General features: G+C 31.9%; 53 protein-coding genes. 43 read left to right on the forward strand and 10 right to left on the reverse strand.

The window, feature by feature from the left end:
- Positions 1–80 precede the first annotated feature (80 nt).
- Positions 81–1,052: an agmatine deiminase family protein gene (locus tag CVIC12175_RS02705; RefSeq protein ID WP_180380658.1), complete on the forward strand. Its 972-nt coding sequence runs from the start codon at positions 81–83 to the stop codon at positions 1,050–1,052.
- Entirely contained in the window at positions 1,052–1,918 is an 867-nt protein-coding gene (locus CVIC12175_RS02710) for a carbon-nitrogen hydrolase (protein WP_086256802.1), read from the forward strand. The genes CVIC12175_RS02705 and CVIC12175_RS02710 overlap by 1 nt, the downstream gene beginning before the upstream one ends.
- Here the strand turns inward: CVIC12175_RS02710 and CVIC12175_RS02715 are convergent.
- Complete coding sequence (locus CVIC12175_RS02715; RefSeq protein ID WP_180380651.1) at positions 1,908–2,504, reverse strand: M48 family metallopeptidase; 597 nt, start codon at positions 2,502–2,504, stop codon at positions 1,908–1,910. The genes CVIC12175_RS02710 and CVIC12175_RS02715 overlap by 11 nt on opposite strands.
- Positions 2,505–2,690: 186 nt before the next feature.
- Here CVIC12175_RS02715 and CVIC12175_RS02720 point away from each other — a divergent pair, with 186 nt between their 5' ends.
- Genes CVIC12175_RS02720 through CVIC12175_RS02750 form a run of 7 tightly spaced genes read left to right on the forward strand, consistent with a single transcriptional unit; the run spans position 2,691 to position 10,172 of the window.
- A complete protein-coding gene (locus tag CVIC12175_RS02720) occupies positions 2,691–3,986 on the forward strand; it encodes an MFS transporter (protein ID WP_086256800.1) in 1,296 nt (431 codons plus the stop codon).
- A gap of 8 nt (positions 3,987–3,994) precedes the next feature.
- Positions 3,995–5,923, forward strand: coding sequence for a ribosomal protection-like ABC-F family protein (gene abc-f / locus CVIC12175_RS02725; protein ID WP_086254084.1), 1,929 nt, complete (start codon positions 3,995–3,997; stop codon positions 5,921–5,923).
- A gap of 9 nt (positions 5,924–5,932) precedes the next feature.
- On the forward strand, positions 5,933–7,312 hold the full coding sequence (locus tag CVIC12175_RS02730) for a sodium-dependent transporter (protein ID WP_086256799.1): 1,380 nt from the start codon (positions 5,933–5,935) through the stop codon (positions 7,310–7,312).
- Between the two features lie 8 nt (positions 7,313–7,320).
- Complete coding sequence (locus tag CVIC12175_RS02735; RefSeq protein WP_086256798.1) at positions 7,321–8,517, forward strand: M48 family metallopeptidase; 1,197 nt, start codon at positions 7,321–7,323, stop codon at positions 8,515–8,517.
- Complete coding sequence (prmC, locus tag CVIC12175_RS02740; RefSeq protein ID WP_086256797.1) at positions 8,504–9,295, forward strand: peptide chain release factor N(5)-glutamine methyltransferase; 792 nt, start codon at positions 8,504–8,506, stop codon at positions 9,293–9,295. The genes CVIC12175_RS02735 and prmC overlap by 14 nt, the downstream gene beginning before the upstream one ends.
- Positions 9,295–9,768 (forward strand): DUF4149 domain-containing protein, encoded by a 474-nt coding sequence (locus tag CVIC12175_RS02745; RefSeq protein ID WP_086248485.1) that lies wholly within the window; start codon positions 9,295–9,297, stop codon positions 9,766–9,768. The genes prmC and CVIC12175_RS02745 overlap by 1 nt, the downstream gene beginning before the upstream one ends.
- The gene (locus tag CVIC12175_RS02750; protein ID WP_086256796.1) at positions 9,768–10,172 is read left to right on the forward strand and encodes a YbgC/FadM family acyl-CoA thioesterase; all 405 of its coding nucleotides are present in this window, start codon (positions 9,768–9,770) and stop codon (positions 10,170–10,172) included. Before CVIC12175_RS02745 ends, CVIC12175_RS02750 begins: the two co-directional genes overlap by 1 nt.
- A gap of 26 nt (positions 10,173–10,198) precedes the next feature.
- On the opposite strand, the gene CVIC12175_RS02755 is transcribed toward CVIC12175_RS02750, so the two are convergent.
- Genes CVIC12175_RS02755 through CVIC12175_RS02765 form a run of 3 tightly spaced genes read right to left on the reverse strand, consistent with a single transcriptional unit; the run spans position 10,199 to position 12,453 of the window.
- The gene (locus CVIC12175_RS02755; protein WP_086256795.1) at positions 10,199–11,335 is read right to left on the reverse strand and encodes a hypothetical protein; all 1,137 of its coding nucleotides are present in this window, start codon (positions 11,333–11,335) and stop codon (positions 10,199–10,201) included.
- A complete protein-coding gene (locus CVIC12175_RS02760; protein ID WP_086256794.1) occupies positions 11,332–11,952 on the reverse strand; it encodes a uracil-DNA glycosylase family protein in 621 nt (206 codons plus the stop codon). The genes CVIC12175_RS02755 and CVIC12175_RS02760 overlap by 4 nt, the downstream gene beginning before the upstream one ends.
- A gap of 15 nt (positions 11,953–11,967) precedes the next feature.
- Positions 11,968–12,453, reverse strand: coding sequence for a GNAT family N-acetyltransferase (locus CVIC12175_RS02765; RefSeq protein WP_086256793.1), 486 nt, complete (start codon positions 12,451–12,453; stop codon positions 11,968–11,970).
- A 333-nt stretch (positions 12,454–12,786) separates the two neighbouring features.
- Between CVIC12175_RS02765 and purD the strand changes: the two genes are divergently transcribed.
- The 6 genes from purD to CVIC12175_RS02795 are packed head-to-tail and all read left to right on the forward strand — an operon-like array spanning position 12,787 to position 20,389.
- Positions 12,787–14,031: a phosphoribosylamine--glycine ligase gene (gene purD / locus CVIC12175_RS02770; RefSeq protein WP_086256792.1), complete on the forward strand. Its 1,245-nt coding sequence runs from the start codon at positions 12,787–12,789 to the stop codon at positions 14,029–14,031.
- Positions 14,031–14,489: an RDD family protein gene (locus tag CVIC12175_RS02775; RefSeq protein ID WP_086255419.1), complete on the forward strand. Its 459-nt coding sequence runs from the start codon at positions 14,031–14,033 to the stop codon at positions 14,487–14,489. Before purD ends, CVIC12175_RS02775 begins: the two co-directional genes overlap by 1 nt.
- Positions 14,479–16,662 (forward strand): LPS-assembly protein LptD, encoded by a 2,184-nt coding sequence (locus CVIC12175_RS02780; protein ID WP_086255418.1) that lies wholly within the window; start codon positions 14,479–14,481, stop codon positions 16,660–16,662. Before CVIC12175_RS02775 ends, CVIC12175_RS02780 begins: the two co-directional genes overlap by 11 nt.
- Entirely contained in the window at positions 16,659–17,354 is a 696-nt protein-coding gene (locus tag CVIC12175_RS02785) for a phosphoribosyltransferase family protein (RefSeq protein ID WP_086246695.1), read from the forward strand. Before CVIC12175_RS02780 ends, CVIC12175_RS02785 begins: the two co-directional genes overlap by 4 nt.
- The gene (locus CVIC12175_RS02790) at positions 17,355–19,535 is read left to right on the forward strand and encodes a polyribonucleotide nucleotidyltransferase (protein WP_086256791.1); all 2,181 of its coding nucleotides are present in this window, start codon (positions 17,355–17,357) and stop codon (positions 19,533–19,535) included.
- A gap of 11 nt (positions 19,536–19,546) precedes the next feature.
- Entirely contained in the window at positions 19,547–20,389 is an 843-nt protein-coding gene (locus tag CVIC12175_RS02795) for a universal stress protein (protein ID WP_086246693.1), read from the forward strand.
- 1 nt (position 20,390) lies between these two features.
- On the opposite strand, the gene CVIC12175_RS02800 is transcribed toward CVIC12175_RS02795, so the two are convergent.
- Positions 20,391–20,750, reverse strand: a complete 360-nt coding sequence (locus tag CVIC12175_RS02800) for a histidine triad nucleotide-binding protein (protein WP_086256790.1) — start codon at positions 20,748–20,750, stop codon at positions 20,391–20,393.
- 217 nt (positions 20,751–20,967) lie between these two features.
- Here CVIC12175_RS02800 and pheS point away from each other — a divergent pair, with 217 nt between their 5' ends.
- The 9 genes from pheS (at position 20,968) to CVIC12175_RS02845 (ending at position 31,500) form a co-directional block, all read left to right on the forward strand.
- Positions 20,968–21,960, forward strand: coding sequence for a phenylalanine--tRNA ligase subunit alpha (gene pheS, locus CVIC12175_RS02805; RefSeq protein ID WP_086256789.1), 993 nt, complete (start codon positions 20,968–20,970; stop codon positions 21,958–21,960).
- Positions 21,957–24,293, forward strand: a complete 2,337-nt coding sequence (gene pheT, locus CVIC12175_RS02810) for a phenylalanine--tRNA ligase subunit beta (RefSeq protein ID WP_086302447.1) — start codon at positions 21,957–21,959, stop codon at positions 24,291–24,293. Before pheS ends, pheT begins: the two co-directional genes overlap by 4 nt.
- Positions 24,290–25,567 (forward strand): 3-phosphoshikimate 1-carboxyvinyltransferase, encoded by a 1,278-nt coding sequence (gene aroA, locus CVIC12175_RS02815; protein WP_086302446.1) that lies wholly within the window; start codon positions 24,290–24,292, stop codon positions 25,565–25,567. The genes pheT and aroA overlap by 4 nt, the downstream gene beginning before the upstream one ends.
- The gene (locus CVIC12175_RS02820; RefSeq protein WP_086248148.1) at positions 25,557–26,414 is read left to right on the forward strand and encodes a 4-hydroxy-3-methylbut-2-enyl diphosphate reductase; all 858 of its coding nucleotides are present in this window, start codon (positions 25,557–25,559) and stop codon (positions 26,412–26,414) included. Before aroA ends, CVIC12175_RS02820 begins: the two co-directional genes overlap by 11 nt.
- Positions 26,415–26,497: 83 nt before the next feature.
- Positions 26,498–28,168: a 30S ribosomal protein S1 gene (locus CVIC12175_RS02825; RefSeq protein ID WP_086255412.1), complete on the forward strand. Its 1,671-nt coding sequence runs from the start codon at positions 26,498–26,500 to the stop codon at positions 28,166–28,168.
- 7 nt (positions 28,169–28,175) lie between these two features.
- Positions 28,176–28,664 carry a hypothetical protein gene (locus CVIC12175_RS02830; protein WP_086315837.1) on the forward strand — a complete coding sequence of 163 codons (489 nt, stop codon included), beginning with the start codon at positions 28,176–28,178 and terminating at the stop codon, positions 28,662–28,664.
- Entirely contained in the window at positions 28,661–30,244 is a 1,584-nt protein-coding gene (serA, locus tag CVIC12175_RS02835) for a phosphoglycerate dehydrogenase (protein WP_086255410.1), read from the forward strand. Before CVIC12175_RS02830 ends, serA begins: the two co-directional genes overlap by 4 nt.
- Positions 30,245–30,255: 11 nt before the next feature.
- Positions 30,256–30,825: an elongation factor P gene (gene efp / locus CVIC12175_RS02840; protein ID WP_086246684.1), complete on the forward strand. Its 570-nt coding sequence runs from the start codon at positions 30,256–30,258 to the stop codon at positions 30,823–30,825.
- A gap of 120 nt (positions 30,826–30,945) precedes the next feature.
- A complete protein-coding gene (locus CVIC12175_RS02845) occupies positions 30,946–31,500 on the forward strand; it encodes an SCO family protein (protein ID WP_086248152.1) in 555 nt (184 codons plus the stop codon).
- Here CVIC12175_RS02845 and CVIC12175_RS02850 read toward each other — a convergent pair.
- On the reverse strand, positions 31,497–32,603 hold the full coding sequence (locus CVIC12175_RS02850) for an FtsW/RodA/SpoVE family cell cycle protein (protein ID WP_086302444.1): 1,107 nt from the start codon (positions 32,601–32,603) through the stop codon (positions 31,497–31,499). The genes CVIC12175_RS02845 and CVIC12175_RS02850 overlap by 4 nt on opposite strands.
- A gap of 53 nt (positions 32,604–32,656) precedes the next feature.
- On the opposite strand from CVIC12175_RS02850, the gene CVIC12175_RS02855 reads away from it, so the two are divergent.
- From CVIC12175_RS02855 to CVIC12175_RS02920, 14 genes are all read left to right on the forward strand, one after another.
- Positions 32,657–33,637, forward strand: coding sequence for an RluA family pseudouridine synthase (locus CVIC12175_RS02855; protein ID WP_086256787.1), 981 nt, complete (start codon positions 32,657–32,659; stop codon positions 33,635–33,637).
- Positions 33,567–34,784 (forward strand): fibronectin type III domain-containing protein, encoded by a 1,218-nt coding sequence (locus CVIC12175_RS02860; RefSeq protein ID WP_086302443.1) that lies wholly within the window; start codon positions 33,567–33,569, stop codon positions 34,782–34,784. The genes CVIC12175_RS02855 and CVIC12175_RS02860 overlap by 71 nt, the downstream gene beginning before the upstream one ends.
- The gene (trmB, locus tag CVIC12175_RS02865; protein WP_086302442.1) at positions 34,784–35,959 is read left to right on the forward strand and encodes a tRNA (guanosine(46)-N7)-methyltransferase TrmB; all 1,176 of its coding nucleotides are present in this window, start codon (positions 34,784–34,786) and stop codon (positions 35,957–35,959) included. The genes CVIC12175_RS02860 and trmB overlap by 1 nt, the downstream gene beginning before the upstream one ends.
- Positions 35,944–36,615 (forward strand): cell division ATP-binding protein FtsE, encoded by a 672-nt coding sequence (locus tag CVIC12175_RS02870; RefSeq protein ID WP_086246678.1) that lies wholly within the window; start codon positions 35,944–35,946, stop codon positions 36,613–36,615. The genes trmB and CVIC12175_RS02870 overlap by 16 nt, the downstream gene beginning before the upstream one ends.
- Entirely contained in the window at positions 36,602–37,411 is an 810-nt protein-coding gene (locus CVIC12175_RS02875) for an FtsX-like permease family protein (protein ID WP_192940160.1), read from the forward strand. Before CVIC12175_RS02870 ends, CVIC12175_RS02875 begins: the two co-directional genes overlap by 14 nt.
- Entirely contained in the window at positions 37,408–38,607 is a 1,200-nt protein-coding gene (locus CVIC12175_RS02880) for a murein hydrolase activator EnvC family protein (RefSeq protein WP_086315838.1), read from the forward strand. The genes CVIC12175_RS02875 and CVIC12175_RS02880 overlap by 4 nt, the downstream gene beginning before the upstream one ends.
- A 90-nt stretch (positions 38,608–38,697) precedes the next feature.
- Positions 38,698–39,417 (forward strand): UMP kinase, encoded by a 720-nt coding sequence (gene pyrH, locus CVIC12175_RS02885; RefSeq protein WP_086248157.1) that lies wholly within the window; start codon positions 38,698–38,700, stop codon positions 39,415–39,417.
- A gap of 12 nt (positions 39,418–39,429) precedes the next feature.
- Positions 39,430–39,648: a DNA-directed RNA polymerase subunit omega gene (locus CVIC12175_RS02890; RefSeq protein WP_086248158.1), complete on the forward strand. Its 219-nt coding sequence runs from the start codon at positions 39,430–39,432 to the stop codon at positions 39,646–39,648.
- Between the two features lie 97 nt (positions 39,649–39,745).
- Positions 39,746–41,821 (forward strand): RelA/SpoT family protein, encoded by a 2,076-nt coding sequence (locus tag CVIC12175_RS02895; protein WP_407932385.1) that lies wholly within the window; start codon positions 39,746–39,748, stop codon positions 41,819–41,821.
- A 9-nt stretch (positions 41,822–41,830) separates the two neighbouring features.
- Positions 41,831–43,033: a tyrosine--tRNA ligase gene (tyrS, locus tag CVIC12175_RS02900; RefSeq protein ID WP_407932383.1), complete on the forward strand. Its 1,203-nt coding sequence runs from the start codon at positions 41,831–41,833 to the stop codon at positions 43,031–43,033.
- Positions 43,033–44,145, forward strand: a complete 1,113-nt coding sequence (locus CVIC12175_RS02905; RefSeq protein ID WP_086254063.1) for a nitronate monooxygenase — start codon at positions 43,033–43,035, stop codon at positions 44,143–44,145. The genes tyrS and CVIC12175_RS02905 overlap by 1 nt, the downstream gene beginning before the upstream one ends.
- The gene (locus CVIC12175_RS02910) at positions 44,129–45,646 is read left to right on the forward strand and encodes an N-acetylmuramoyl-L-alanine amidase (protein WP_086315841.1); all 1,518 of its coding nucleotides are present in this window, start codon (positions 44,129–44,131) and stop codon (positions 45,644–45,646) included. Before CVIC12175_RS02905 ends, CVIC12175_RS02910 begins: the two co-directional genes overlap by 17 nt.
- Positions 45,643–47,487, forward strand: a complete 1,845-nt coding sequence (mnmC, locus tag CVIC12175_RS02915; protein WP_086315842.1) for a bifunctional tRNA (5-methylaminomethyl-2-thiouridine)(34)-methyltransferase MnmC2/FAD-dependent 5-carboxymethylaminomethyl-2-thiouridine(34) oxidoreductase MnmC1 — start codon at positions 45,643–45,645, stop codon at positions 47,485–47,487. Before CVIC12175_RS02910 ends, mnmC begins: the two co-directional genes overlap by 4 nt.
- Before the next feature lie 64 nt (positions 47,488–47,551).
- Positions 47,552–48,067: a hypothetical protein gene (locus tag CVIC12175_RS02920; RefSeq protein ID WP_086315843.1), complete on the forward strand. Its 516-nt coding sequence runs from the start codon at positions 47,552–47,554 to the stop codon at positions 48,065–48,067.
- A gap of 12 nt (positions 48,068–48,079) precedes the next feature.
- Here CVIC12175_RS02920 and CVIC12175_RS02925 read toward each other — a convergent pair whose 3' ends face one another.
- Genes CVIC12175_RS02925 through CVIC12175_RS02935 form a run of 3 tightly spaced genes read right to left on the reverse strand, consistent with a single transcriptional unit; the run spans position 48,080 to position 52,540 of the window.
- Entirely contained in the window at positions 48,080–49,882 is a 1,803-nt protein-coding gene (locus CVIC12175_RS02925; RefSeq protein WP_086315844.1) for a dynamin family protein, read from the reverse strand.
- Complete coding sequence (locus CVIC12175_RS02930) at positions 49,876–51,954, reverse strand: dynamin family protein (RefSeq protein ID WP_086256778.1); 2,079 nt, start codon at positions 51,952–51,954, stop codon at positions 49,876–49,878. The genes CVIC12175_RS02925 and CVIC12175_RS02930 overlap by 7 nt, the downstream gene beginning before the upstream one ends.
- Positions 51,947–52,540, reverse strand: a complete 594-nt coding sequence (locus tag CVIC12175_RS02935) for a disulfide bond formation protein B (RefSeq protein WP_086256777.1) — start codon at positions 52,538–52,540, stop codon at positions 51,947–51,949. The genes CVIC12175_RS02930 and CVIC12175_RS02935 overlap by 8 nt, the downstream gene beginning before the upstream one ends.
- Before the next feature lie 80 nt (positions 52,541–52,620).
- Between CVIC12175_RS02935 and CVIC12175_RS02940 the strand changes: the two genes are divergently transcribed.
- From CVIC12175_RS02940 to CVIC12175_RS02960, 5 genes are all read left to right on the forward strand, one after another.
- Positions 52,621–53,433 carry a DUF234 domain-containing protein gene (locus tag CVIC12175_RS02940; RefSeq protein ID WP_236861087.1) on the forward strand — a complete coding sequence of 271 codons (813 nt, stop codon included), beginning with the start codon at positions 52,621–52,623 and terminating at the stop codon, positions 53,431–53,433.
- Positions 53,426–54,409, forward strand: coding sequence for a sensor histidine kinase (locus tag CVIC12175_RS02945; protein ID WP_086315845.1), 984 nt, complete (start codon positions 53,426–53,428; stop codon positions 54,407–54,409). Before CVIC12175_RS02940 ends, CVIC12175_RS02945 begins: the two co-directional genes overlap by 8 nt.
- 62 nt (positions 54,410–54,471) lie before the next feature.
- Positions 54,472–55,302 (forward strand): UTP--glucose-1-phosphate uridylyltransferase GalU, encoded by an 831-nt coding sequence (gene galU / locus CVIC12175_RS02950; RefSeq protein WP_086248169.1) that lies wholly within the window; start codon positions 54,472–54,474, stop codon positions 55,300–55,302.
- Positions 55,289–56,497, forward strand: coding sequence for a glucose-6-phosphate isomerase (locus tag CVIC12175_RS02955; RefSeq protein ID WP_086302434.1), 1,209 nt, complete (start codon positions 55,289–55,291; stop codon positions 56,495–56,497). Before galU ends, CVIC12175_RS02955 begins: the two co-directional genes overlap by 14 nt.
- Positions 56,498–56,607: 110 nt before the next feature.
- A complete protein-coding gene (locus CVIC12175_RS02960; RefSeq protein ID WP_086246662.1) occupies positions 56,608–57,045 on the forward strand; it encodes a Dps family protein in 438 nt (145 codons plus the stop codon).
- A gap of 34 nt (positions 57,046–57,079) precedes the next feature.
- Here the strand turns inward: CVIC12175_RS02960 and CVIC12175_RS02965 are convergent, their stop codons facing one another.
- On the reverse strand, positions 57,080–57,646 hold the full coding sequence (locus tag CVIC12175_RS02965; RefSeq protein ID WP_086248171.1) for a YceI family protein: 567 nt from the start codon (positions 57,644–57,646) through the stop codon (positions 57,080–57,082).
- Between the last annotated feature and the right edge of the window lie 25 nt (positions 57,647–57,671).

Below are 57,671 nucleotides of genomic sequence, written 5' to 3' on the forward strand. Positions count from 1 at the left end.
ATAGTTTATTGGACTTTAAAATCTTTTTTGTTATACTCAATGATTTAATTAAGGGAATTATCATGTTAAATTCAGATAAAATTAGAGCCTTTGGAGAGTGGGAAGATCAAGAGCTTTTGATGCTTAGTATTCCGCATATTAATAGCGACTGGGCTGAGTATTTAGATGAAATTTTAGATAGTTATGAAGAGTTAGTAAGAGCAGTTAGCAAATATCAAAAAGTGCTATTAATAGCGCCAAATTTAAGCTATTTTGATAGATTTAAAAAATTTGATAATTGCGAGTTTTTGCAAATTGATACTGATGATACTTGGATTAGAGATTATGGTGCTATTGATGTTAGGCGTGGCGATGAGATTATTAGCTATGATTTTAAATTTAACGCTTGGGGCGGTAAATTTAGCAGTAGCAAAGATGATGTAGTAAATAAAAAATTATTTGAGCATTTTGGAACTAAATTAGAAGAGATTGATCTGATTTTAGAAGGTGGTAGTATCGATTTTAATGGCGATGGAGTGATGCTTACAACTACTGAGTGTTTGCTAAATGATAATAGAAATAGACTTAGTAAGGATGAGCTTGAGATAAAGCTAAAAGATCTATTTGGTTTAAATAAGATAGTTTGGTTAAATCATGGATTTATAAAAGGCGATGATACTGATAGTCATGTAGATACTCTAGCTAGATTTATTGATAAAAATACAGTAGCTTATGCAGCTTGTGATGATAAGAGTGATGAGCATTATGAAGAGTTAAATTTAATGAAGCAAGAGCTTGAAGCAGCTGGGTTTAATCTTGTAGCTCTACCATTGCCAAAACCTGTAATTTATGAAGGCAAAAGACTTGGCGCTACATATTGTAATTTTATCTTTATAAATGGTGCCATCATAGTGCCTACATATGGAGATAAAGAGGCTGATGAGTATGCTATAAATGCTCTTAAAAGTGCCTTGCCTAATAAAGATATAATAGGCGTAGATAGTAGAGTGTTTATTAGACAAAATGGTAGCCTTCACTGCTCTAGTCAAAATAGATATAAAAGGAATATATAATGAAAGTAGCATTAATAGCGCATAAATATTATGGGGATAAAGATAGCACGATTAAACGCACTACTCAAATGATAAAAGAAGCTGCTAGCAGTGGAGCGCAGCTTGTAGTGCTTCAAGAATTTCATCAAGGAGCATATTTTTGTCAAGATGAAAATGTGGATAAATTTGATTTAGCTATTAATTATAAAGAGGATAAAAAATATTGGAGTAGCGTGGCTAAAGAGTGCAATATAGTGCTAGTAACTTCGCTATTTGAGAAGCGAACTGAGGGGCTGTATCATAATACTGCTGTTGTATTTGATACTGATGGAAGAGAGGCTGGAATATATAGAAAAATGCATATCCCAGATGATCCAAATTTTTATGAAAAATTCTATTTTACGCCTGGGGATTTAGGATTTAAGCCAATTGATACTAGTCTTGGTAGAATTGGGGTTTTGGTTTGTTGGGATCAGTGGTATCCTGAAGCTGCTAGATTGATGGCATTAAATGGAGCTAAAATGCTTATATATCCAACGGCAATTGGCTGGTTTGACTCTGATGATGAAGCGACAAAATCAGCTCAATTAGAGGCTTGGGTAGCAGTCCAAAGAGGTCATGCTGTAGCCAATAGCTTACCAGTGATTGCAGTTAATCGTGTAGGTTTTGAGAGCGATGAGAGTGGTGGCGGGATTAGATTTTGGGGCAATAGCTTTGTTTTTGATGCACAAGGCGTAGAGCTGTTTAGATCAAATTCAACCGATGAGATTGTTCAAATAGTAGATATAGATATGCAAAAATGCGAGCAAGTTCGTCGATGGTGGCCATTTTTGCGTGATAGAAGAATTGAAGCCTATGGCGATATAACAAAGAGATTTATAGATTAAGTCTGGATTTAAAATCAGGCATTAAAGAGAAGATAAAATCATAAAACTCCTTTTGGTGGTGTGGGTAGATAAGGTGCGCTAGTTCATGAAGGACTACATATTCGATAAATTTGATATCTTTTTGAATTAAATTTGTGCTAAAGTTTAAATAGCCTTTTTTGCTATTGCAGCTCCCCCACCTTGTGTTCATCTTTTTGATTCTTATGGCATTTATAGGTCTATTTATTTTAGGATTATATATATTTATATACTGGTTTATTAGATCTTTTAATATGCTATTTGCGTAGTTTGTAAAAGTTTGAATATCTGGTGTAAATATTTGATTATCAATAATTTTAAAATCTGGTGAAATTTGAATTTGATAGCTTTTACCTAGAAATTTTATGGAGTTTGGGTCTGTTTTTGGAATTTTTGATAGGGTTTTTTCTATCCATTTAGTATGAGATGAGATAAAGCTTTCTATTTGAAATTTACTTGCATTGAGTGGAGCTACTAGTTTAATATCACCAGCTTTAGTAATCTTTAAGCGTAGATATTTTACCCGTTTTTTACTATATTCTATTTTAAAACCCTTATACTCTATCAAGCTAATTCCTTAAGATTAAATTTCAAGATTTTATCTAAATTATTGCTATATTTATTAAAAAATATTCAAATTTAAGTTTTAAATTTAAATATTTTTTAAACAAATAGTATTTGATTTTATTATTAAACTCTATTTTAGCAATGTTTTTGTATAATACTAGATTTAATTTTTTAAATAAGGAATAAGATGGCTAGATCATTTAGTAGATCAGACATTAGAATTTTGGGGCTTTCATCTCTTGGTGGAATGCTTGAGTTTTATGATTTTATTATCTTTGTATTTTTTGCTTCTTATATATCATTACTATTTTTTCCGACTGATTTAGATCCATTTTGGGCTATTTTTAATACATATGGTACCTTTGCTGCTGGATATTTAGCTAGGCCACTTGGCGGGATTATTATGGCTCATTTTGGAGATAAAAATGGCCGTAAAAATATGTTTATGCTCTCTATTTTGCTTATGGTTATTCCTACATTTTTATTAGGTATTATGCCAACATTTGAAAGTATTGGATATTTAGCACCAATTATTTTAGTTATTATTAGAATTTTACAAGGTATTGCAATTGGCGGAGAGCTTCCTGGAGCGTGGGTGTTTGTTAGTGAGCATGCACCTCGTGGAAAGCTATATACTAGCGTAAGCGTCCTTACAGCCGCAGTTGTAGCTGGTATCTTGCTTGGTAGTTTTGTTACTATGATTGTTAAAGATATTTGGAGTGATAATGAGATTAGAGATGGAATGTGGAGATTACCATTTATTTTAGGTGGTGTTTTTGGGATTATATCTATATATCTTAGAAGATATTTAAGTGAAACCCCGGTATTTAAAGAGATGCAAGAGAGAAATGAACTTGATAAAATTCCTTTAAAATCTGTATTTAAATTTCATAAAATTGATAGTATCGCATCTATGCTTATCACCTGGGTTTTAACTGGATGTATTGTTGTTCTTATACTTTTAATGCCAAATTTTATGCCTAAGGCATTTAACGCTGATGGAGTTGAGTTAGGACGTCTTACAACTATATATATGCAGATGGGCGCTATAGTTCTTTTATGTTTTGGTTGTTTTATTTATGGTAGATTAAGTGATAAATATGGTATTGCTAAAACTACTTTAGTATTGGCTTTATTATTTTCAATTAGTGTTTATGCCTATTTTGATGCGCTTTATAGTGGGGCGAGTTTTGAGATGGTGCTAGGGCTTTATTTACTTAGTGGTTTATTAGCCTGTGTTGGCCCATGTGGAGCGCCATTTTTAATGATTGCAATATTTCCTAATAAACTTAGATTTAGTGGGATTTCATTTGCTTATAATATTGCTTATGCTATAGCCGGTGGTGTTACTACTCCATTTGCTACTGCTATGGTATTTAAATTTGACCCTATGTATTTGGCGTATTATATGGTGGTTCTTGGCTTTATAGCTGTTGGTTGTAGTATATGGTTTATGCTTAGACGCAAAGATCTTAACATATAGGAATTGATATGGCTCTTATTGATCTTATAGAAGTTAGTAAAAAATTTGGCGATAAAATTATTTTAAATGAGACAAATTTTAATGTAAATGAAAAAGAAAGAATCGCCATAATAGGTAAAAATGGTGGCGGTAAGAGTACATTAATGAAGATCTTGCGTGGAGAGTGCGAGATTGATAGCGGTAGAGTGATAAGGCAAAACTCAATAAGCATAGAGATGTTAGCTCAATCACCTAAATTTAATGATAATTTAAGCGTAAAAGATGCATTAAATTATGAATTAAAAGAGATATTTGATGCTAGAGATGAGTATGAGAAAGTTTTAGCTAAAATAAGCAATGAGCATGATAATCCTGAATTACTTCATCGTCAAGATGAGCTTGTTAAGTTTATTGAGTCTAAAGATGGTTGGAATATAGAGAATAAAATTGAGAGAATTTTAGATAGTTTTGGCCTTAGAGAGTATGAAAATAGACTTGTAAATAGCTTAAGCGGCGGAGAGATACGCAGAGTAGCACTTGGTGCTTTAATATTAAAAAAACCAGATGTACTTTTACTTGATGAGCCGACCAATCACCTTGATGTATATATGGTAAGATTCCTTGAAGAGCTATTATTAGCCTCTAATCAAACAATTGTATTTATTAGTCACGATAGATATTTTATCGATAGGCTTGCTACTCGTTCAGTTGAGATTGAAGATGGAGCATTAAGAAGTTTTGATGGAGGATATGCTAATTATCTAACCAAAAAAGAGGAAATTCTAAGAAGCTTAGCTAAATCTCACGAGACGCTAATAAAAAATTTAAAAAGCGAAGAAGAGTGGTTAAGACGCGGTGTAAAAGCAAGGCTAAAACGCAATGAAGGTAGAAAACAAAGAATCTTAGCGATGCGTGAGGAGGCTAAGAAAAATCCAGGATTAATTAGAAGAGTTAAACTAGAGCTAGAAAGAGCTAGTAAGAGTTTTAATGGTGGTGGATTAAATCAAAATCGCAAAAAGATGCTATTTGAGTGTAAAAATTTATCTAAAACTATAGATAATAAGGTACTTTTTAGCGATTTTAACGCTAGGGTTTTACAGGGTGAGCGCATAGGAATAGTAGGTAGAAATGGTAGCGGTAAATCTACTATGCTAAAGATTTTGCTAGGTGAATTAGAAGCTGATAGCGGTGTGATAAATCGTGGTGAGATTAAAATTGGATATTTTGATCAAAGCAGAAAGAGTATTAGCGATGATAAGTCTTTAATTGAACTATTTTGTCCAAATGGCGGCGATCATATAATGGTTCGTGGAAGAAATTATCATGTGTACGGATATCTTAAAAATTTCTTATTTCCAAAGGAGTTTTTAGACAAACCTGTGGGCGTACTAAGTGGCGGAGAAAAAAATCGCCTAGCTTTAGCCCTTCTTTTTACTAAAGAATATGATTGTTTAATTTTAGATGAACCAACAAATGATCTTGATATAGCTACTATTAATATATTAGAGGAGTATCTGCTTAGCTTTGAAGGAGCGATATTAATAGTAAGCCATGATAGGTATTTTATAGATAAGATTACTAATAAGCTTTGGGCGTATGAAAATGGCAAAATCGAGCAAATTTATATGGAGTATAGCGAATACTTAGATATAGAAGAGGAGCTAAATCAGCTAAGCGATATAGAATCAGAGCTAGGTCAAAGCATAGAAACTAAAGAGAAACAAAAAACATCTAAAGTCAAACTAACCTACAAGCAAAATCAAATTCTACAAAATCACCCAGCGCTAATAGAAGCTTTAGAGAGTAGAATAAGTGAATTAAATCATGCTCTTTCAACTCCAGAAATTTATCAAAAAATTGGCCTTCAGACTCTATTTGAAGAGCTTGAAGAGAAAAAAGGCGAGCTAAATTCACTTGAGAGTGAATATTTTGAAGTACTTGAGCTCTCACAAAATTAAGGAAAAATAATGATTGTAAATAGACAAACATGGAGTTCTAGACTTACATATATTTTGGCTGTAGCTGGTGCTACTATTGGTTTTGGTGCTACTTGGCGTTTTCCATATTTAGTAGGCCAAAATGGCGGTGGTGCTTATGTTCTTATATTTTGTATAGCGATGATTGTTATTGGTATTCCAATGATTTTGGCTGAAAATGCCATAGGCAGAAGACTACATATCAACTCAGTAGATGCATTTGGTGGTTACGCAAATGGTAAAAAAGTAAATCCATTGTGGAAAATTGTCGGATGGATGGGGATTTGTGGTGCCTTTGGTATTATGGCGTATTATATGGTAATTGGCGGTTGGGTGTTAGATTATATATATAATATTATTGTTGGTGGATTTGATATTTCACAGCCAATTAGTGCTGCTGTAACAGCTGAGTTTTATGAGACAAATATTATTAATTCGCCACTTGCTATTGCTATTATGACAGCTATTTTTGTGCTTATTAATTATATTATATTAGTAAAAGGTGCAGTAGATGGAATAGAAAAGGCCGCTAAATATCTAATGCCATTACTATTTATATTAATGCTAGCTATGGTTGCTAGAAATATCACGCTTGATGGAGCTATTGAAGGTATTAAATTCTATCTTACGCCTGATTTTAGTAAAATAACTATGAAGCTATTTATCGATGTTTTAGGTCAAGTTTTCTTTGCATTATCGCTTGGATTTGGGGTTATGATTACACTTTCTAGCTTTTTAAGAAAGGATGAGGATCTTATAAAAACCTCAGTAATTACTGGGATTGTAAATACCGTAATTGCCGTAGTAGCTGGATTTATGATATTTCCATCTTTATTTACTTTTGGAATTTCTCCTGATAGTGGACCAAGTTTGGTATTTAAGAGCTTACCAATAGTATTTTCTAATATGTTTGCTGGTCAGATTATGGCTATTGCGTTTTTTGGGCTACTTATGATTGCAGCACTTACTACTTCGTTACCAATTTATGAGGTTATTATTACTGTTTTAGAAGAGAAATTTAAAATTAAACGCCATAATGCTATTGTGTTAGTACTTAGCGTGATTTTTGTAGTTGGCAATATCCCTTCTTTGATGGCGACAAATATACTATCAGATATTACAATTTTTGGTAAAAATATATTTGATGCTTATGATGCTATTAGTGCTACTATATTTTTTGTGCTAACTTCGCTATTTTGTGCGCTTTTTGTTGGTTGGGTGCTAAAAGATGAGGCTAAAGCTGAAATAATGTATGGAACAAAAAGTTCAAAAACTATTGTAAATATGTGGTTTTATTATGTTAAATTTGTAATTCCATTTATAATCTTAGTTGTATTTATTAGTAGTTTTTATGATAATTTTTTAAAGTGAGTTTTTTTATGCTTGAAATTTTAATTACTTTGTATGCTTTATTTACAATTTATAGAGTGGTTTTGAGTATCTTACAGATAAATTACATTAAAAGATGTAAAGAACCAGTAGTATTGCCTGAAGCAGAATTTCATAATGCCGCAATCGTAGCAATACAAAAGCAAAAATTTGAGATAATTCATAATATTTTTCTATTTATTACTGTAGCTATATGGAGCGTATGGGGCGCTAGTGCTTTGGCTTCTAGTCTTAGCGGTATAGAGATAGTTGTAGTAAGAGATGCTTTGCTTGTGGCTTTATTTTTAGTCATTGGGGTAGTAATTAACCTACCTTTTGAGATATATAGTAAATTTGTAATGGATAAGAAATTTGGCTTTTGCAATAGCACAGTTGGGCTTTTTGCTATGGATTTTATTAAAACTATAATAATGATTTTTGTATTTGGGTTTGGAGTTTCATGGATTTTATTAAATTGCTATGAGTTTTTAGGACAGAGCTGGTGGATATGGGCTTTTGCGATTAGTTTTGGATTAATTTTGCTAGTAAATTTGATATATCCGACAATTATTGCTCCAATATTTAATAAGATTACTCCACTGCAAAATGATGAGTTAAATTTAGCCATAAATGATCTATTAAACTCATGCGGATTTAAAAGTAGTGGTATATATAGTATGGATGCTAGCAAAAGAGATAATAGATTAAATGCTTATTTTGGTGGTCTTGGAGCGACTAAGAGGGTAGTATTATTTGATACATTGATAAATAAGCTAGATAAAAATGAGATTATAGCAGTTCTTGGCCATGAACTTGGTCATTTTAAGCATAAAGATATAGTTAAGAATATAGTTTTAATGAGTGTAGTTTTATTTGGTTTTTTTGCAATTTTTGGCAATATTCCAGTTAGTGCCTATACTGCGCTTGGATTGGAACAAAGCGGTGGTGGATTATTTGTCTTTTTCTTGCTTTACTCTTCGCTTTTTATGGTAGTTGTAGAGCCTTTGATATCGACATTTTCTAGATCTCATGAATTTGGTGCTGATGAATTTGGTGCTAATAAAACTAATAAAGAGTATATGATATCAGCTCTTAAAAAACTTGGTAAAGAAAATAAATCTTTTCCTCTTTCGCATCCATTTTATAGTTTTGTATATCATTCACATCCAACTCTATTTGAGAGGCTAAAGCGTCTTGAGAATTTGTGATGGGTTGAGTTTAGCTAAGAAATTTGGTAATCGTTTTGCTTACTTGCTAATGGAATTTCATTTAAAAAAAAGCAAGGAGTGGATATTTTTACATCTAAATGATGAACTTGCCAAAAAAGATGAATTTATAACGCTTTTAGATAGATATAAAAATGGAGAGCCATTAGAGTATATTTTTGGTTGTTGTGAGTTTATGGGAAGAGATTTTGAGGTAGGGCAGGGAGTTTTAATCCCAAGATTTGAGACTGAGATTTTAGTAGAAAAAGCTTTAGAGATAGCTAGTAAATTTAATTCGCCAAGGATTGCTGAGATTGGCGTTGGGAGTGGAATTATTAGTATATCTTTAGCTTTAGAGCTTAAAAATGCTAAAATAATTGCTACTGATATTAGTTCAGATGCACTTAAGTATGCTAAGATTAATAAAGATAAATTTCAAGTCGATATAGAGCTAATAGAGTCAAATTATCTTGATAAAGTTAATGGTGATTTTGATATTATTATCTCTAATCCACCATATATAGCAGCCAATTATCTGCTGGATAAATGGGTTTTGAGTGAGCCAAAAACAGCATTAATAGGCGGTCAAATTGGTGATGAGATATTAAAAGATATTATTAATCTAGCAAAATCTAGAGCTAAATATCTAATTTGTGAAATGGGTTATGATCAAAGAGAATCTATGAAAAATTATCTTGATAAGCTTGATTTTCAAAGTGAGTTTTATACTGATCTAGCTGGATTAGATCGTGGATTTGTAGCTTATAATAAAGGAAAATAATGGTTAAATTTAGAAGTTTTTATCTGCTTTTGCTTGGTATTTGTATTGGTGCTGAACTTGCTATTGGGATATTTATGGCACCTGTGATATTTTATCCATCGCAATATATTGGCGAAGGAGTTTTGAGTCACTATCAAAGCGGTCAATTAATGACACAGGTATTTTTAAAATATAATGTGATGTTGATATTTATCTCATCGCTAATTTTTCTTTTTGAGATTGTTAATTTAAAAAATAGCGAGAGTTTTAATTATAAAATTAGTGCATTTTTCTTGGCACTTATTATAACTCTTTTGGCTATGGCATTTGTGTTTTACTTTACTCCATATATTCTTGATGCACAAAAAATAGGAGCTGAAGCGACTGCTACGGCTGAATTTGCTAGTATGCATAAAGCTAGTGAATTTGTGATGAAAGCAATGATGTTGGCTCAAGTGGTATTATTTTTTATTAGGGTGCGTAAGGAGAGTTAATGGGATTAAGGGTTAGAATTTATTATGAAGATACAGATAGTGGCGGGATAGTATATCATAGCAATTATATTAAATTTTGTGAGCGTGCTAGAAGCGAGATAGTATTTGCTTCTGGAATTGAATTTAATGATAGCCGCCATTTTGTAGTTACAAAGCTTGAAGCGCACTATTTAAAACCTGCTGTTTTAGGTGATATATTAGATGTTCAAACCAAGCTTGTCAAGGTTGGTGGTGTAAGTTTGACCCTGGCTCAAGATATATATAAAGTAGCAAACATTAAAGGAGAGTGCGAGCGTGAATTGATATTTCGTGCGAAGGTTGTAGTAGGATTTATTAGCGATGGAAAGCTCTCTAGACTTGAGCCAGAATTTGCTAGAGTTTTTGGCCAGTTAAATGAATATTAAAACTAAGTAATAGGATTTACCTATTACTACTCATCAAAATAAAATCCATAATTTCCAGTACGCATAATATTTATATTGTATTGTATTTGATTATTTTGCATCTCTTCTTTAAAGATAGCTTTTGCGCTTTTGTTTATGTAGTTTAGATATATAAAATCCATTCCAATCATTGTAGAGTAAGCTACCCAATCATAATCAAGCTTTTCGCCCAAAATTGCACTAAGTGTCTCTAGCTGACTATCAGGAGTCATTATGGAGTTAGCAATATACATATTTTTACGATCACCACTTTGAGTAAGGCTGATTAAAGCGCTATTATAGTTAAGCTGAGTTGAGAGTAGTATGTGAGGTGTAAGCTCAAATACTCTAAATTGCGAACTAAGTAGTGCGCTTTTAATTAATGGAGTATTTAAAAATATAGAGCTATTTTTAACCTTATAATTATTTTTTAAGAAATTTAGCTTTATATCACTACCTTCTATATTCTTAATATATGGTTCATTTGTGTTATTAGCAACTAGATTATTTAGCATATCTGAGACTCTACTACCATCGCCAAATGCGGTTATTTTATGGTTAGCTTTTGTTAATAGCTTTTGAATTTGTGCTTCATAATCAATCCCACCAAAAAATAAATTCGGATTTGGATTTTGAACTGTTTTAATATTTATAGTAGGGATATAAAATATTAAATCATCATAATCACTACTATTTATAACAGATAAACCATTTGTAGTAATTGGGGCTATAAAATGCTCAAATCCAGCACTTTTTGCCCTTTGTATGGCTGAGTTTAGGCTATCTTTGCTCTCATCACCACTATAAAATATCTCAATATGCGAGCCAATATCACGCTTGAAAATATAAGCAAAAACTGAATCACTTACTACTACAGAGTAGCTTTTTATTACATTTTGTGGGATTATTAAAGCAATTTTAATATCTTTGCGACCAATCTCTATTTCAGGAATAATTAAAAGTTTTTTGATATCTGCATAATAGCTTTTAATCGGTTCTTTAATTGTGAGCGGATTATATATAAATTGAATAAAATCTACTCCATTAGATAACTCTTTTAAACAAGCTTTATCACATCTATTTTGTGCATTTACTTGAATAAAAATCATACAAGTTATAAAAAAAGCTATAATCAAATTTTTCATATATATCCTTTAATTTTTTTTAAATCCGTTATAAATTCACTAGCTTTGCTAGGATTTTTGTCAATCCAATTACTATCAAAAGTAGGTAGATATAGTGAGTTTTTAAGTCTGTATATTCCACCTCTATGGCTATCAAATGAGCTACTTTTGGCTAAATAATTAAAGCAATTTTCTCCAAAACTTACTATAAATTTAGGCGATATAATCCTAAGTTCTAGCTCAAAAAATTTTGAACAAATCTCTATATATCTTGGATCGGTTGTTTTATTGATACATTTTAAAATGTAAGTAAAATAGAGCTTACTACTATCAATATCAGCCATTTGTAGATATTTTGCTAGTGAAGCAGTCTGGGTGCATACTCCACTTTGATCGCTTTTAATATCCGGACTCTCAAAGATAAAAACAATCCCATTATCAAGATCGCCGCTGCCTACTACTGCTTTGTTTCTACTTTTGCACAACTGGCAAAGATTGCAGCTTTTTATCTGCGAATTTAGCGAATTTAGCGAGTCAAACTCAATACGCTTAGCTTTTGTGAGTTGATCATTTCCAATGAATCTAAACCCCATCGCACGAAGCATTTCAAGCTCATAAATACTACAATTTTTATCCATTATATTACCAAAAAGCTATTTAATCTTTAATAAATTTGCTAAATTCTCAAGCTCTTTACCATCAACTCTAAGATGAAAAAACTCATCTCTATTTTTTGCGCCTAATTTATAATAAAATGCCAAACTTGGCTCATTCCATGTCAGACACTCCCACTCTAATCTGCCTAAATTTTCATCTATGCAAATTTGAGCAAGTGTAGCTAGAAATTTCTTACCAATTCCTTGATTGCGAAATTCAGATTTTACATAAAGATCTTCAAGATATATCCCGCCACGACCTAAAAAGCTTGAAAATGTATAAAAATATATGGCATAACCTATAATATCATTTTTATATTCACAAACTAAGATTTTAGCATAATTATTTTTAAATATTGAGGTGCTAAATTGTTCATTGCTAAATGTAACTTTATCGCTCATCTTTTCGTAGCTAGCAAGCTCTTTTACTAGAGTAATTATATCATCTATATCATCTTTTGTAGCTAGTCTTATTTGATACATTAATTTTGCCTTTGATTTAAAATTATGAGCAAGATTATAGCAATTTAGAGCTGAATTTGAAAAAAATTAATTTAAATATCAATTATAATGCTAAATTTTAAGTCAAATTTGTATATAATTTATCTGCCTGGATGACTCGATAGCATTTTTATGAAGGTCCAACAAATTAGTATTAGCGAAGATGTGCAGAGTGGTGTGACGCGACTTTGTTTGAAGCTTATGGGCTTAGAAGCTGCGACCTAAAGCTGTTGCCTATTTGCAAGATTGGCTTTATATTAGGGCCGATTCTACTATGCACCGACCATCTGGGTATTTTAAATTTATAGGAATTATATGAATATTTTAGTTATCGGAAGTGGCGGTAGAGAGTATGCTATAGGATTAAGATTGACTCAAGATAGCACAAAACACAATCTGTTTTTTGCGCCTGGCAATGGAGCGACTGCGAATTTGGGTCAAAATGTGGATATTAAAGATTTTAATGAATTAGCTAAATTTGCAATTGAAAATAAAATAGAACTTACTATAGTAGGACCTGAAAATGCTCTAAGTGATGGAGTAGTTGATATATTTAAAGCTAATAATCTAAATATTTTTGGCCCATCTCGTGCTGCTGCAAGATTGGAAAGCTCAAAAGCCTATATGAAGGAATTCTTAGATAAAAATAATATAAGAACAGCAAGATTTATAAATACAAATAATTATGAAGAAGCAGCAAAATTTATAGATACTTTAGGTGATATAGTAGTAGTAAAAGCTGATGGTTTATGTGCTGGCAAAGGCGTAATAATAGCTAAAAGCAAAGATGAGGCTAAGAGTGCTGCAAGAGATATGCTAAGTGGGCAGAGTTTTGGCGAGGCTGGTGAGAGAATTGTAGTTGAGGAGTTTTTAGATGGCTTTGAGCTTAGCTTCTTTGCTATATGTGATGGTAGTAGCTTTGTCTCTTTACCAGTAGCACAAGATCACAAAAGACTTTTAAGTAATGATGAAGGGCCAAACACCGGTGGAATGGGTGCTTATGCTCCAAGTCCATTAGCAAATAATGAGCTAATTAAAAGAGTAGAAAAAGAGATAGTAGAACCAACTCTTAAAGGAATGCAAAATGAAAATGCTCCATTTTGCGGTGTTTTATTTGTAGGATTAATGATAGTAAATGAAACTCCTTATGTTTTAGAATTTAATGTAAGATTTGGTGATCCTGAGTGCGAGGTTTTAATGCCTCTTATTAGTGGTGAATTAGGAGAGATTTTACATAGTGCTGCTCTTGGAAAGCTAAGCAAATTTGAGCTTAAAAATGAGTATGCTGTAGGAGTGGTGTTGGCTAGTAAAGATTATCCATATAAAAGTAGTCCAGCTGCAAAAATAAGCGTAGAAAATATACCACAAAACTCACATATAGCATATGCTGGAGTATCTTTAATTGATGGTGAATTATATGCAACAGGTGGTAGAGTATTAGTAGCTGTAGGTAGTGGAGCAAGTGTAAAAGAGGCTAGAGATAGAGCCTATGAACTGACTAAAAATATTCAATTTGATGGTATGCAATACCGTGATGATATCGGATATCAGGCGCTTTAATGAGAGAGAGCTTAGAAGAAAAACTATATAGAGAAAATATCACTATAGCTAGTATAAATAGGCGCGTATTAGCATATGCTATTGATGATATTATTATATCTGTACTGTTTATGTTGATTTATTGGGATTTTATTTCTAGTGCCAGTGAGGTTGGAGTTGAAGCTGTATTATCTGCTATATCGAATTTATTTTGGCAGATTACAGTGATGAAGGTTGCCTATCATACATTTTTTATATGGTATTATGCTGCTACGCCTGGTAAGATGTTATGCAAAATTGTCTGCATAGATACAGTAATGCTCTCTAGACCAAGCCTTAGTAGTAGTTTTCTTAGGGCGTGTGTGAGACTTTTGAGCGAGTCTTTATTTTACATTGGGTTTTTGTGGGCGCTTGGAAATCAACAGCGTCAAACCTGGCAAGATAAACTAGCCAAGACTGTAGTTTGTAATGCGTATTAGATTACTAGCATTTGCTGGGCTTTTGTGTAGTGAGCTTTTTGGCAATATAGAAAATGTCGAATTCTTAGCTAGCGATGTGCAAAAAAATGGTGATATTATAACTGCTAAAGGCAATGTATTGCTCTATTCTCAAAACTACTTAGCTAGTGCAGATAGTGCAAAATATGACCAAAAAAGTAATATTATAGAGCTATTTGGCAATGTTAGCTTAATGCGTGGTCAGTATGAGACAAGTCGCTCAGAGTATGCCAAAATAGATTTAGCTACTAATGAGATGAGCTTTACAAATAGCTTTGTAATGGATAAGAAAAAAGAGATCTGGCTCCAAAGCGATGAGAGTTGTAATAGCGATGAAAAGATAAGCGTAACTAACTCTATTGTATCAAGCTGTAATGTTAGCGATCCAGATTGGCATATAGGATTTAGTAGCGGTGAATTAAATAAACAAAGCAAATTTTTGCATCTTTACAATCCTGTATTTTATGTTAAAAACACCCCTGTGATGTATCTACCATATTTTGGTTTTAGTACCGATAAGACTAGAAGAACTGGACTTTTAACTCCACAATTATCATATAATGGCGATGAAGGACTAGTATATTTACAGCCAATTTATATTGCTGAGTATAATGAATGGGATTTGGAATTTGATCCGCAAATTCGCACTAATAGAGGTCTTGGATTATACTCTACATTTAGATTTGCTGATTCGCCATATTCTAATGGATATATTCGTGGCGGTATATTTGAAGAAAGAAGTAAATATAAGCAAAAAGAGAATCTTAAAAATAAGCAACATAGTGGCATAGAGTTAGGATATGATAGAGATAGACTTGTTAGCTATTTGATAGATGGTGATTTTAAAGAGGGCTTATGGCTTGAGTTTGTAAATTTAAATGATATTGATTATTTAAATTTGCGTGGTAGAGATGAAGGCAATCACGATTCATTGGTTCAATCAAAACTAAATTATTTTATCACAACTGATAATCACTATCTTGGTTTATATGCTAAATACTATATAGATACTGCTAAAATCGGTACTAGATATGGCAATGACGATACCTTGCAAGAGATACCAAAGATTCAATATCATAGCTTTTTTAATACATTTATAGTGCCAAATTTGACCTATTCATTTGATTTTAAATACCATAACTACACTAGAGAGATTGGAGCTAGTGCAAATCAATATGAGATAGATATTCCTCTTGGATTGCAGTTTGGATTATTTGATGATTATGTAAATTTATATATTAGTGAAAATTTATACGCATCACATGTTGATTATAATAATGCTAAATATTATGATGGCAGTGGTTTTTATGACAACAATTATGATGATCTTATCAATCACTATCATAGAATTTTATTAGAAAATGATATGGCTAGAGCATTTAGTAATTTTTATCATACTTTAAATTTTAAATTTGATTATATTAAGCCAGGATACAATAATGGCGATATCAATGAAAAACTCTTAAAATACTATTTAATCAAAGATGGAGTAAATTATAACCCTAGTAATTTAGCGCTATTTGAAGATAATTTTATAGATAGAGCGTCTAATATATATACAACTGAAAGATTAGGATTTGAAGGTTCGCAATTTTTTTATAACTCACATGGGCAAAAGATATTAAGGCATAGCATCAAACAAAGTTATGATTTTGATAATGATGATATGGAGAGCTTGGAAAATAGGCTAAATTTATATTATGGTAATTTTGATTTTGCTAATAAGATAGAGTACTCTTATATAGATCATGATCTTTCAAAAATTCAAACCGGTGCCTTATATAACGGTAATAAAATTGGTCTAAGATTATGGCATACATATGATAAAAACTACCGTGATGGCGATGCATATGATCAAGAGAACTATTTAAGCAGTGATGTAACTCTTAAATTGCCATTTAATTATGAGCTTTTTGCTGGAATAGATTATGATTTAAAAAAAGATTATACCAAAATGTGGCAAAGTGGAATCCACTATAAAAGAAAATGTTGGGATTATAGTTTAATTTATAAAGAAGATATTGAGCCTAAAAATACAAGTGCAGGCTTAGAGTCAAAAAAAAGCCAAGGGGTATATTTATACTTTAGCTTCTATCCACTAGGTGAAGTTGGGTATGACTTTTCTATAGAACAAGAAAAAGAGGCACTAAATTGATAAATCCAAATGATCTTAAATTTCAAGACGAATTAGATGCTGCTAGCAAGCTACTAGAGGCTTTACCTCAAAAAGAGCTAATAGATGGTGATTTTGTCGTAGTATGCTCATCTTTAGATAGTGTGGTTTTAGCCAATGAAGTAGCTAGTAGTCTTGATCTTAGCTATGAGTTGCTCTTTAGCGAGAGGCTTTATGCGCCAAATAATCCTGAGTGTGAAATTGCTATAGTTAGTGAGACTGAGGAGATTGTTTATAGCAGTGAATTGGTTAATGCTTTTGATATAAGCTTAGATTTTATTTATGGTGAAGCACACCGTAAATATGAAGAAAAAATTTTAAAAAATGTTTATAAATATCGCAAAGGTAAGCTTTTAGAAAATCTTCAAGGTAGAAATATTTTATTAGTTGATTTAGGATGTCAAACAGGTATTACAGCACTTGTATGTATTAAATCGTTAATAAATTTAAATGTAAAATCTATAATATATGGCACTCCACTTATAGCAGCTGATATATTATCATACTTTAATACCTTGGTTGATAGTTTATATTATGCTAAAAAGATAAGCAATTTTGTGGATGTAGATTTTTATTACAATTCTAGAGTTGCAGTAGAATCAGCCATGTCTATTTTAGAAGATAGTCCGCACTATTTACCACTACAAAAAATACAAAAATCAAAGGAGATATAAATGCAGTGCAGTATAGAAGTAAATAATCAAATTCAAATTTTTGATCTAAATAAGGTCGCTAAGCAAGCTAGTGAAGCAGTGCTTTTAAGGGTAAAAAATACCGTAGTACTAGCTACAATAGCAAGAGAAGATACTCAAGTTGAAGAGGATTTTTTGCCTTTGACTGTTCAGTATTTAGAAAAGCAATATGCAGCTGGTAGAATTCCTGGCGGATATGTAAAGCGTGAGACAAAGCCAGGAGATTTTGAAACTCTTACTAGTCGTATAATAGATAGAAGTCTTCGTCCGTTATTTCCAAAAGGCTATGCCTATCCTACTCAAATAGTAGTTATGGTATTAAGTGCTGATCCTGAGGTGGATTTACAAGTTGTAGGATTAAATGCTGCAAGTGTAGCTTTGTATTTAAGCGATATTCCAGTTGAGCGTCCAGTATGCGGGGTTAGGGTTGGACATATTGATGGAGAGTTTGTGTTAAATCCTAGTAATTCAGAGCTTAAAAAATCCACACTTGATCTATATGTAGCTGGGGTTAAAGATGAGCTTTTGATGATTGAGATGAGAAGCTTGCCGACACTAACTAATGATATAACCTCTATGATAGCGATGGATCCAGTAGTAGATATGGGTCTATGTAGTGAGTTTATTCAAAAGCAATCGATGAATGAATTTGATGAATCTAAGATGCTTGAAGCGATTAAATTTGCAAATGAGGCTATATTAAATGGTTCTAACGCTTATGAAGAGGCATTTAAAGAGTATAAAAAGACTCCAGCGCAATTAGAGTATAAAAGCGAAATAGAAAATAGCGATATTGCAATATATATAGATGAGTTTTATAAAACTGAAGTTAAAAATGCTATAAATCAGATGGCAAAAAGTGAAAGAGCAAGTGAATTAGTTAAAATAGCTAATCAAATTGCCCTTAGCGATACAGCTATAAGCGAAGGCTGGGATAAGGATTTAATACTAAATATATTAGGTAAATATAAGAAAAAAATTGTAAGAGAACAGATAATAAATGAATCAAAAAGAGCTGATGGTAGAGGGCTTAAAGATGTTCGTCCAATTAGTATCGAGACAAATATACTACCAAATGCACACGGTAGCTGTCTATTTACAAGAGGACAAACACAAGCTTTAGTAGTAGCAACTTTAGGTACTGATAATGATGCTCAAATGAGTGAGTTATTAACAGAAAAGACAGCTGTAGCAGATAAATTTATGTTTAACTATAATTTTCCAGGCTTTAGCGTAGGTGAGGCTAGCCCTATTAAGGCTCCAGGTCGTAGAGAACTAGGTCATGGTAATCTAGCCAAAAGAGCACTCTACCCAAGTATAGATCTAGATAGTCCATATTCTATTAGATTAGTAAGCGAAATTTTAGAGAGCAACGGATCAAGTTCTATGGCTAGTGTATGCGGTGGCTCTTTAGCACTTAGAGCCGCTGGAGTACAAAGTTGTAAGCTAATAGCAGGTGTGGCTATGGGGCTTGTATTTGAAGGTGATAAGCATGCTGTATTAACTGATATTATGGGGCTAGAAGATCATGATGGCGATATGGACTTTAAGGTAGCAGGTAGCAAAGATGGTATTACAGCACTACAAATGGATATAAAACTTGGTGGCATTAGCCATGAGGTTTTAAAAGAGGCTTTATTACAAGCTAAAGAGGCTAGAGAGCATATTTTAAATATTATGCAAGAGGCTAATAATAATATAGTAATTAATGAAGATATTTTACCAAAATTAGAGCTATTTAGTGTAGATCCATCAAAGATTGTTGATATCATCGGCCAAGCTGGAAAAACTATCAAAGAGATAATTGAGAAATTTGATGTAAGCATTGATTTAGATAGAGAAAAGGGCGAGGTTAAAGTAGCTGGTTCGCAAAAAGGCAAGGTTGAAGCAGCCAAAGAGTATATAATCCAAATTACACAAAAAGATTTAAAAACAAGAGGTGGTAAAAAAGAGGTTAAAAATATAGATAATTTTAAAATTGGAGAGGAATTTGATGGAGAGATTAAAAAGATAGCTACTTTTGGTGCTTTTGTCTCTTTAAGAGATGGAGTAGATGGTCTTCTTCATATCTCAAAAATTAAATCACCTATTAAAGAAGGTGATCGCATTAAAGTAAAAGTAAGCGAGATAAAAGCTGGTAAAATCTCGCTAGATTTAATTTAAAAGGAGTACTTATGAATATCAAAAAAATATTTTGTCCATTAGTTAATAATGATGAAATACAAAATCATATTTATGGCGGCTTGCTTATTGCTAAGGAATTTGGTGCTCATATAGATTTTTTATCTTCTCAGATAGATCTTGAGTTAATATCAAATTTAGATATGACAATTAGTAGAAGCAATATGTTTGAGTCTTTAAAAGGTGCTTTTGCAACAGAATTAAATGAACAAAAAAATAAAAATTATGAAATTTTTAAAAGTGTTTGCAAGGAGCTAGGTGTAAGTATTGGCAATGTAGCTGGAGTGCCTAGTGCAAATTTTGAAACTCAAAATGGTATTAGAAGTCGTGTGTATGAGTATGAAGCAAAATTTTGCGATTTAGTTGTATCTGCGTGTCCGGTACATGGCGAGGCTACATCTACATTTGATGCAACTGTAATTAATAGTGGTAAAAATGCTATTATCATCCCAAATGAGATGAAAAAATTTAGTATGGATAATATATTAATTGGCTGGAATGGCACTACAAGTATCTCAAGAAGTTTAACAAACTCTATAAATATTTTAAAAAGAGCAAAAAATATTCATATTATAGTAACTAAAAAATATGATGATACAGCTTTAAACGCTAAATCAAAACTACTTGAATATCTAAAGTATCATGATATCAATGCTACATTTGAGGTGGTTACTACTACAAATATACCAGGAGAGGCTTTATTAGAAAATACACTAAAAGGCGAATTTGATATGGTTATAGCTAGTAGCTATGGAGAAAATGGGGTAAAAGAGATATTCTTAGGTGGTAGCACGAAGCATTTCTTAGAAAATACTCCAGTGCCAGTGTTTATGTAGTTTAAAAGCTATTTTTTGGGTCATTTTGGTGATTGTTTGTCCATTTTAGCATAGTTCCTCCTAACATATGGAAGTGTAAATGCATCACCTCTTGGCCGCTATTTTCACCACAATTAGTTACTAAGCGATATCCAGTTTTATCCACGCCAATTGCTATTGCAACTTCTTGGATAAATTTTGTCATCTCACCCATTAATGCTGGATCCATCTCTTGAAAATTTTCATAGTGCTTTTTAGGGATTATTAAGATATGCACAGGCGCTTTAGGATTTATATCATGAAATGCTAAAAATTTGTCATTTTCTAAAACCTTATTTGAAGGTATCTCACCAGCTACAATCTTATCAAAAATGCAAGACATTATTAAACTCCTAGATTAAATTTAGCTATATTATATCAGATAATTTTATATAATTTTCTATAAAATTGAATAATTTTTTGATTTTTTTAAAGCCATTAAATCTTTTAAAATGGTAAAATTTTGCCTAGTTGTGATTATAAATTTAAGCAATTAGTATCAATTTATTTTAATTAAATTTTAGATACAATAAAGATTAAATTTAGTTAAGGAATATAGTTTGCAAGATATTATTACTAAAATCGACTCAGCTGTAAGCTTAGATGAGTTGGAACAAATTCGGCTTGAACTATTTGGTAAAAAGGGTAGTATTACGGCTGAATTTACTAGATTAAAAGATGTTGAGCCTGAGAATAAAAAGGCTTATGCACAAAGTTTAAATATTAAAAGAGATACTTTAACTGCAAAGTTAAATGAGAAAAAAGCTGTTCTTGAGAGCGAGTATATTAAGGCTAAGATGAAGAGTGAAGCTATTGATATTTCACTATTTAATGAACCACTTTCTACTGGTGCGTTACATCCGGTGATGGAGACAATGGATAAGATTATTGAATATTTTGTAGCACAAAATTTTAGTATCGAGACTGGTCCATTAATAGAAGATGATTTTCATAATTTTGAGGCTTTGAATTTGCCTAAATATCACCCAGCAAGAGATATGCAAGATACATTTTATCTAAAAGATTTTAGACTTCTTAGAACTCATACTAGCCCAGTTCAAGTTCGTACTATGCTAAATCAAAAACCACCAATTCGTATGATAGCACCTGGTTCTGTTTTTCGTAGAGATTTAGATCTCACTCATACTCCGATGTTTCATCAAGTAGAAGGTCTAGTAGTAGAAGAAGAATCAAAAGTTAGCTTTGCAAATTTAAAATATATCTTAGAGGATTTTTTAAGATATATGTTTGGTGATGTTAAAGTAAGATTCCGCCCTAGCTTCTTCCCATTTACTGAGCCTAGTACAGAAGTTGATATTAGCTGTATATTTTGTAGCGGATGTGGATGTAGGGTTTGTAAGCAAACTGGCTGGCTAGAAGTGCTTGGTAGTGGCGTAGTAGATCCAAATGTATTTAAAGCAGTAGGATATAAAAATGTAAGTGGATATGCATTTGGACTTGGCGTGGAGCGTTTTGCAATGTTGCTTCATAGAATTCCTGATCTTAGAAGCTTATTTGAAGGGGATATTAGACTATTGGAGCAGTTTAAATGATAATAAGCAAAAATTGGTTAAATGAGATTATAGATCTTTCAAATTTTAGTACAGAGCAGATCTGTGCAAAGCTAAATTCAATCGGATTAGAAGTAGATAGTGTTACTAATATAACAATACCTGATAATATTGTAGTTGGCTATGTTAAGAGTTGTGTAAAGCATGAAAATAGCGATCATTTGCATGTTTGTGAAGTAGATGTTGGCAATAAGGTTTTACAAATAGTTTGTGGTGCTAAAAATGCAACTGCAGATATATATGTAGCTGTAGCTATGGTAGGTGCTGTAATGCCAAATGGTTTAGAGATTAAAGAGGCTAAGCTAAGAGGCGTACAAAGCAGTGGAATGTTATGTTCATCAACAGAGCTTGGCCTACCTAAGATAAATGATGGAATTATAATATTAGATGATAGTATCGGAGAGTTAATTTTAGGTAAAGAGCTAAAAGAGTATGATGTTTTAAATGATGATATTATAGAGATTGAACTAACGCCAAATCGTGGAGATTGCTTAAGCGTTTATGGTATTGCTAGGGATTTATCAGCTGCTTTTGATATTACTATGAGAGATGCTAAGCCAAATAGCGAAGAAGATAGACAGCTTGGAATTGGTCGTTTGCTTAGTGTGCATTGTGAAGATAAAATTAGTGGAGCTTTTGCTTATAGAGCAATTGAGATTAATCAAAGTTTTAAACAAAGGGTCAAGCTAGCGCTTAGAGCTGCAATTATAGATTCAGATATGAGTACAAATTTAGAGCGTGTATTAGAGTATCTTACTCACTATACTGGAGTTATATTTAGAGCTTATGATCATGGCAAACTTGCAAATAGTAGCGATGAAAAGATATCTTTAACAATTAAAAAATTAAGCAATGGTGCATATGGAGTTGGCTGCAATGATAAGATTTTAAGCATTGCTGGTATTAGTCAAAGTGATGAAGCTAGAGTAGATGAAAATACTAAAATTGCCATTATAGAAGCTAGTTACATAGATCCAAATTTGGTCTCAGAGGTTCTAGGCAATAATAAGGATATGAAAAAAGATGAGTTTGCTTATAGATCAACTCGTGGATCTGAGCCAAATTTAAATTATGCTATGAATATATTATTTAATCTTTTGGCTAAAAATAATAGTATATCGCCATATTCTGGCACTCAACAAGTGCAATTAGATAAGGAGCAGATTGCTATTAGTTTTAGTGCATCTGATATTAGCTCTATGATTGGTATGCAAGTAAGTAGTAGTGATATTGCTAAAATTCTTAAAAAGCTTGGCTTTGAGATTAGTGCAAATTCTGAAAAAGAGCAAATTTATGCAAAAGTACCACTATATCGTCATGATATAGCAAATTCGCATGATATTTGCGAAGAGATTGTAAGGATTATTGGAATTGATAATATTCCAGCTCGTGCCTTAGAATATAGTGAGAAAAATCGCATAAATGATGCGTATGAAAGATATAAATTATCACGCGACATTAGACAAAAAGCAGCAAATTTAGGCTTTTTTGAAAGTGTGCATTATCTATTTGATAATCCAATTGAGCTTAAAGAGTTAGGTGTGGCTTGTTCGTCTGAAGTGCTATTAAATCCTATAAATAGCGAGTTAAGCGTATTAAAACCAACCTTAATTAATCACCTATTAAATGCAGTTAGCTTTAATATTAAAAATTCAAAAAGATCGGTTAAATTGTTTGAATTTGGCGATGTAATTAGCAAAGATGGAATTCAAAGAGCTAAATTTGGCTTTGTATTTAGTGGGCTTTTAAGTGAGCCTACACTTTTAAATGGCGCTAAGCCAGATACAATTAATTTTATCCATTTTGCAAATTTAATTCAAAATATTTTAGGTAAAATCGAGTTAAAAAAATCAAACGATATTGGATTTTTAAGCGAATTTGAACAAGCAAAAGTATATCAAAATGGCGAATATATCGGCTATATTGGTAGAGCAAATGCGATAGTAGAACAAAGTAAAGATCTATTTACAACATATATTTGTGAAATAGATTTTGATAATTTAAAAGCAAATAAAAAATTAGCAAACCCATACTCAAAATTCCAAAGCCTAAGTAGAGATTTAAGCATTATAATGCCAAAAGATATGCCATATCTTCGCATTAAAGAGCTTATAGAAGGGTTAAATATTAAGAGTCTTAAAGAGTTTTTACCAGTTGATATTTATGCTGATGAGAGCTTAGGTGATAATATAAGCTTAAGTGTAAAATTTACATTCCAAGATGATGCTAAAACTCTTGAAGATGAAGAGATTGTAGCTATTATGGATGAGATTTTGACAGCTTTAAAAGATAATTTAGGTATTGGATTAAGATGAGAGTAGAGCCTTTAAAATCTAAATTTGATGTGGAATTTGATTTAGTTTCTACTGATAAATCTATCAGTCACAGATGTGCTATATTTTCTCTTTTAAGCGATGAGACGAGTGTGATTAGCAACTATCTTGAGGCTGAAGATACACTAAACTCGCTAGCTATTGCCTCAAAGCTTGGTGCTAAGGTTGAAAAGATTGATGATAAATATCATATTACTCCACCAGCACAAATTAGCTCAGCTAAATCTATTTTAGAGTGTGGTAACTCAGGAACTGCGATGAGAATATATATGGGACTTTTGGCTGGTTGTGATGGATTTTATGTATTAAGCGGTGATGAGTATTTAAATGAGCGTCCAATGAGGCGTGTAGCTGATCCACTGATTAAAATAGGTGCTAAAATTGATGGTAGAGACAAAGCAAATAAAGCTCCAATTGCTATTCGCGGTGGAAATTTGGAATATTTTAATTATGATTCAGCAATTGCTTCAGCACAGGTTAAAAGCGCTCTGATTTTAGCTGGTTTATGTGCTAAGGGATGCGAGTTTAGCGAACCAGAATTAAGTCGTGATCATAGTGAGCGAATGCTAAAAGGAATGGGAGCAGATATTAGCTATGAAGATGGTAAAATTATTGTAAAACCACTAGGATCAAAAAAGCTAAAACCTCTTATAATGAGTGTGCCAAATGATCCTAGTTCATGCTTTTTTTATGCTGTAGCAGCAGCTATTACTCCAGGTGCTAGAGTTAAATTTAAAAATATATTATTAAATAAAACTAGAATTGAAGCTTATAAAGTCTTAGAAAAAATGGGAGCAAAAATTAGCTATACAATTACTAGTAGCCAGTATGAAGATATTGGAGATATAGAGATTATCGGTGATAAATTAGAAGCTATTAGCGTAGATGATAATATTTCGTGGTTAATCGATGAAGCTCCAGCTCTTGCTATTGCTTTTGCTTGTGCTAGTGGCAAAAGTGAGCTAAGAAATGCAGCTGAATTAAGAGTAAAAGAGTGCGATAGAATCACAGTAACTATAAATGCATTAAAGGCTTGCGGTATAGAAGCGGGTGAGTATGAAGATGGATTTTGGGTTGTTGGATCTAAGCCAAAAAGAGCGCTTATTGATAGCCATGGAGACCATAGAATAGCTATGAGTTTTGCAGTGCTTGGACTAAAGTGTGGAATGGATATATCAAAAAGTGAATTTATAGCTACATCGTTTCCTAAATTTAGTCACTTTTTAAGATCTTTAGGAGCTAAAGTTGAAGATTGAACTTGCTAAAAATTATGGATTTTGTTTTGGTGTTAAAAGAGCTATAAAGATTGCTGAAAACTCTGCAGGATCAAAAGATTCTACATCAGCAACAATTGGTGAATTAATTCATAATAGCTTAGAAATTGATAGGCTAAAGGATAATTTTAGAGTTAAGACCTTAAAAAATATAAACGAATTAACTGATGAAAAAAGGGCAATTATCCGAACTCATGGCATTACAAAAGGTGATTTAGAAAGATTAAAAACTACTGGGATAGAGGTAATAGATGCTACATGTCCATTTGTTACTAAACCGCAAAATATTGCTGAAAAGATGAGCAATGAAGGTTATGAAATTGTAATATTTGGAGATATTAACCATCCTGAAGTGCGCGGTGTAATGAGTTATTCAACCAAGCCTGTACATGTAGTGCTATCTCAAGAGGAGTTAGCAGGCGCTAAATTACCGCAAAAAGTAGCCGTAATCTCTCAAACTACTAAAAAAATTGAGGAGTTTATGACTATTGTAACGCACCTTATGCAAAGGGTAAAAGAGGTTAGAGTATTTAATACTATATGTAATGCAACATTAGAAAACCAAGAAGCTGTAAGAGAGTTAGCCTCAAAAGCTGATGTAATGGTAATTGTAGGTGGTAAAAACTCTTCAAATACTAAACAACTATATTTAATTTCTAAAAATTTATGTAAAGATAGCTATCTAATTGAGAGTCAAGAAGAGTTAAATTCAAGTTGGTTTAAAAATAAAAAGCATTGTGGTGTAAGTGCTGGAGCTAGTACGCCTGAATGGGTTATTCAAAATGTTATAAAAGAGCTTGAAAATATCGATAAAATTTATAATAGTTAATATAATATAAAGCTAAAAAAAGGTAAAATTTAGCACTTAAATGCTGTAAAGCAGAAAGAAAATCTATAGATAAAAGGAACAAGATGGCTGAGGCGAAAAAATTCGTTCATAATGACATTGACAAAATCGATCTAGAAGAAGATTTTGCTACTATGTTTGAAGAGTCTTTAAAAAGTGAAGAGGCTACTGTGTGCGATGGTGTCATCGTTAATATAAAAGATGATGAAGTATATGTAGATGTACGCAAAAAATCTGAAGGTGTAATGAGTATATCTGAAATTACCGATGAAAATGGAAATTTGTTATTTAACATTGGTGATAGTATTAAAGTAGCAGTAACTGGCTCTAGAAATGGTAGACCTAGTGTATCGCATAAAAAAGCTCTTAGAAAAGAGAAAGTAAAAGCGTTCATAGATAACTTCAATGAAGATGCTGAAAATATATTTGATGTAAAAATTATATCAAAAAATAAGGGTGGTTTTGTTGCTGTTAATGATGAAGGTATTGAGTTTTTTATGCCTAAATCACAAAGTGGATTTAAAGATTCAAATCAAGCTATGAATAAGAGCTTTAAAGTTAAAGTGATCAAAATTGATAAAGATGATCAAAGTATCATTGTATCACGCAAAAAACTAGTTGATGAAGATAGAAAAAAACGCAAAGAGATAGTATCAGCAATTTTAGAAAATACAGATGTAATAGAAGGTACTATTAAAAAAATCACTACATATGGTATGTTTGTTGATGTAGGCGGTATAGATGGCTTAGTTCATTATAGTGAAATTAGCTATAAAGGTCCGGTAAATCCAAATACTTTATATAAAGAGGGTGATAAAGTAGATGTAAAAATTATTAAATATGATAATGAGAAAAAACATCTATCTTTATCTATTAAAGCTGCTACTCCAGATCCTTGGGATGAGATTAAAGATGGCCTAGAAGTAGGTGATACAATTAAGGTAACTGTAAGCAATATTGAGCCTTATGGTGCTTTTGTTGATTTGGGTAATGATATCGAAGGATTCTTACATATTAGTGAAATTTCATGGGATAAAAATATTAAAAACCCAAAAGAATTTATAAAAGAAAATGAAGAACTAGATGTTGAAGTTATCGAGATTAATCCAGTTAGTCGCCGTTTAAGAGTTAGCCTTAAAAATTTATTGCCAAAACCATTTGATGAGTTTAGCTCTAAATTTAAAGAGGGCGATGTGGTAAAAGGTGTAGTAACTACATTGACTAATTTTGGTGCTTTTGTTAGAGTTGGCGGCTTAGAAGGATTATTGCATAATGAAGATTCTTCTTGGGATCGCAATGATAAATGTAAAGATATATTTAAAGCTGGTGATGAAGTAGAAGTAAAAATAATTAAAATTGATCCAAAAGAGCAAAAAATATCTCTAAGTCAAAAAGATTTAAAAGCTAGTCCAGCTATGGAGTACGCTAAATCTCACTCTGTGGGCGATATTGTTAATGGAACTATAAGAGATATTAAAGATTTTGGTATTTTTGTAAGCCTAGATGGCAATGTAGATGCGCTAATCCGTAAAGAAGATATTGGATCGCTTGATATTGATTCTTTAAAAGTTGGAGATAGCATAGAAGCTGCTATTGCTTTTATTGATGAGAAAAAAAATAGAATTCGCCTAAGTGTAAAAAGATTAGCTAAACAAAAAGAGCGTGAAGTCTTAAATGAGATCAATGATGATGATAAAATGACACTTGGTGATATTATTAAAGAGCAATTAGCATAATTAAGTTATGAAAACTAACAGCCTTTATCTAATTTTAGCTGTTATATTTGTAGTAGTTTTTGGTGGATTTATAGCCCTTTTTGTCTATGCAAATTTAGGGCTATCTTCACCATTTGTTTGGACTACTAATAATAATGTAAATTTAGAATATAATTACCAAAAATCTGATAATTGGCTTGAAAAGATTGCAGAGTTTAAAAATAATAGCTCTGTTTTACCTACAAATTTAATGATAATTAATATAGAAGAGAAGAAAACATTTGCAAACAATAAATCTTCTAAACAGTATATATTAGTTATTAATAGATGTGATTTTTATTCTATGTTTTGTATAAATAGGGTTTTTAAAGATTTTAATTTAAATTTCACCGTAGTAAAAAATGGTGATATAGCTACTATTTATATAGATACAGATAATAAAGATATAGCCTTAGATGTAGTTAATGGACTAAAAAAATATAATATTCATACAACTTTAAAGGAAATTAACCTATGAAAACAGTTATAGTATGCGATGCTATTCATCCAGTAGGGTTTGAGATTTTAAACGCTCAAAATGATATAAAGGTTATCGATGCTGTAGATATGCCAAAAGATAAGCTTTTAGATATTTTAGGTGAAGCTGATGTAGCTATCACTCGTAGTTCAACTGATTGTGGTGAGAAATTTATAAATGCAGCTACTAAGCTAAAAGCTTTAGTTCGTGCTGGTGTGGGTGTAGATAATGTAGATATAGATGGCTTTTCTAAAAAGGGAATTATAGTTATGAATGTACCTACAGCTAATACAATTGCAGCTGTAGAGATGACTATGTGTCACCTATTAAATAGTGCTAGAAATTATATCAATTCTGTAAATGATCTACAACAAGATCGTGTTTGGAAACGTGAAAAATGGTATGGAAATGAGCTTTATGGCAAAACCTTAGGAGTTATCGGTTTTGGTAATATTGGCTCTAGAGTAGCATATAGAAGTCTTGCTTTTGGTATGAAAGTTATAGCTTATGATCCATATATTGATCCTAGCAAAGCTACTGATATGGGAGCTACATATACTACTAATTTTGATGATATTTTAGGTTGTGATTTTATTACAATTCATACACCAAAAAATAAAGAGACTACAAATATGGTAGATGAAGAGCAAATTGCCAAAATGAAAGATGGTGTAAGACTTATTAACTGCGCTCGTGGTGGCTTATATAATGAAGATGCGCTTTATAAGAATTTAAAAAGCGGTAAGATCGCTTATGCTGGTATAGATGTATTTGTCAAAGAGCCAGGAAATGATCATCCATTGCTAGATTTAAATAATGTAAGCGCTACTCCACACCTAGGTGCTAATACATATGAATCACAAAAAAATATCGCTATTGATGCAGCTGAACAAGCTATTAGCGCTGCAAGAGGCATTTGCTATCCAAATGCTTTAAATTTACCTGTTAAGGTTGAGGATCTACCTCCATTTGTAGCACCTTATACAGAGCTTTTACCTAAGATGGCGTATTTTGCATCTCAACTTATTGGCAAAAAACAGATTAAAGCTATTAGATTAGAGCTTGAAGGCGAAGTATCAGACTATGCTGAACCGATGTTATCATTTGCTATTGCAGGTGCGTTAAAAGATGTATTAGGGGATACTATAAATTATGAAAATGCTACTTTAAAAGCATCTGAAAAAGGTATCGAAGTATCTACAAATGTAGTTCCAGCAAGTGGATATAAAAGCAAGCTAACAGTTAAACTTATCACAGATGAAGACTCTGTAAGCGTGGGCGGAACTGTATTTAGCGAAACAGAACAAAGAATTGTAAGCGTAAATGGATTTAAGACTGATTTTAAACCAAAAGGCAGAATGATAGTATTTAAAAACCGCGATATCCCAGGCGTTATTAGTGATATTAGTGGTATTTTAGCTAAAGCTAAGATTAATATTGCTGATTTTAGACTAGGTAGAGACAATGATGGTTTTGCTTTAGCAGTTATACTAGTAGATGAAGATATTCAAAAAGATATTCTAGATCAACTAAATGCACTTGAAGCATGTGTATGGGCTAGATATGCGGTATTAATTTAAAAGGAGAAAATATGGCAACATACTCTATGGGAGACCTTAAAAAAGGCTTAAAAATTGAACTTGATGGAAAGCCTTATAAAATTGTTGAGTATCAACATGTAAAACCTGGAAAAGGCGCAGCATTTGTACGCGTAAAAATTAAATCATTCATTGATGGTAAAGTATTAGAAAAAACTTTCCATGCCGGCGATAAATGTGAGGCTCCAAATTTAGTAGAAAAAGAGATGCAATATCTATATGATGATGGTGAGTATTGTCAATTTATGGATGTTGAATCATATGAGCAAGTAGCAATAGCTGATGAGGATATTGGTGATGCGAAAAAATGGATGATAGATGGTATGATGGTTCAAATTCTATTCCATAATGGTAAAGCAATTGGCGTAGAGGTTCCGCAAGTTGTTGAGCTTAAGATTATTGAAACTCAGCCAAATTTCAAAGGCGATACTCAAGGAAGCAATAAAAAACCAGCCACTTTAGAAAGCGGTGCTGTAGTTCAAATACCATTTCATGTACTAGAAGGCGAGGTAATTCGTGTTGATACTGTGCGTGGAGAGTATATCGAAAGAGCAAATAAATAATACCTCTTACTCCTTGCAAAACTTTTTGCAAGGAGCTTCTTATAATTTATTTTAAACTTATACTATTTTAATATTTTATTAGATAAAATTTAACTCTAATTTATCAATATAGGGGTATCTATGAAAAGATTGATATATGGAGTTTTGTTGTTAATTTTAGCTTTTGGTGCCTATTTTTTAGTTGATAGTAAGCTAAAAATTGCTAAGTATAATTTTGATGCTAATAGTACTATTGGCAAAGTCAATATAACAAGCTTTAAAGACGAGTATAAGATTTTATATTTTGGATATACATTTTGTCCTGATATTTGCCCATCAACTCTTACTATTTTATCATCAGTAATTGATGAAATGGGACTTAATGATAAGATTAAGATTTTATTTGTTACGCTTGATCTTCAAAGAGATAATGAAAAAGAGTGTGATGAATTTGCTAAATATTTTTATGCTAATTCAGTTTGTTTAAAAATGCAAGATAGTGAGCTAAAAAAAGTAACCAAAAATTATAATGCAAAATATGAACTTGTAAATTTGCAAGATTCGGCTATGGATTACAGCGTAGCTCATAGCTCTTCAGTTTATCTATTTAAAAGAAATGGACAATTTTATAAAGAGATCTCAAATTTAACCAAAGATGAGATTAAAAAAGAGATTTTAGAGCTAACTAAAGATTAAAAATTAATCTTAACAAATCTATTGGTCTTATCAAATCTAAAGGTCAATAGATTTTGTAAAATCCCAAATAGACACATAAAGGTTATAAAGCTACTTCCACCATAGCTATAAAACGGCAACGGAATCCCTACTACTGGCGCAAAACCTATAGTCATAAATATATTTACGCTTACATAGATAAAGATTAGAAGTGCCACAGCACTTACTGCAGCCTTGATAAAATACTCATCTTTAAGCTTATAATTTAAGCTTAAAAGGTGCATAATCAAAAAGCCATATAGCATAATTAGTCCTGCACCACCGATAAATCCATATCTCTCAACAGTGTAGGCAAATATAAAATCACTTGTAGCAATTGGTAGGAATTTAAATTTAGTCTGTGTAGCCTCATCAATGCTTTTGCCAGTTATTCCGCCATTGCCGATTGCTATAATACTTTGCCTTACTTGATAGCTTGGTTTTTCGCTTATAAAGTCGGCTATTCTCTTTTTTTGATAGTCGTGTAGATTTTCATATAAAATTGGCGATAATATACCAATTAATAGTGCTATACTAATCCAAATTTTGCGATTAACGCCTACTATAAATAACACTCCATAGCCAGTAATTAATAGCATAAGAGCAGTTCCCAAATCTGGTTCTTTTAATATCAAAATAAATGGAAGTAAGATATAAATACTAAGCTTTAAGAATTGTTTTAAATTATAGCCTTCTTCATCTGGTGGAGTTTTTTTGATTAAATATGCTAGCATCAATACAAAAGCAGGTTTCATAATCTCACTTGGCTGAATAGTAAAATTAATAAATGGAATCTCAATCCATCTTTGAGCACCAAGTTTGCTAACGCCTACAAACTCAACACTTAGTAGCAAGATAATATTAACCCAATAAATTGATGGAATGAGCCATTCAAGTTTGCGAATTGGCAGTAGAAAAAATAGCATAAACGCCCCAAATCCAATAATATAATATGCTATCATTTTAGCAGATAATAGGTCGCTTGCTTCGTTGATTAGGCTATATGAAAGAAAGATAATAGGCAGTATAAGCGCTGGTTGAACATAGTCAAAATGTGTAAAAATTCTCTTATCTAGTAGTATCAAAATTTAAACCTAAGCAAAAATTGGCTAAAATTCTAGCTAAAAAAGGGTTAATATTGACTGAATTTATATCCTCTAAAAGCACAAGATTAGACCAAGAATTAGCATTATATCTTAAGATTTCAAGAAATCAAGTATTAAGCTTAATTAAAGGTGGTAATGTAAGCGTAAATGATAAAGTAGTAACAAAAGCTGGATTTAATCTAAATTTAGGTGATAAAATTAGCTTTATCTTGCCACAAACAACTCAAATTCAAAGTGAATTTAAAGCTGAGTTTGATGTAGAAATTTTATATGAAGATAGCGATATTTTAGTTATTAATAAACCAATTGGCGTTACTGTTCATCCAGCACCAAGTGTAAAAGAGGCTACGCTTGTAGAGTGGCTAAAACAAAAAAATTACACCCTCTCAACCATAGGAGGTGTTGAGCGAGCTGGAATTGTTCATCGTTTAGATAAAGGCACAAGTGGAGTAATGGTAGTAGCTAAAAATAATGAATCTCACGCAAGTCTAAGCTCTCAGCTAAGTAGTAAAGATATGGGTAGAATTTATTTAGCACTTTGTGATTTACCGCTTAAAGAAAATTGCATAATTGATAGACCAATTGGAAGACATCCGCAAAATAGACTAAAAAATACTATAGTAAGTGGAGCAAAGTCGGCTAAATCAGCATTTGCCAATATTTTAACAACTCAAAATAAAAGGGTAAATTTAATTGCTGCTAAGCTATTTACTGGACGAACTCACCAAATTAGAGTGCATTTAGCAAGCATAAATCGTCATATTTTAGGAGATGATTTATATGGTTTTAAGAGCAATAGTGATAGAATAAGCAGAATTTTTTTACATGCTTATATTTTAAGATTGATTCACCCTAGAAGTAATCAAATTATGGAATTTAAAGCCCCTTTGCCTAATGAGTTTTATGAATTAATTGGCAAAGAAGTTAATAAGGAGATAGTAGATGAGAGTACTACGCCTAGCATCTTGTGCGATATCTTTAGGGATAGTTCTTACTGGATGTATTGCAACTAAGACTACACAGATAAATCCAGATCTACCTACAATGAGTGGGTTAAAAACTATTAGCGATATTACTGAGATTGCTTTTGAATGGCCATTGATGGCTGATGCTAATATTAGCGGATACTATTTATATCGCTCAAATCCAAATGATAATCACCATTTAAATGTAATTGCTAAACTTAATGATAAATTTACTACTCACTATGTTGATAGTAATCTAGCTCCTGCGACTGAGTATCTTTACGAGCTTAGAACATATGATGAGTTAGGCAATATCTCAGGAGAAGGACAAAGAATTAGCGCTTCTACTCAGCCATTAATTGAGTCAGTATCATTTATTCAAGCTATTTATGGTTTGCCAAATAAAATAAAGGTTTTATGGCGTCCGCATCCAGATCTTAGAGTAGCCTCATATATATTAGAAAAAAGCTCACTATCTAGCGATCGTTGGCATGAGGTAGCCCGTATTAATGGTAGATTAAATGTTGAGTATATAGATAATGATGTAAAAGCTGGACAAAATTATAGATATAGAATTTCAGTAAAAACTTGCAATGGCATAGTTTCAGCACCTAGCAAGGTAGTTGATGCACAAGCTAAAGCCTTACTAAATATGGTAATGAATTTAAATGCTAGTGTAAATTTACCTAAAAAAATCTTACTAACATGGGAGCCAAATTTAAACGAAGATTTTGATCACTATGCAATTTATCGTGCAACTAATGAGATATTTCCTATGACAAAGATTGCTACAACTATAGATGTAGCTTATGAAGATTTAGTTAATGATAATGGAGTAAATTATTATTATAAAGTTACAGCTGTAGATAAAGATGGATTAGAAAGTCCGCGTCAAAACGCCCCAGTAGTAGGCTCTACGCTATCAGCACCTAAAGAGCCAGTATTTAATTATGCTAGATTTAATGATTCAGCAATAGAACTTAGCTGGAATATTAGTAGTGATTCAAGGGCAGTAAAATATAAAATTACTAAATCAAGCAAACAAGGCCAAGATATTATATATGATGTAGTTGGTCAAAGTTATAGTGATTTTAATATCCAAAGAGGCGTAGAATATACATATAAGATTCAAGCCATAGATGAGTATGGAATAGAGTCTAAATATAGTAAAAAAGCAGTGGTGATAACTAAATAATGCCAAATTTTGTAGCTAAGAATTTAAAAAATATAGAGCTTCCAGCTTCATTTGATGGAGTAGAGTTTATCTGGGAAGCTCTAAATGGTGATGAGAAGCTAGTTTATACTAAGGCTTTAGGATGTGAGTTTTGTCTAGTTGTAAAAGGACGCGCTAATAATTATGTAATTAAATGCGATAAATTATCTAGACCAGCCAAACTCGAAGCTGTACAAAGAGCACTAGAGGCTTATAAACAGCTTTTTGCTTGTGAAGTTATAAGTCAAGCAACAGCTATTAAAAAGTCTAAAAATAGTAATCAAAGTGATTATATAATTAGCAGTGATGAGCTTGTAAATAGGCTTGAAAATTGTGAATATAAAAAGATTTTTGTAGAGATTGGATTTGGTAGTGGTAGGCATCTACTTTATCAAGCCAAAGAGAATCCTGATACGTTAATTATCGGTATTGAGGTTTATAAACCAGCTTGTTTGCAAGTAGAAAATTTAGCTGGAATTAATAAGCTTAAAAATATTATACTTTTAAATTTAGATGCTAGACTTGTAATGAGTTTATTGCGATCAAATAGTATAGATAGGTTGTTTTTGCACTTTCCAGTTCCATGGGGCAAAAGCAAAATGAGACGCGTAGTAAGTCCTCAGTTTGCCATAGAAGCTAAAAGAGTTATAAAAGATAGTGGAACATTTGAGTTAAGAAGCGATGATAGGGAGTATAGCGATTATACTATTGGCTGTTTTATGGATCTAAATGATGCAAATATACAGATATATAAAAATAGATTTTTAGAAGTTTCAAGTAAATATGAAGATAGATGGATAAGACAAAATAAAAATATTTATGATGTGATTTGCTCATTTTATGGTAGTAGCGATGAGTTGGATTTAGATTTTAAATTTGAGTTTAATGGGTTGGATTTAGAGTATATTAAATTAAATTTTGCCAACAAAACTATAAAATATAGCGATCACTTTATCCATTTAGAAAGAATATATATACTTTGTGATGGTTCAGCTTTATTAAGAGTAGCATTTGGATCATTTTATAGGCCTGAGCATAGATATATATTAATCACAAAAGAGTGCGCATTATATCTATTTAAAAAGCCGCTTTTAACACCAGAAAATATTAAAGCTCACAAGAATTTAGAGGATATGCTAAGATGCGTCACATTGTAGAAGCTAGAGATTTAGTTTTAGAGTATGATAAGAGTTTTAAGGTTATAAATGGTGCTAGTTTTAATATAAATGTGAATGATTTTGTATTTATAACTGGAAAAAGTGGTAGTGGAAAATCTACTTTAATTCGCTCGATGTATGGAGATATGGATATTAGTAGTGGTAGTTTAAATGTATGCTTGAGTGAATTAAAGGGTATTAATAGATCAAGTTTAGCACTTCTTCGTCAAAGGGTTGGAATAATATTTCAAGATTTTCGCTTAATTAATGAGTGGAATGTAGAAAAAAATGTAATGTTACCGCTAATAATCAAGGGCTACAATCAAAGTGTATGCAAAAAACAGGCTGCAAAATTGCTAAATCATGTAAATTTGCTTCATAAAGCTGATAAATTTCCTTTAGAATTAAGTGGTGGAGAACAGCAAAGAGTTGCGATGGCAAGGGCATTAGCACATAATCCACAGCTTCTTTTATGCGATGAGCCAACTGGTAGTTTAGATGATTATTCTAGTGATGTTATTTGGTCTCTTCTTAGGTCTGCAAAAGAGGGATTGGGAACTTGTGTTGTAGTTGTAACACATAAAATTCCTTCAGGATTAAGAATGCATTATCGTCACTTTGAGCTATCCAATGGAGAGATAAATGAGATCATTTAAGAGCCATATTAGTGTTATTTTTCCACTTTTGATATTGCTTTTTGCTATTGAGTTTAGTTTGATGCTTGGCAAATTTGTAAAAGATTATGAGTTAAAAATGGCAAATGATTATAATATCATAATTGTATCAGAAGTAGAGTTAAATGATAATGCGTTAATTCCGATTGTACCGGCATTTGCCTCTTTAAGCACACTAGATGCAAATTTAGTTTTAAATCGTTTAAAAAATGATATATCTGCTAAAAATATATCTGTATTAAGCAGCATATTGCCAAAGTTTTACTCGCTTAAATTAACTAAATTCCCATCTAAGGATACAATGATTAGCATTAAATCAAATTTGAGCAAAATGCAAGGCATAAAGCGTGTTGAGACCTTTTCTAAAACACATGACCAAATTTATAATATGCTAATTTTGTCTAAAAATGTAGCTGAGTGTTTTGTAATTTTAGTAGGACTTTTAGGGCTTGTGTTAGTGTTTAAGCAGATGCAAATTTGGCTTTATGAACATCGTAGAAGAGTTGAGATTATGACACTTTTTGGTGCACCATATTGGTTAAAATCGGCTATGCTTTATAAGTTAGCAATTATAGATAGTGTTATAGCTACTACATTAGTTGTGATATTTTATGCGATTTTTCCTGCTCTTCCAAGCTTTAAAAGTGCAATTTTTGCTGTAGGGTTTGATCAACCAAATTTAAATTTATTAAATGATGCAGGTATATTATTTAGTGCATCAATTGGAATTTCTATCATTGCAGTTAGCCTTGTTATGCTGCTTTCAAGGCGTAGATGATGAAGTTTTTGCTATTTATTACTCTTATTTTTTGCACGCTTTTTGCTTCTAATGTCTCAGAAAAGATTAAAGATCAAAAAAATAGCATCAATTCAGCTAAAAAGCTTGAAAATCAAATCAATAAAAAGCTTGAAGAGTTAGCTAAAGATATTATCGCTGGTAATAAAGATGTTCAAAATACTGCTAAACAAATCAGTGAATTATCCAAGCAAGTTGAAGCCTTAGAAGATAGCGCTCATAGTGCCAATGTCGAACTTGATAAGCTTACAAGTCAAAATGGCGAGCTTATTAAGAGTCAAAAAGATATGGAGCTTAGAATGATTAAGATTATAAGCGAGGATTTTGCTTATGATCTTGTTGCTCCAAATGATTATAGCGAGAGTCAAGATAGCATTATTGCAACTGAAATTTTGCTAAATTTAAATAGTGTGATGAATAGCGAATTTAAAAAGCTTGCTCAAGATTATGAAAAAACGACAAATTTGATAAAATCTCAATCTAAAAAGATAGAGTCTATTAAATTTGACCTTAGAGAATTTCGTCAAAAACAAGCCTCTTTAAAAGCTTTGCAAACCAAGCAAAAAAAGAATTTAGAAATTTTAAATCAAGATAAGGTTATTTACTCTAAAAAATTAAATGATATTAAAAAACAGCAAAATGAGATGCGAAAGACTCTTGAGAGTTTGCAAATCTTAGCTGCAAAACCAAAAGAAGAGCCTAAAGAACAAACCCAAACCAAAAATACAGTAAAAAGCGATGATGTGCGTATGATAGGCTCAAGCTATCAAGCTGGAAATGTAAAGCGATATAATGGGGCTAAAACTATCGCGCCATTGGATAAATTTAGTGTTAAACAAAAATTTGGTGATTATGTTGATCCAGTTTATAATATTAAAATTTTCAATGAATCAGTTGTGCTACGCTCAGATACAACTGATGCTAGGGTTAAAAATGTATTAGCTGGAACAATTGTCTTTGCTAAGCAAACACCAATACTTGATAAGGTTGTAATAGTAGAAAATAGTAATGGAATTCATACTATTTATGCTCATCTTGATAAGATTGCTCCGACTATAAAAGTGGGTCAAAAGATTAAAAAAGGCTATGTAATTGGAAGGGTAAAGCAAGATTTAACATTTGAAGTAACGCAGAAAAATTATCATATAAATCCACTTGAACTAATTGCTATGAAGTGATTAATTTAAATTTAGTCATAATTAGTCTTGCTAATTAATGCGTTTTTTAATTTGTTTTAGATATAATTGCCAAATTTTATGGAGATTGTAATGAATAAAAATAAGCGAATTTTGGTTAAATTTTCTGGTGAAGCACTCGCTGGTGGCAATGGATTTGGGATTGATTCTCATATTTTAAGATATATTGCTGGAGAGATTAAGGCACTAGTAAATAGCGGTATTGAAGTAGGTATTGTAATTGGCGGTGGTAATATAATTCGTGGAGTAAGTGCTGCTGAGGGCGGCATAATTAAAAGAACAAGTGGCGATCATATGGGTATGCTAGCTACTGTTATTAATGCGATTGCTATGCGTGAAGCACTAGAGCACTCAGGATTAGATGTAAGGGTTCAAAGTGCTATTAAGATGGAAGCAATATGTGAGACATTTATTACTGGTAGAGCTCAAAGACATCTAGAGAAAAAAAGAGTTGTAATATTTGCTGCTGGGACGGGAAATCCATTTTTTACCACTGATACTGCTGCAACTCTTAGAGCTATTGAGATAGATGCTGATATGATAATAAAAGCTACAAAAGTAAATGGAGTATATGATAAAGATCCAATGAAATTTGATGATGCTAAGCTACTAAATGAGTTAAGCTATGAAAGAGCTATGGAAGATAACATAAAAGTTATGGATGATACAGCTATAGCATTAGCTAAAGATAATTCATTGCCAATTGTAGTTTGCAATATGTTTGAAGATGGAAATCTATTAAAAATTGCAAATGGTGATTATACTAACTGTTCAATAGTTAAAAATTTATAAGAAAGGGTAATAATGAGAATAGAAGAAATAGCTGCTAAAGCCTTAGAGGCTGTGGGTGATGATAGATACCAACTAGCACTTTTAGTAGCAAAAAGAGCTGAAGCTATAGCAAACGGAGCTCAAATTTTAGTAGAAGTGAATGCTCAAAAAATGAAATTTACAGATATTGCGCTTTTAGAGATAGCACAAGGGAAGATCGCTTTAGAGGGAATCGTTGAATCAAATAGATAGCGAGCAGCTTTTAGAGCAGCTTATTGATGATGTTATCTGTGCTAAAAGCATAGAATCGGCAAAGGATGTTTTATACTCAGTAGCTAAGCCTACTGGTATGCTACTTAAAGCGGTTGATTATTGCATTAGGTTGCATGATGGGCAGTTTAGAAAAAGTGGTGAGCCGTACTCGATACACCCGATTTTAGTCTGTTCATTTGTAGCGCATATGGGTGGCGATGAAAGTATGCTTATTGCTGCGTTATTGCATGATGTAGTAGAGGATACTGAGTGTAGTGAAGAGGAGTTGCAGTTTGAATTTGGCGAAGAGGTTGCTGTGCTTGTTCGTGGGCTTACAAAGATTGTAGCAATTAGAGAAAATGAACTTATTAGTTCTAGTTCTAATGAGAAGCTAGCAGCCTCAGCTTTAACATTTAGAAAGATGCTTTTAGTATCAATAGAAGATGTTAGGGTACTTATTATCAAGCTATGTGATAGACTTCATAATATGCTTACTTTAGGTGTATTAAAACCAGAAAAGCAAAAAAGAATATCAGAAGAGACTCTTGTAGTTTATGCACCTATTGCCCATAGACTTGGTATCTCATCTATTAAAAATATATTAGAAGATCTAAGTTTTAAATATGTTATGCCTAAAGAGTATGCTGGAATCGAGTCATATATTAACGAGCATAAACAGCAGCTTCAGCTTAAAATTAACTCATTTAGCCAAAAAGTAAGCGAAAAGCTCCTCGCTCACGGCTTTTCTGAAGATAATTTTATTATTCAAAAGCGTATTAAACACTACTATTCAATATATCTAAAGATGCAAAGAAAGGGAATTAGTCTAGAGGAGGTTTTGGATCTTTTAGCTATTAGAATTCTTGTTCATAATCCAAAAGATTGTTATTTGGCTCTTGGTATTATACATATGAATTTTAATCCTTTAATATCTAGATTTAAAGATTATATAGCTTTACCAAAACAAAATGGATATCAAACGATCCATACGACAATTTTTGATAATAAAACTATTATCGAGGCTCAAATTCGCTCATTTGATATGCATAAAACAGCAGAGTATGGAGTTGCAGCTCATTGGAAATATAAAAGTGGTGGTTTGGTTTCTCCTAAGCTTGATTGGTTAAGCGATATCAAGGCTCAAGAGAGCGATGATAAGAGTATCGAAGATCTATATGAGTATGCCAAAGATAGCCTATATGTGGAAGATATAGCGGTATATTCGCCAAAAGGTGGGATATTTACTTTGCCTAGAGGCGCTACGGCTTTGGATTATGCGTATGAGATTCACTCTGAGGTTGGTTTGCACGCTAAAGAAGCCTATATAAATAGAATAAAAGTACCATTGCTTACTGAACTCAAAAATGGAGATATAGTTCGTATTATTACTGGAGATGAGGCCAAATATAGATGTAGTTGGCTAGATAGCGTAAAAACTGGTAAGGCTAGGGCGACTATTAGAAGTTTTTGCCGTCAAAAGCTAAGAGATATTAATTATCAAGTATCTATTGATATTTTAGTTGCTATATTTAATGTTACAGAGGTTAAAATTTTAGAGTGGTTAGAACAAGAGGGTTTAACTAAAAAAATTTCAAAAATTGCTACTGATTCAGTCTATTTAAAAGAGATAGTTCAAATTCTAGATACTCACTCCAAAAAAGATAAGCTATTTTCACTTAAATTTAGCGACAAACATGAGATTAAAAAGCAAAAATTTGATAATATTGTAGTATATTCAAATTATACTATTAAAAGCGTAGATTTTGATTATTGTTGTAATCCAAAACGCGGCGATGATATTATAGGTTTTAGAAATGGTAGCAATGTTACAGTTCATCATAAATTATGTGAAAGAGCTGCAAAACTCATGAGTGATAAAGAAGAAATGATCTTTGTCAAATGGACAAGAAACGCTCCGCATAGATATAAAGTAATTGTAAGTATTGAGAATAAGCGTGGAAGTTTGGCTGAGTTTTTAACCTATCTTGCTAAGTTAAATGTTGATTTAGTTACTATTACACTTAGCGAAAGTGATGATCTGATTGCTGCTGATTATTTTGATGTGGTAATAGAGTTAAGTGAAAATTTAGATAGTTCGGTAATTAAAGATAGATTAAAAGATCGCTATAAAATAGCTGAATTTACTTCACTAAGTGATGCATATAAAAATTAAGGAATAGATATGATATCTAAAATTATGAGTGAGATTAAACGCGGAACTGCCGAGATAATCGATTATGAGCGTATTGAAAATTTAATCAAAGATTACTATGAAAATGGTAAAAAATTTTATATTAAAGCGGGCTTTGACCCTACGGCTCCAGATCTTCACTTAGGACATACAGTAGTTTTAAATAAGATGAGATTGCTTCAAGAACATGGCGGTATTGTGCAGTTTTTAATTGGAGATTTTACTGCAAAAATTGGCGATCCAACCGGCAAGAGCGTTACTAGAAAAATCTTAAGCGATGAAGTAATTGCTCAAAATGCCAAAACATATAAAGAGCAAGTTTTTAAAATATTAGACGAGAGTAAAACTGAAGTAATGTTTAATTCTGCTTGGCTTAATACTTTAGGTGCTGATGGGCTTATAGCACTTGCTAGTACTTTTAATGTAGCTAGAATGCTTGAGCGTGATGATTTTACTAAACGATATAAGGCTGAGACTCCAATTGCTATTAGTGAGTTTTTATATCCACTGTTACAAGGATATGATAGTGTGGCGATGAAGTGCGATATTGAGATGGGTGGAACAGATCAGAAATTTAATCTTTTAATGGGTAGGACTCTTGGTCGTACCTATAATATCGGAAAAGAACAAGCAATTATAATGATGCCGCTTCTTGTCGGGCTTGATGGTGTTAATAAGATGAGTAAAAGCCTAGGCAATTATATTGGTGTAACTGAATCAGCCAATGATATTTTTGGAAAAACTTTAAGTATTAGCGATGAGCTTATGTGGGTATGGTATGAGCTTTTAAGCAGTCTTAGCAGTGATGAGATTATCAAGTTAAAAAGCGATGTAGAAAGCGGGATAGTTCATCCTAAAGTTGCAAAGGAAAATCTAGCTTTAGAACTTGCAGCTAGATTTAATACTCAAGAAGCAGCCTTAGCTGCAAGAGATGAGTTTAATAGAGTTCATGCTAAGGGGCAACTTCCAAGCGATATGGCTAAATTTGAGATAGAAGCTGATAATATCTGGATTGTAGAGGCACTTAGCCTATGCAAGCTTTCTGGATCAAACTCAGATGCTCGTCGCCATATTAAAGCAAATGCAGTCAGCGTTGATCAAGTTAAAATTAGCGATGATCAATTAAGGCTTAGTAAGGGTGAATATGTATTGCAAGTTGGTAAAAAAGCTTATGCTAGATTAGAGGTAAAATAATGGAATTAAAAAGTTTAAAAATAGGCAAATATGAGATTAAATATCCCATCATCCAAGGTGGTATGGGGCTTGGTATAAGCTGGAATAAACTAGCTGGTAATGTGAGCTTAAATGGCGGACTAGGTGTAATTAGCTCTGTTGGTACTGGATACTATGAACATAGGGCTCATATTACTAAGGAGTTAAATTCAAAACCATATGATAGTGTAAATTTTTACTCTAGAAATGGCTTTAAAGCTATTATTGATAATGCTCGTAAAATTTGCGGTGATAAACCACTAGCAGCAAATATAATGTGTGCTAGCAATGATTATGCTAGAATAGTAAAAGATGCGTGCGAACATGGCATAAATATCATAATATCTGGTGCTGGTTTGCCTACAAATTTACCTGAGCTTACTAAAGGGTTTGCTGATGTGGCTCTTGTACCGATTGTAAGCTCTGCTAAAGCGTTAAAGATTATATGCAAACGCTGGTATGAACGCTACAATCGCTTACCAGATGCGGTTGTGTTAGAAGGACCACTTAGTGGAGGACATCAAGGCTTTACATATGAGCAGTGTCTAGATCCAAACTATCAGCTAGAAAATCTTATTAAACCAGTAGTAGATGAGGCTTCCAAATGGGCTGAAGTAGGAGGAAATCCAATCCCAGTAGTAGCTGCTGGTGGAATCTGGGATCATGATGATATTGCTAAAGTTATTGGTCTTGGAGCAAGTGGCGTGCAAATGGGGACTAGATTTATAGGAACTCATGAGTGTGATGCAGCAGATGGATTTAAAGAGGTTTTATTAAATGCTAAAAAAGAGGATATTAAACTAATTAAAAGTCCTGTAGGCTATCCAGCACGCGGAATTCAAACAAATCTTCTTAATTTGGTAGAAAAAAATGCTGGTCCAAAAATTCAATGCATTAGCAACTGTGTAGCTCCATGTCAGCGTGGTAAAGAGGCTAAACAAGTAGGGTATTGTATTGCTGATAGACTATATGATGCTGTAAGCGGAAATAAGGAGACTGGGCTATTTTTTAGTGGTGCAAACGGATATAGATTAAATGAGATAATTAGCGTTAAAGAGCTTATGAAAAAGTTGGTTTATGGGGAAAATAGCTAAGCTTTTATTGCCATTTTTGCTTGTTGTTTTTGCCTTTGGTGGTGGAATATTTGATGAATTTGATAATAAATTTGCCAAGGCAAAAAAGCAAGATCAAATTCAAATTTATCATGAATTAAAGGGTATCTATCTCAACTCTATACTAAATGATAATAAAAAATTACAACTAGAGAGCTTAAAAAGATTAGTAAGTGGTGCAAAAACTCTTGGTGTGGATTATAGCGTATATGCTAAAGAGCTAGATACTATAAGTCCAAAAATAGATAAAAACGAGCTAAAGCCAAAAAGTGTAAATAAAGAAGATAGCAAACAAGCTAAAACTAAAAATCAAACTAATAACTCTAAAGAGAGCCAAAAAATAAATTCCAAAAATCAAAAAAATATAGAATATAAGGTGCTATCTACATCAAGCACGCAAAGTAAATTTACTATTACATTAAATGCAGATGCTACTAATTTAAATATTAAAAAATCTGAATTAAATACCAATAAAAGTTATCGTCAGATTTTTGATTTTGATGGGATTTTAATCAAAGAGTATAAAAAACAAAAGAGTCAAATTTCTAATCAAATAAGAGTGGCTCAATTTGATAAAGATAGCATTAGAGTAGTATTTACTAATAATACAAAACAAAATATAGGCTATAAGATTAATGGTAAGAGTATAATTTTTAGTCTAAATAGTGCTAATTCTAAAGATAATAATATACAAAAAACAGCAACCAATACTTCTAAAAAAATTAACTCAAATCAAAAAAATCAATCTACATCAAAATCAAATAGACCTACTCAAACTCAATCAAAAGCTACAAATATTGGCAAAAATAAGGTGATAGTCTTAGATGCTGGACATGGTGGAAAAGACCCAGGTGCAGTAGGCAAAAATAAACTATATGAAAAAGATATCGTATTACATATAGCCTTAGAAGCTGGTAATATCTTAAAAAAACGCGGTTATAAAGTATATTATACAAGAAGTAATGATAAGTTTATCAATCTTAGAAATCGTACTAGCTTTGCAAATGATAAAAACGCTGATATATTTATCTCTATTCATGCAAACGCTTCACCAAATAACAAAAAAGCCAAAGAGATGCAAGGAATAGAGACATATTTTTTAAGCCCAACTAGAAGCGAAAGAAGTATGCAAGTTGCAAATTTAGAAAATAAAGCTGATACTGATGAGATGAACTATTTTACTAAAATTAGTTATCTAAATTTCTTAAATCGTGAAAAGATTATTGCTTCAAATAAGCTTGCAATTGATGTGCAAGCTTATTTATTAGGAGCAGTAAAATCTAAATTTAAAGTAGTAGATGGTGGAGTAAGAGAGGCGCCATTTTGGGTTTTAGTAGGTGCGCAGATGCCTGCTGTGTTAATAGAGACTGGATATATATCTAATGATAATGACCATAAACTACTATCAAATAAGGGTTATAGAAACAAAATTGCTCTTGGTATAGCAAATGGAATTGATGATTATTTTGTTAAAAATAGATGATAAAATACCATAATAACGCACTTTATAACTCTGAATTTGATGATATATATTTTAATACTTATGAGCCTTTGGCTGAGTGTGAGTATGCTTATAGTAGCGCTTTAGATGGAGTTAATAAAAGTGCAATTGTAGTAGCTGAGGCTGGATTTGGCGTTGGGTTGAATTTCTTTTGTACTATTGCAAAGTTTAAAAGCTTAAATAAAAAGAGTCTTCACTATATTGCAGTTGAAAAGTATCCATTTAGCAAAGATGAATTAGCTAGTATTTATGAGCAATTCGGGCTTGATAGTGCTATTTATAAAGAGTTTTTAGATAGTTATCATATCGTGCCAAATTCGCTTTTGCGTATATATTTATTAAATCATACAATTATTCTTGATTTATATTTTGGTGATATTTTAGAATTTTTAGACGAGTGCGAGTTTAGGGCTGATGTTTGGTATTTAGATGGTTTTGCTCCAAGTAAAAATCCACAAATGTGGAGTGAGGAGTTTTTATCAAATTTAGCTTGTTACTCTTATAAAGATACAATTATTAGAAGTTTTAGTTGTGCTAGAGTTGTTCGTGATAGACTTAGTCAAAATGGATTTGAAGTTGGCAAACTAAAGGGTTATCATAAAAAGCGAGAGATGTTACAAGCTATTTGCATAGAGCCAAAATCTAGGATAAAAAAGCAAATTTGGTTTGATTTACCAATAGTTACAAACCCAAAAACTATCTTAATAATTGGTGCTGGAATTTCTGGACTAGCTATTGCTACTTTATTTAAAGAGGCTGGATTTAATGTAGTAGTAGCTGAGTCCAATGAGAAGGCCGCACAAGGTGCAAGCTCAAATTTAGCTGGAATTTGCGCTCCACTTATTACTCAACCTGGCGTAGCTTTGGGTGATATGCATATGAGTAGTTTTTTGCTCTCTAGGCAATTTTATAAGCAATTTGGTGGTGATTTTGTAGATTTTTGTGGGTGTGATGAGTATTTAGTAAATGATAAAATGCTGAGTAAATTCAACCACGATAGCAAGTTTTTTAGTATCAGTAATGATATTTATCCTAAAGCAAATATTGATTTAGCTATGCAAATTCAGCCTCAAAATCTCTGCTTTGCATTGGCAAAAAATCTTGAGATTTATTATGGATATGAGCATAAATCGCTCAAACAGCTAGAAAGTTGTTATGAGGTGAATTTTAGCAATTTAAAGACAATTAAAGCCGATGTAGTAATATTTGCTAATGGCAATAGGGCAAAAGAGCTTTTTATAAGTGAATTTAGCGATGCATATATGCAGCTTAGCTCGGTGCGTGGGCAGACTACTTTAGTTGATGAGTTTATGAGTCTTAATAGACCACTAAGTGCTAGAGGATATATCACAAAGGCTATTCATGGGGTGCAATTAGTAGGAGCTAGCTACGCACGAAGCGATGATGATGCTTTGCCTCGTAGTAGTGATGATGATGAAAATATAGCTTTAGTAGATGAATTTTTAAGTAATAAAAAGCCAAATATAATTGGTTCTAATGTTGGATTTAGAGGTTATAGCGGCGATAGATTCCCTATAATTGGCGGGATTCATAATGCTAGTGAATATATAAAAATATATAATTCGCTTTTATGGACAAAAAATAAACCTTCTAATAAATCTCCAGTTTATTATCAAAATTTATTAATATCTGCTGCTCATGGCTCTCGTGGGCTTAGTACATCAATTTTGGGTGCAAATATCTTGCTTGATATGGTTTTGGGTCGTCAAATTTGTGTTAAAAAAAGTACTATTGATGCATTAAATCCATCTAGATTTATAATTAGAAAGCTGAAAAAGGGCTTAGTAAAATCAAGTAGCTAAAATAGTAAGCTAATTTAATAATAAATTTGGTTAGAATTAGCAAAACTATAAAAAAGGTGAGAAAATGCATTGGCAAGATACGCAAATAGCAGTTGTAGAACATGGTGGTAGATTTTTTGCTTTAAATGGCTGGAATGATGAGTATTTTGATAGATGTTGGGAGTGTTCTAGTAAAGATGGCAAAAAATTTGATAGTATTGTCGGTGATGAAACATATAGAATTTGGCATGATGAAAATGGCGTAAGACTTGAACCTAATTGTTTTGGAGCAAAAGAGAGTGCTGAGTATATGTATAAGGTTTTAGTACCATACTCTGGAGCGGCAAATAGTTTAAGTGGTGAGATTTTGCGTGCAGTTTTATGCATTGAAAATAAAGAATCAAGAATAGATGGTGCTATTAAATTTTTAGAAAATCATATAGATGATAGTGCTACTTTAGAGCTTTTAGAATTTATAAAAAATGGCGATGATTCGAAATTTGCTGAATTAAAAAGTAGAATTGAAAGCGATATATATTCTAAGTTTTTAGCAAATGAATTTATAGATAATTATGAAGATTTTGAGGATTTGGCAGATTAATCTGCCAAATTTCTATGACCATGGCAAACTAGCACTTAACTCATCAAAATCGCTTTCATATTTTGATTTTAGTGAGTTTATGTAGTTTTGGTTTTTATTCATTAAAGTAGCTAATTCCGCTTCTAATGTGTTTATAAATTTAGTGATAAATGTTGAATTTCCAGTAAATTCACTCTCAAACTCATAGTAGCTTAGCTCATTTAATATTCTCTCATTTATCTCACTAAGTCTAGGATAATATAGACTAAATGCAAGTGGATCAGACTCATAATCTTGACTACTTTTTTCACACTTTTGAGCAATGAAATTTACACTTAGCCTAATTGCATTTTGATAGTTTGCACTAACTTTTATAAATACTCTTTCAAAAAATAGCCCTAAATTTGCAAATTTAGCTAAAAATAGAGTCTCAATATGGCTTATAAATAAAGAGTATACTTCGCTTGAGAATTTGCGAATATCAGCAAATAAAAGATCAGAGTGTAATATATCTGATTTTCTAAGGCTTTCATATTTTGCTTTATAGCGAAGTGTAAGCTCTTTTAACTCATCAAATATAGCCTGTAAATCAGCTAAAATTTCATCTTCAAACTCGCTTAAATCCCGTCTAAATTTCTTAAAAATTTTAGCAAATTTCTCATCATTATATATAAGTTTGCCTAAAATCTCATCTCTATCAAGACTTACTCTTTCATACTCTACTTTCTCAAAGCTATTTTTGCTTAGTAGGCCATTTTTTTCTTTATAATATGCTGATTTTTCATTTTTTAAAGCACCATTAATCTCACCAGCTATTAATGCTGCATTTTGTTTGATTGCTTCAAAAAATATCTCAAATTTAGAGTTATATCTATCTTTTAACTCATTAAATTTTACACTTGTTCGGTCTTGAAATTTAGTAAAAATATTTGAAATTTCATCTAAAATTTCTATAAAATGTAGATTTTGATTTTGTGATGATATGAGTATATTTTTACATGTAGATTTTATAAAATTCTCTTTGGTATTTGCAATTCTATCTAAAAACTCAAATACCGCTTCAAATCCGCTATTTGGATTATTTTCTCTTTGTAGTTTAGCTGATATTGCAGCTACGGAGCTAAAGTGAGTTGAATATGTTGTATTAGCATGAGTAAGTACTCTAGCAATATCTTCATTGCTTAGTTTATCTTTTTGATTTAGTAGTGCAATTGCATTTTGTCTTAAATCATTTGGGATAGCGTTAAGCTCATCAAGTTCGCTTTTTCTAGCAGCATTATCAATAAGACTAATCCAAATAAGTGCTACAGCCTCTTTTAAAATCATTTTTGTCTCATAGGTATCAGCATCGCTTCTAGAGTTTAGTCCTGGAGTATCTATAAAGCTTATCTTTTTTAGTATCTCATTTGGAGCGTAGATTGTTAGATTTTTGACATCTTTTAAAGCGTGGCGTTGATCGACAAAGGCGCTAAGCTCATCAATATTTTTATACTCATCTCTACCATCATTGTGCAAAATTTTTAGCATATAGTTTGGTGCATATTTGATAAATGTAGGCTTTGCTGTAACTGGTACAACTCCAGTAGGCAAGATATCTGAGCCTAAAAGAGCATTTAAAAAACTAGATTTTCCACTACTAAATTGCCCTACAATAGCTACAAGCGGCGGCTCATGACCTAAAGTGCTAAGATAGTTTAATTTATCAATTAGCTCTTTGCTAGGGTGAAATTTAGGCTCACTAATAAGAGCAAAAAATCTCTCCAATTCTCCGATAAATCCATCATCAAAACTTATTTGATAAATTCTTTGGTACTCTTTTATAAACTCTTTTAGCATAGTTCTATCCTATTTTTAATCTCTTGACATTGTGCAATTTTGCTATCTATATCAGCTATTAGCTGTTCTTTATCTTTGATATTATCAAATGTTGATTTTGCTAGTAAATTTATTTGTCCTTCTTTTGTTTTTAAATGCTCTTTTATAGAGTCTAGCTCTGATTTTATGCTTGATATATACTCTTTTGTGCAAGTAGTTGCAAGCGTGCTAAGCTTATTTGGTAAATTTAAGTCTGCTATAAAATTATCAAAAATTATAGTCAAATTTGCACCTACATTTTCAATATTTTTATCACTTTTTATGGCTTTAATTACATCTTGATTTAGGATTTCATAGTTTATTTTAGGTAGATGCTCATCTATATAAGATCTAATATCGGGCAGATTTAAATTTGCATTTTTTGTTCCTAATTTTAACTCTAAAATTTTACTAGCTGAGTCTATATCTTTACTAATTTGCTGCTTGAAGTCTCTGAAAAAATCTATAAAAGAGTCATTAAATCCACTCTCAATTATAACTCCAAGTCGCGCAGTATCTAGTTTGATTTTTTTATTTGAGGCGTATTTTACATCACTTATTACTCTATCTTTAATCTTTGCACTTATAGCTTTTAGTGTAGCATTGCTATTTTCATTATCATAATTTAATCTCTTTAGTAGATTTTCAAGTTCGCTATTTATGCTATTTGTAAGGGAGTTTATCTCATCTATCTCATTTTGCAAAGAATTAGCAAGCTCTTTAGCAGTTGATGCATCTGAGGTTAGGGCTGTTTTTTGTGCTTTTAGATCATCATCTATTAGTTTTGTGATGTGAATTAACTCTTTTTTATAATTATCTATAATTAAAGTTGCTTTTTTTGAATTTGGACCAAAAAAGCTCTCATATAAGTAGTTTTTAAGCTCATCAATACCAATATTTTTAATCGCTGAGATGGTAAAAAACTTCGTATCATCAGCCAAACTCTCATCAAAGCCACACTCAGCAAGCTCGGTTTTAATGCTATTTTTAGTATAATTTAACACCTCTTTTATATCATTTTGGTTAAGTTTATCTACATGAGTAAGCCCAATTATAAGCCCGCCACTTTTACCATTTTTTAGTGTATTTACGATAAAAGCCATATCCTTTTTAGTTGCACTTTGGCTAGCGTTCATTAGGTGAAGTGTAAAATCACTTTGACTCATATAGTTTGCTGTTAAAATCTCACGAAGCACTACTGCATCATCAAGTCCTGGAGTATCAACTATATCAATTCCATCTTTTAATATATCAAGTTTAATGCCTAAAATAACCTCTTTTACCATTTTGCTAATCTCATTAGCAGCTGTAGTATAAGATTTTAACTCATCTATTGGAACGATTTTATCTTCTAATTTTTTTGGCTCTAGACCCATTGATTCTAGCTCATTTGGCGACCAAAAGCAGACCTTAGCATACTCATCTTGACTATATGTTAAAATGCTTAAATTTGCAGTTTCTGGGATATTTGATGCGCCTAGTATTTTTTTATTCATTAGTGCATTTAGAGTACTACTTTTACCAGCATTTATAACACCAGTAACTGCTATTTTAAATTTAGAATTATTAGCACTTTCATATGCATTGCTTAATCTTTTACTAACTTCGTTGAGTTTAAATTCGCTTAAGATTTGATGAATTTCATTTAATGTATGTAAATTTTTATGAAATGGCTGAGTTTCAGCACTATTTTGAATAGTAGGGTTTAATTCAAGATTATTTATAAAATCACTTATAAGATTATATCCATTAAAATCTATAATCTCATTTTTGGCTAATTCATTTAATCCATTTAATACTTTTTGATTATCTATTTTTATAGATTTTATAGCATTGATTATACCTATTTGACTTAATTGGACGCTATACTCGTTTAGATTTAAATTTGCTTTTGAAAATATATCTTTTAAGCTTTGAAGTTTGATTAATCTATCATAATTTCGTGGAGTAATAGATAGTATTATTGCTGCTTCATCGCTACTAAATTGGCTTATATGATTTTCATCAACATATAAAGCTTTAATTCCCCAAATTTGTTCTAATATTTCAACCATTTTTTACCTTTTTAACTCTTGATATTAATAAAATTAGACCCAAAATCAAAGCCAAACCAAATATAATAGCAGAAATTTGTGCCATATTAATTAGCTTTAAGTTTGGGATTAGATACCAGCCATTTTGATATAAATCTATCAAATAGGCTTGAAGTGGGTCAAATTTACTTCCAAGTGGCGGCTTAGGCATATCAAGGCCGCACTCTCCAGTTGCTTTAAATAGTGATGGCATAATCTCATCCCATGCAATTTGTAGCTCAAAAATAGGCCTATCAAGACAGCCTTTTACTCCAAATGGATTTGCATTGGCAATTGCTTGATGGATTGTATTTAGTTTTAAACTCTCTAAAAGACCACAAATCGCCCCATAACTAAAAACTAAAACCCCAAATATATAAAGTAAAATTTGCTTATAAAATATTGCTATAAAAATAGCTCCAAACCCAGCTATAATCATATAATATCGTATATAGATACACTGCACACATGGACGCATATATAGATAATTTTGAAATATAAAATGCGCCACGCCGACGCAAAAAAGCATAAAAACACCTATATAAATCCATAATCTTTTACTACTCATTTAATACCATTGTGTTGAATTTGGGCTTTATTATAACCAAAACTTGCTATAATTTTGTAAATTTAAAAGGCTAGAGTGGTTTGGATACCTTAAAATATCTGCAGTTTTACTTTGTTTTTGATAGAGTTGTGAGTGGCTATGATGATATTTTTGAGGCGATTGATGGTGAAATTTTAACTAAATTTGATAGTTTAAAAGATGAATTTAACTTTCTCCACCAAGAGGCTAAAAATTTTTTAATTCGCCTTGCAAAGGGTGATAGAAAGCGTTTTGTAGCTAGTAAATACCTATCAAGATCGCTAAGTAGTGTAATAATTAATGAGCTAGTAAATAAAGGTTTTATTATATTTGAAAGATCAAAAGAGATAAAACCTATTAAAAATCGTAAAGAGAAGTTAAAAAAAGAGCTTCGCAGATATCAAATTCAAGATAAAATTCACTTTACAAAGCGTTTTTATAGATTTTGGTTTAGATTTATTGAGCCAAATTTAGATTTATTGTATAAAAATCAAAAAGATGATGTATTAAATGAGATAAAAAATAAATTTGATCACTATTGTTCTTTAGAGTTTGAGCTTGCTTGTATCAATCTTTTATCAAAAAATTTAAATATCCCAAAAGATGAGATTTCTAGCTATTGGGATAAGGAAAATGAGATTGATATTTATGCTAATTATGATGGGTTTGTAATTGTAGCTGAAGCAAAGTATAAAGAGCGTAAAATATGCAAAAATATACTAAATTTGCTAATTCAAAAATGTGAAAAATCTAAAATAAATTGGGATAAAATAGCACTATTTTCAAAATCAAGCTTTAGTAATGAGTTGCTAGGATTAAAGGATAATAGGGTTATTTTATTTGAACTTGATGATTTTAAGGATTTATATGAATGAGAATACTAAAAGCATAGAAGATGGATTAAAAAGCTTAATAGAACAGACATATTTAATAGAAAAAGAGTATAAGATATTGGGTGAATCATATGCAAACTTACAAAAATTCACCCAGGGAATAGTAGAGAGTTTGGGCGCATCTTTATGGACGATTAATAGTGCTGGTGAGGTTGTATTAAGCAATGAAAAAGCTAAGCAGATCATGGAAATTTTGCCAAGTATAAATATGCAAAAAAGCACGCAAGAAGTTGAATTTCAAGGCAGAGTTTATGCTATTAAAATTACCCATAGTATGCAAAATCAAATAATTTTAGCTACTGATATAACTGATGAAAAAAGATCTGCAAGATTAGTTTCTATGGGTGCTGTAGCTGCACATTTATCTCATGAGATTCGCAATCCTATAGGCTCTATCTCTTTGCTTACTAGTACGCTTTTAAAACGGATTGATGATAGAAATCGCCCACTTATAGAAGAGATAAAAAAGGCAATTTATAGGGTTGAGAGAATAATTAAAGCAACTTTGCTTTTTACCAAAGGTGTTCAAATTAGCATAAGTGAAATCGAGCTTAATAAACTCCAAGATATGTGCAAAGAAGCAATTGGACAGTATGCATTTAGTAAAGATATTGAGTTTGAGTTTAGCGGGTTTGATGGGATTATACGCGGAGATGCTAACTTGCTTGATTTGGTCTTTAGTAATTTTATATTTAATGCAATTGACGCTATTGAAGAGAGTGATGATGATAGCGGAGTAGTTAGCATAGAGCATAAATTTGAAAATGGTATGCATAATTTTTATATCAGTGATAGTGGAGTTAAACTACCTAGCGGAGCAATATTTGAGCCATTTAAAACTACAAAATTAAAAGGTAATGGACTAGGCCTTGCTCTTAGTTTGGAGATAATTAATGCGCACAAAGGCTCAGTTGCGGTTCAAAATGAGCCAAAACTTTTTACAATTAGCCTACCTTAAAAGTGCTTTTTAAGCAAATTTGGAGTAAATTTAACAAATTTTTACATATTAAGGATATAGTGATGATACAAACCTGCCTTTTTCCTGCAGCTGGATATGGGACTAGATTTTTACCAGCGACTAAGAGCTTACCAAAGGAGATGCTACCTATACTTACTAAACCATTAATTCATTATGGTGTAGATGAAGCTAGAGAAGCTGGTATGAATAATATGGCCTTTGTTACTGGTCGTGGCAAGAGGGCTTTAGAAGATTATTTTGATATTAGCTATGAACTAGAACATCAAATCTCAGGCACAAATAAAGAGTATTTACTAACTGATATTAGAGAGCTTATGGATCATTGTTCATTTAGCTTTACTCGTCAAACTCATATGAGAGGTCTTGGCGATGCAATTCATAGCGGTAAGGGGCTTGTAGGAGATGAGGCATTTGGTGTAATTTTAGCTGATGATTTGTGCGTTAATGAAGATGGCGAAAATGTCCTAGCTCAAATGGTAAAAATTTACGAAAAATATCGTTGTAGCATAGTAGCAGTGATGGAAGTACCAAAAGAAACTATAAGCAGCTATGGCGTTATAGATGGTAAATTTATAGAAGATGATCTAATAATGGTAAATGATATGATAGAAAAGCCAGATCCAAAAGATGCACCAACAAATTTAGCAATAATTGGCAGATACATTTTAACTCCAGATATTTTTGAGATTATAGAAAATACAAATCCAGGAAAAAATGGAGAGATACAAATTACAGACGCACTTCTTAAACAGGCTAAAAATGGTATGGTCTTAGCTTATAAATTTAAAGGTAGAAGATTTGATTGTGGTAGTGTAGCTGGATATGTAGAAGCGACTAATTTCTTCTATGAGCATGAATATGGTAAAAAATAATCTTAAATTTAACAGACAAAATATATCTTCTATTAGCAGCTATACAAGGCGTATGAATGATGAGATTAAAGGTGATGATATAGGGTATTATCACCTTCCTAGTTTAGGAATGGATATAGTTAGCAAGATAGAAGAGATAGCTAAGCGTGATTTTGATAGTGTAGTGCTTGTAGGAGTAGGTGGAAGCTCTCTTGGAGTTAAAGCGCTATATGATATGTTAAATTTACAAAAAGAGCTTATATTTTTAGATAATCTTGATCCATATAGTATAGAGCAAAACAGCACTAAGATTAATCCTAACAGATCTATATTTATAATATCTAGCAAGTCTGGAACTACCATTGAGACGATATCTATATATAAATATATTTTGGAAAAATTTAATATCAAAAGCTATGAAAACTTTATATTTATCACCGATCCTAATAGCCCGCTTGAATCATATGCTAAAAAGATAGGTGCTATTATATTTAATATTCCAAAAAATGTAGGTGGCAGATTTAGTGTGCTTTCAGCTATTGGACTTGTGCCACTTGGTTTGTGTGGAGCTGATATTAAAGATTTACTAGCTGGAGCAAATAGTGCTAAAGAGCAGTATTTAGATAATGGCGATGATGGAGTATTGCAAAAGGCCTATCATTACGCCACACATAGTAGTGCTAAGATAAATGTGCTATTTAGTTATAGTGATAGATTAACAAGCTTTAATGAGTGGTATGTGCAGTTATGGGCTGAGAGTTTAGGGAAAAAACGTGGGTATAAAAGAGTTGGTTTGACTCCTGTTGGTCTAGTAGGTAGCAAAGATCAACACTCATTTTTACAACTTATAATGGAGGGTGTAAAAGACAAGACAGTAACATTTATTACTATAAAAGATCACAACAGCACTATATCTGTGCCAAATTTAAAATTAAATTTTTTAGATGGGTGTGATTTTGTAAATAGCAAAAGTATAGCTGAGGTTTTTAATGCTCAAGCGCATTCTACTATGCAGGCTTTGGCTAGTGAGATGATTAGTATTGATGAGTTAGTTATTGATAGGCTTGATGAGTGGCATTGTGGTTGGTTAATATACTATTACGAGCTACTTACTAGCGCAACTGGATTAATGCTAGGTATTAATACTTACGACCAGCCAGGCGTAGAAGCTGGTAAGAGAATACTTAAAAAGCTATTAGAGAGTAAAGAGAGTTGAATTTAACTTAAATAGTAAAATATTCTAAATAATAAAAATTATTATTTACTTTATACTTTTTTAAGTTAATTCTGTGTATAATTACACAACTTAAATATAAAGGATAAAAAATGAAAAATGTAGTAACACAACTTAACCAACTTCAAGCTGATGCACATAGCTTGTTTGTAGCTTTCCATGATTATCACTGGAATGTAAAAGGTTTGCAATTCTTTTCAATTCATGAATATACTGAAAAAGAGTATAATGAACTTGCTGAGCTTTTTGATGAGATGGCTGAGCGTGCTATTCAACTAGGCGGCAAAGCAATTACAAAAACTGATGAGCTTTTAAAAGTTGCTAAAGCTCCAGTAGTTAGCAAAGATAGCTATACTCCAGTAGAAGTAATTGAAGCTTTAAAAGATGCTTTTGTTTATCTATTGGCTGAGTTTAAAAAACTTGAAGAGATTGCTGAAAGTGCAGGTGATAATACAACTGTAGCTATAGCACAAGAAAATTATGCAAGTCTAGAGAAAAAAATCTGGATGATTAAGGCTACTTTAGCATAATTTAATAAGAGTGGCTCATAAGCCACTCAAATTATTATTTTTTAACTGCTTCGATATCGATATTTATCTTAATTTTATCGCCAAGTGCAACTGTGCTAGACTCTGGAGCAAAGTTAAAATCACTTCTTTTAATTTCGCCTTCTAGGCTAAATCCTATGATTTCAACACCTTTTCTATTTTTACCTGTACCACTAAATTCATAATCAAGCTCAACTGGTCTTGTAACATCTCTAATGGTTAGATCGCCTTTGATTTTACCTTCTCCATCGCCTTCATTTTCAAAGCTTTTCATTGTGAATTTGATTTGTGGAAATTTTGCACTATCAAAGAAATCTGCCTTTTGAAGGTGAGCATCACGACCATCGTTGTTTGTATTTATTGAATTAACATCAATTGTAGCTGTAAGGCTAGATGGAATTTTGTTTGTGATATCTACTTCACCAGCAAATTTGCCAAATGAACCAGTTACATTACTAACTTGCAGGTGTTTGATTTTAAAAGTTGTACTAGAATGTGCTGTATCAACGCTATAAACTGTGGCATTTGCCGCACCAAAAAGCAGACCTAAAGCTGCAACTGAAGTCAATATTTGTTTTTTCATATTTTCTCCTTTTGAGTTTATAAAT

The organism is Campylobacter vicugnae (assembly GCF_002139875.1).
Classification (GTDB): Bacteria; Campylobacterota; Campylobacteria; order Campylobacterales; family Campylobacteraceae; genus Campylobacter; species Campylobacter vicugnae.

Bases quoted from the DNA above. Each gene is read 5' to 3' on its own strand.
- CVIC12175_RS02710 (WP_086256802.1), top strand. From the start codon at position 1,052: ATGAAAGTAGCATTAATAGCGCATAAATATTATGGGGATAAAGATAGC.
- CVIC12175_RS02720 (WP_086256800.1), top strand. From the start codon at position 2,691: ATGGCTAGATCATTTAGTAGATCAGACATTAGAATTTTGGGGCTTTCA.
- abc-f (WP_086254084.1), top strand. From the start codon at position 3,995: ATGGCTCTTATTGATCTTATAGAAGTTAGTAAAAAATTTGGCGATAAA.
- CVIC12175_RS02730 (WP_086256799.1), top strand. From the start codon at position 5,933: ATGATTGTAAATAGACAAACATGGAGTTCTAGACTTACATATATTTTG.
- CVIC12175_RS02735 (WP_086256798.1), top strand. From the start codon at position 7,321: ATGCTTGAAATTTTAATTACTTTGTATGCTTTATTTACAATTTATAGA.
- CVIC12175_RS02745 (WP_086248485.1), top strand. From the start codon at position 9,295: ATGGTTAAATTTAGAAGTTTTTATCTGCTTTTGCTTGGTATTTGTATT.
- CVIC12175_RS02750 (WP_086256796.1), top strand. From the start codon at position 9,768: ATGGGATTAAGGGTTAGAATTTATTATGAAGATACAGATAGTGGCGGG.
- CVIC12175_RS02755 (WP_086256795.1), bottom strand. From the start codon at position 11,335: ATGAAAAATTTGATTATAGCTTTTTTTATAACTTGTATGATTTTTATT.
- CVIC12175_RS02760 (WP_086256794.1), bottom strand. From the start codon at position 11,952: ATGGATAAAAATTGTAGTATTTATGAGCTTGAAATGCTTCGTGCGATG.
- CVIC12175_RS02765 (WP_086256793.1), bottom strand. From the start codon at position 12,453: ATGTATCAAATAAGACTAGCTACAAAAGATGATATAGATGATATAATT.
- purD (WP_086256792.1), top strand. From the start codon at position 12,787: ATGAATATTTTAGTTATCGGAAGTGGCGGTAGAGAGTATGCTATAGGA.
- CVIC12175_RS02775 (WP_086255419.1), top strand. From the start codon at position 14,031: ATGAGAGAGAGCTTAGAAGAAAAACTATATAGAGAAAATATCACTATA.
- CVIC12175_RS02780 (WP_086255418.1), top strand. From the start codon at position 14,479: ATGCGTATTAGATTACTAGCATTTGCTGGGCTTTTGTGTAGTGAGCTT.
- CVIC12175_RS02790 (WP_086256791.1), top strand. From the start codon at position 17,355: ATGCAGTGCAGTATAGAAGTAAATAATCAAATTCAAATTTTTGATCTA.
- CVIC12175_RS02795 (WP_086246693.1), top strand. From the start codon at position 19,547: ATGAATATCAAAAAAATATTTTGTCCATTAGTTAATAATGATGAAATA.
- CVIC12175_RS02800 (WP_086256790.1), bottom strand. From the start codon at position 20,750: ATGTCTTGCATTTTTGATAAGATTGTAGCTGGTGAGATACCTTCAAAT.
- pheT (WP_086302447.1), top strand. From the start codon at position 21,957: ATGATAATAAGCAAAAATTGGTTAAATGAGATTATAGATCTTTCAAAT.
- aroA (WP_086302446.1), top strand. From the start codon at position 24,290: ATGAGAGTAGAGCCTTTAAAATCTAAATTTGATGTGGAATTTGATTTA.
- CVIC12175_RS02825 (WP_086255412.1), top strand. From the start codon at position 26,498: ATGGCTGAGGCGAAAAAATTCGTTCATAATGACATTGACAAAATCGAT.
- CVIC12175_RS02830 (WP_086315837.1), top strand. From the start codon at position 28,176: ATGAAAACTAACAGCCTTTATCTAATTTTAGCTGTTATATTTGTAGTA.
- serA (WP_086255410.1), top strand. From the start codon at position 28,661: ATGAAAACAGTTATAGTATGCGATGCTATTCATCCAGTAGGGTTTGAG.
- efp (WP_086246684.1), top strand. From the start codon at position 30,256: ATGGCAACATACTCTATGGGAGACCTTAAAAAAGGCTTAAAAATTGAA.
- CVIC12175_RS02845 (WP_086248152.1), top strand. From the start codon at position 30,946: ATGAAAAGATTGATATATGGAGTTTTGTTGTTAATTTTAGCTTTTGGT.
- CVIC12175_RS02860 (WP_086302443.1), top strand. From the start codon at position 33,567: ATGAGAGTACTACGCCTAGCATCTTGTGCGATATCTTTAGGGATAGTT.
- trmB (WP_086302442.1), top strand. From the start codon at position 34,784: ATGCCAAATTTTGTAGCTAAGAATTTAAAAAATATAGAGCTTCCAGCT.
- CVIC12175_RS02870 (WP_086246678.1), top strand. From the start codon at position 35,944: ATGCGTCACATTGTAGAAGCTAGAGATTTAGTTTTAGAGTATGATAAG.
- CVIC12175_RS02875 (WP_192940160.1), top strand. From the start codon at position 36,602: ATGAGATCATTTAAGAGCCATATTAGTGTTATTTTTCCACTTTTGATA.
- CVIC12175_RS02880 (WP_086315838.1), top strand. From the start codon at position 37,408: ATGATGAAGTTTTTGCTATTTATTACTCTTATTTTTTGCACGCTTTTT.
- pyrH (WP_086248157.1), top strand. From the start codon at position 38,698: ATGAATAAAAATAAGCGAATTTTGGTTAAATTTTCTGGTGAAGCACTC.
- CVIC12175_RS02890 (WP_086248158.1), top strand. From the start codon at position 39,430: ATGAGAATAGAAGAAATAGCTGCTAAAGCCTTAGAGGCTGTGGGTGAT.
- CVIC12175_RS02895 (WP_407932385.1), top strand. From the start codon at position 39,746: ATGCTACTTAAAGCGGTTGATTATTGCATTAGGTTGCATGATGGGCAG.
- tyrS (WP_407932383.1), top strand. From the start codon at position 41,831: ATGATATCTAAAATTATGAGTGAGATTAAACGCGGAACTGCCGAGATA.
- CVIC12175_RS02905 (WP_086254063.1), top strand. From the start codon at position 43,033: ATGGAATTAAAAAGTTTAAAAATAGGCAAATATGAGATTAAATATCCC.
- CVIC12175_RS02910 (WP_086315841.1), top strand. From the start codon at position 44,129: ATGGGGAAAATAGCTAAGCTTTTATTGCCATTTTTGCTTGTTGTTTTT.
- mnmC (WP_086315842.1), top strand. From the start codon at position 45,643: ATGATAAAATACCATAATAACGCACTTTATAACTCTGAATTTGATGAT.
- CVIC12175_RS02920 (WP_086315843.1), top strand. From the start codon at position 47,552: ATGCATTGGCAAGATACGCAAATAGCAGTTGTAGAACATGGTGGTAGA.
- CVIC12175_RS02925 (WP_086315844.1), bottom strand. From the start codon at position 49,882: ATGCTAAAAGAGTTTATAAAAGAGTACCAAAGAATTTATCAAATAAGT.
- CVIC12175_RS02930 (WP_086256778.1), bottom strand. From the start codon at position 51,954: ATGGTTGAAATATTAGAACAAATTTGGGGAATTAAAGCTTTATATGTT.
- CVIC12175_RS02935 (WP_086256777.1), bottom strand. From the start codon at position 52,540: ATGAGTAGTAAAAGATTATGGATTTATATAGGTGTTTTTATGCTTTTT.
- CVIC12175_RS02945 (WP_086315845.1), top strand. From the start codon at position 53,426: ATGAATGAGAATACTAAAAGCATAGAAGATGGATTAAAAAGCTTAATA.
- galU (WP_086248169.1), top strand. From the start codon at position 54,472: ATGATACAAACCTGCCTTTTTCCTGCAGCTGGATATGGGACTAGATTT.
- CVIC12175_RS02955 (WP_086302434.1), top strand. From the start codon at position 55,289: ATGGTAAAAAATAATCTTAAATTTAACAGACAAAATATATCTTCTATT.
- CVIC12175_RS02960 (WP_086246662.1), top strand. From the start codon at position 56,608: ATGAAAAATGTAGTAACACAACTTAACCAACTTCAAGCTGATGCACAT.
- CVIC12175_RS02965 (WP_086248171.1), bottom strand. From the start codon at position 57,646: ATGAAAAAACAAATATTGACTTCAGTTGCAGCTTTAGGTCTGCTTTTT.